The following is a 57671-nucleotide window of genomic DNA, read 5'->3' on the forward strand; positions in this document are numbered from 1 at the left end:
GGTTGATTCTTTGCTGAGAGCCATCGCGACGCAAACTTCTTGCGGTTCGACTCGAACGCACTCGGCGGAACCGTCATTCTCCTCGCTGGATGAAACCTTCAACATCTTCAAGGTGAATCTCCTTCCTTGCATCCGCAGCCCGAGTCTCCAACTCCACATTAACGAACTCGATGTTCTTCGCATGCCGAATGTAGGCTCCCCACGATGGCAGAACGCCGAAGAAAAACTGCTCAGGATAGCGATCAATGTCTTCCGGCACCTCACGTCTTGCGTCTTCCGTTGATCCATGTCCCGGAAACGAGATTTTAACGTTCTCCAATCTGACATTCTCGACGTAGTGACCGGGAATCCCGGTGATCATGATGGGACCGGCTTTCGACTTCTCCCTATCAGTAACCTCTGTGGAATCTTCAGCCGTGATGTTCTTGTAAGCCGCTCGCGTAGCTTCTTCCCGATCCTCGATGGTGACTTCTGCAGTGACATCGCTGATGCGGATGTTACGGAGCGTTCCGACCGGCGGTTTTCCCGCGTCACCCCTGATAAAAGTCTTTCCTCGATCTCCCAGTCGAATAAAAATCGGGCACCCGACATTGTCCATGACGATTCTTGAGAGACTGACGTTTTCCAAACGCCCACCGTCGACCAATTGTAATTTGATGGCGCCCATCGGGCTGTTGTAGAAATAGCAGTTGGTCACCTTCACATCGACAAAACCGCCTCGGGAAGACGTTCCGAATTTCAATGCAGCGGTGTTGCTGGACACCTTGCATCCACGCACAACGACGTTCCGACAAGGGTTCATCGAACTCTTCAGGCAAATCGCGTCATCGCCGGAGTCAATGTCGCAGTTTTCAATGAGAACATCTTCGCAACCATCCAGATCCAGTCCGTCATTGTTGAAGTTGTTGTTGCGAAACCGAATGGTGACCGCGTTAAAATGGATGTTCTTGCAGTCGATCAGATGCAAGCCCCAGAACGCGGGACGCTTCCAGGTGACGCCGGAAAACGTCAGTCCGTCGCAGTTGACCATCCGCAGCAGACGGGGGCGGAGACCCTGGTTCCTGCCACCAGATCGGTTTCTGGGGAAATGCTCAGGAGTCCCTCTCCCATCGATGACGCCTAAACCTTCGATCGCGACGTTGTCCGCTCCGTTGGCATAAATCAGACAATGCGGCCCGCCTTCTCTCGGTTCATCGATGCCTTCGGTCCTGTAGTCGGCTTTGTTGGTACTACCTAACAGATTGGCGCCGTGGTCGAGTGAAAGCCTGACGTTGCTTTTCAGCTCGATTGTGCCGATCTGGAAATCTCCCGCAGGTACACGAACGACCCCTCCGCCCCCAGCATGACAGGCATCGATGGCATCCTGAATCGCTTTCGTCTCCATCGCGACGCCGTCACCGACGGCGCCGAAGTTCTTGATGTTGATCACCTTGTCCGAAAGCGGCTCTACGGAATCAGCTGACTTCATTGAATCGGTGCGTGTCTCTTTGCTAGTTGAATTTCTAACCAGCCAGATGTTCCGAAACTTCACCGGTGACCCGTGCTCCTGTAAAACGATTGGCGAGGCTGGCTGCTCCGGGAATGCGGCGTACTTATTTCGCCGAAGTGACAGGCGAACGTCGTCGTGGATCAACTTGCCGTTCAATCGCACGGTGACACGCGCAGCACCCTTTTCGGTCATGAAGCCGTTTCGCCCAATCTCCGCTGCCTGATATTCCAAGTCGACCGTTTGCCACTCTCCCGGGCCGAGGCCGGCGTTGGCATCTGGTACGCGGAGTTGATAAATCGCACCACAGTCACCGAGGCCAGCTGTTGTCGTTCGGCTGGAGTCTAGAATCTGCAGTTCGTACAAGGGCCCGAAAAAGATGCCGCTATTGCCATTGCCACCGTCGTCAGGCAACTGAAATTCCAGATGCAGGCGGTAGTCTCGGAATTTTTCCTTCGTGCACAGAAACTGCTTTCGACGTGCTCCGTTGAATTCAAAAGCGATCTGCATCGCCTCGCCATCGACCAGCTTCCATTGAATTTCTTTCTGATCATCGCTCGGATTGATCCACTGCCACGAGAACGGCTTCCAGGCATCAAAGTTCGAGCCATCGAACAAGATGACCGCACCATCTGGCGGAACAAGACCGAGTGTCGACTCCGAATTGTCGTTCGCCGTGGCAGGCGTGCTTGCGGGCACCGAAAACCCGCAGGTCAAAACCAGTATCAAGGTAAGCCAAGGTCGGTTCGTCACTCCTTCTCTCCTGTGATGCCGGCTTTATCGCTAGCCTTGCCATGCCATGCGGATTCCCATTAAGCCGGTATTCGCTCAACGCGCTTTAGCTGGTCTTTGGCAAGGTCTCTTCGGACTCAGTCGGATCATATTTGACGCTGAACTCGATCGCAAGCAAACAACGCTACAATCGCTTGCAATGCCAGGCTGATGTGAGAGACATCCAACGCTTGGCCGGGCGATCGAGCACTGGCGAGGACCATTCAACTCACTCGGTTGCAAATTCCATTTTCCGCTGAACCAAGACAGTTACGGGTCCAGACCGGGGAGTTGCCATTTCTTTAAGGGGTGGGTTTCATGCTCGTCACGCATGATCCGCGCAATGCGTTTGACAACATCCGGATGGCTGTCGGCGACGTCGTGCTCCTCCGCGATATCAGTGGATAGGTCGTAGAGTTCGATGTTTCCGCTGAGTCCATTGAGGCGGTAGCCCTTCCATTTTCCCAGGTGCACGGCTTGCTGTTTCGCTCGTTCATAGAACTCCCAGTACAGGTGTTCTCGATCCGCCTGTTTTTCCGGCTCATTCCTGAGCGTCGGCAGAATGGAAATGCCATCCATTTCGGGAGAAGCCGGAAGACCTCCAGCCTCGGCCAGAGTTGGCATCAGGTCGTATTGAGTTGTCCATTGGTCGGTAGTGGAACCGGCGGGGATCGTTCCAGGCCAGTACGCAATCAAGGGAACTCGAATCCCGCCTTCGTAAAGGTAGCGTTTATACATACGATACGGGCCATTTCCGTCCCAGGTGTCGGTGCGTTCGTAGTAGCTGTCCTCGTCGCCATTGTCGGACGTCCAGATGACGATCGTTTTCTGATCGAGGTCCAACTCCTCAAGTGCCTGGACGATGCGACCGACGTTGCGGTCGTGTCGGGTCATTAATGCTGCGTAGAGTTGTTCCAGCTTTGTCAGCCCGAGATTGTCGTAGCCTTCCAGCGAAGGTGTCCACAGACCGTGAAAGGGAATCGCCGCAGCATCGCCGTGCGGAACGGTGCTTGCGAAATAAACAAAGAAGGGCCGCTCTTTGTTTTCGGCCATGAAATCAATGATTTTGTCGGTGTACAGGTCATCTGAGAAGACGCCATGGTCGCCGAGGACAGGGACATGTTGGCCAATCTTCGTCCGCTCGTTTTCCGGAATCACTTTTTTGACGCCGTTCTCCCAGATGTGGGTGTTGTAAAAGCTGCGACAGTCAACATGCCCAAGGTATCCCAGCCAATAATCCCAGCCAGTCAGGGTGATTGTTTCCGGTTTGTGGGATCCGCCCATGCTCAACTTGCCAAACCCCGCTGTGGTGTAGCCGGCCTGTCGCGCGACTTCTCCCAGCATCGGATACGTCGGCGGCCATTCGGCAATGGGAATTCCTCCGTGGTTGGCTCGCCAGGCGGCGTGGCCTCCGTGCTTTCCAGTCAGCAGGCTACAGCGCGACGGACCGCAAACGGCGTTGCCCGCATAGGCTCTTGTGAACCGCATTCCTCCCGCAGCCAGCTTGTCCAGATTCGGAGTCCTGATGATTTTCATGCTGGCGTCGTCCAGCTTATACGGCGGGACTTTGCCGATGCCCCAATCATCGGTGTTGATGTAGATCACGTTCGGATGGTCAGCCGATCCGTTGCCGGCACAACACATCATGGCAGCAAGGCCAAACAGCAGGCAGGCAGCCCTGAAACGGCAGTTATCGCTGGTCATTGAAATCTCAGAAAATTGAACGAGAGCGGGACCAACCGAAATCACGGACAACCGTGTCGCTCGCGATTGGTTCGCGATGGGCGTTTGTGTTTGAAGTGACGGCTAACCGATCATAACAATAGAGGCCCTGATTCGCCTGTAAACCGCCCCCTGGTGCGGGTGTACTGACTATCCCCGGGCCGCCACTGCCCCTCCCGCCCCCGCGACAATGTTCCCACCACGTTTCATCAAGCAGCATTCTGCCAAGTCCCCACTGGGATTCCGCTGTCCGTGCGTGGTCGTTCCGTTGGTTCTATGCCTTGCCATGCAGGCTTCCGTCGACGCGCGAGTCGAGGAGAACAAGGAACAGGCAAGCGGCAAGATCGCTGACGTTGCCACCGAAGGAACTTCGATTTCAGTCAACGCGACACCCCGCAGCGGGCTGCAGCGCTACGAGAAATCGATCAAACCACTTTTAGCGCAGGCGTGTTTTGATTGCCACAGCGGGGACGACTCTCGCGCACCAGCTGACACACGACACAAAGAATCCCGGTGGCTGGGAACGCCTTGGAAAAGACTGTCGCTTCCTGAACGAAGAGTTTGTTCGCTTTGCGACGAGACTCAAAGAAACTCCGGAGCCGGCAGGGACAGGATCAATGCTGGACAACTCGTTGCTCCTGTTCGGTTCCTCCTCGAGCGCGTTTCATCTGTCCCGAAACTTCCCGCTGGTGCTGGCCGGCGGTCACAACATGGGATTCAAGCATGGCAGGTATCTGAACTACGCCGGCGCCAATCCGATCGGCGGTGCCTGGACAGGCGGCCCCGAACCCTACACGAAAGCGATCAGGAAAGAGGATCAACCACTGACGCGCGTTTTCGTGACGATGCTCCAACAGCTCGGGATGCAAACCGACGGCTTCGCCGGGGCCACCGGCAATTTCCCGGAGTTGCTTTCGTAAGACTGCCTTGGTTCAACGGAAAACGGAGTTTTCGCCCCGGCGGGTAGAACACGATGGCGGCATCGTGCCGGCAATGATGGCACCCTGCCTGTCATTCGCATCGACATGCAAGTTAAGTAGGACCGATTCCCACCGGCCGCTTTCGTTGAGGCGCGTCTGCGTACAGGGCTCCGCCCTGATCGCCCAAAAGCTGAGCCGGAGGGCTGCCCATCCCTCGAATTGCCAGAGTGGGCTGGGATGTTCTATTGGCCGAAGCTGAGTTGTTTCAGGAAACTCCGTCCAAATCGCCCATAGTCTTGCCCATCGACGTCGTTGTCTTGATCGTAGTCGAATGAATCGTTGAATTTCGGATCTGAAAAGGCCGCCAAGAATGCCAAGCCGAATCGACCGTAGTCTTGACCGTCCACGTCGCGGTCTCCATCGCTGTCACCAAAAAGTTGAAAAAACAGGTCCGTCGCTTGGTCACCGTACGTGTAGTCACCACTCATTGCCGTGCCACCGGCGCTGATCATCGATCCGGTAATCAACAGTTCGTAGTTGCCTGTATCAAGTGAGTGCCGACCGTTCGCCGCGTCGACAACCCCTGGTCCTGAAAGGAAGGTGAGTGTGGCAACCGTTTTGCCATTTTCGATTTCCGAGTTGAGCGCGAGGTTGACTTCCTGATTGGTTTCGCGATTGCGAACGGAAAACGCTGCGACTGATGCGACGACTTCCGTGCTGAAACGGACGGACACTTCGGTGACCCGTGAACGTTGCGATTGGCCTTGATTGACCACAACACTTTCCACTTCAGGCGAGATGGCCTGGCCGATGGTGACCACGTAGTCTTCGACTTCGCCATCGGCGGCAGCACCGGTTGGCTGTAGTCCACCGGCGAAACTGAGCCGTACGCGAGCGATGGCTTGACCCATCGGAGCAGTTGCCGGCAACGAATAGTTGAGTGTTTGTAGTCCGGCAATCACGGCCCTGTCGTCAAGGATCTTTTCATCTGCCTGCCAAATCCCGTCTCCATCGAAATCGATCCAGGCATCCACTTTCGCGTGACTGGCGTTTTGAAGGTCGATGTTTACACCGGCCATCGGGTTACCGATTCCAATGCTGCCGAACAACACACCGTCTTCGTCATCGCCATCGCCAGTTGCCAACGCGCTTGGCTGTCCGTCCAATTCCAAGTCACGCAGAGCACCCAAGCGTGGTCCTGTGCCACCATGCCGGGCACCAGAGTGAGTGGCCAACGTTCCGTAGGATGAGGGTGCGTCGCCAAAATCGTAGGGAAGCCGATCAAAGTCGGAAAGCAATACAGTGTTGCTCGTCCCACTGTACGTGACGAGAAATGTTCCTTCGCCGCCAATCGTCTCAAGCCGCTGGCCACTGGCCACGTTTTCAAAGGCTCCCGACAAACTTGTGGCGGAGACAAGAACAGTAAACGTTTCCGTCGCCGAAGGGAGATAAATTGTCTCACCGGACGGCAGCAATGAAACAGTCAGCGTCCCGCCAAGTGTCGCTGAGTTTGCGATCAATTGGTCGTATTCTGATCCTGCAGTCGCCCCTGCAAGCTCCACATCGAAGAACGCGTCTGATGACAACGTCACCGCGTTTACGGAAAGGCTTCCGGCGCTCGCGCCAGGTGCAAGATGCCCCGCTGCGTTCACGGTGACCGACGAGCCGATGGATCCGTTGCCGCCAAGAGTGCCATTGGCATTGACGGTGTAGTCAAGGCCGCCGGTGTGGGTTCCGTCAACTTGCAAGACTCCGCCATCGATGGTCGTCGTACGCGTGTGGGTCATGGTTCCGGCGAGTGCCTGTGTACCCGCGCCGGACTTGACCAGGCTGACCTCGCCGTCGATCGTGCCGGCAAAGAATCCGTCGGTGTCGCTGGAGAAGGTCAGTGCTCCGCCGGAACCGGCTGTGCTGTTGGAGGACGTGATGCTGCCGCTGCCGTGGAGCGCGCCGATCGTGCCGCTCAGGTTGCTGATGAAGGTGCTGGCACGGGCATTGAGATCCAGCACGCCGTCAAGATTGACGTCCCCTTGGGTATTAAAAGCGCTGTTGCTGATGGCCGAAATGGAGGCTCCCGCCGCGACCGCAAGGTCATTTCGGACGATGCCGGATCGCCCCGTGAGGTGACCTTCGGCGACGACCAGATTTCCGTCGTAGTTGCTGGACTTGCTCATGACCAATTCGCCCGCACCGAGTTTGGTGAGGTCTCCGGCCCCCTGGATCCGTCCGACCAACAATTGGTTACCGGCGACACCCACGCCAATCGACGCATCACCGTCTAGAAAAATCGTGCTTTCGTCGCCACTGTTGGAAGATCCGAAGCGAGTCCCACTGCCAACCGCCCCCACAGTGTAGAGTGCCCCGTTTCCGTCAACTCCATCACCAGTGATCGTTAGTTTCTCGTCCGTGATCCGGATCTCTGACTGTAGCTCCAGCGTCCCGCCATCAGCAACAATCGACGCGTTGGTCTCCAGCGAACCATCGGCAGCCGTTCCGTTGTTGCCCAAGCCTGCAACGTGCTGAACAATCGTCCGCGTGCCGGTCGGAACCAGCGAAATCCCATCGTAGTAGTTTTCCCGTCCGTTGGTGATAACCGGACCAACAGAGCTGCCGGTGTTGCCAGTTGCTTGCTCGCCCAGCACCAGCGTCATGTTCGTGTTGTTGGTGATGACCGAGTTCACGTGATCGTAGCCCGCCAAATCCAGGTCGACGACGCTCGGATCCTCGCGCCAGTTATCCGCGTAGAACTGCGACGCGCGAAACACGTGTGCGTCGCCGAAGTACGACGCCGGCAGGTCGCTGGTGATAGTGACGTCCACGTTGTTCCCGCTGACGTAAGCGATCGCCGAGCCGTGATTGATGGGCGCCGCGCCTACCAGTTCGACATCGATCGATGAGTTGGCCGAATTGTCTTTATCAACAACGATCAACGGCCCGTTGACGACGTTCCCCTTGGCGTTTGTGATGGTGGTATTCGACTTGAAGTTAAATGCGTTTTCTGTTCCGTAAGCTTCGACATTGTTCAGCGTGATCGTCCCCGAACCGAGCGTCACGGCAAACCCAGTCCGCATGTTGGTGACCACCACATTGTCGACCGTCAAACCGGACGCGCCGGTGTACATCCGAACGCCGCCTTCGTTACCTGAGATAAGAATGTCTTCCGGAATCGGCCTGCCCCAAAACGTGTGCCCGTACTCTTGGTACTCGGGTCGATCAAGGACACCTTGTGATGAAAACAGTTCGCCGGTGATGGTGCTATTGGTCAACGTTGTATTCGTCGATAGCTGCACAAAGAATCCGTGGCCGAACGTGTTCACGTCCAAGTGCATGTTGTTGATCACCGCATTGGTTGCTTCGCCAACTCGAAATGCGCTTGCTTTGCGATGGCCGATGAATGGCTGGACACCTCCGGACGAACCCTTGCCAAAGGCGTCGCCGAGTCCATAGGTATCCGTTCGGGATCCCCGAGTCACGACGGTGACCCCGTCGATCGTGTTGTCGTCGCCACTCAATTCAATGTATTGCGTCGCCCAATCCGCATAGCGTTGCGCATTGGGATCGGTGTCGAGCGCAATGTCCTCACCGATCACCGTAAGGTTTTTGACGACGTTGCCGGATCCGGAAACTCGCACAACGTCGACACCACTGTCGTGACCAAGAGCGCGCCCGAAGCCGTCTAGCTTGCGAGTGTCGAGCTTGATCGTCGTACCCGCCAAGTCATAGGTATTGCCGGTTCCACTGAGTTCCATAAACACCGGAGCCGAATTGGTGGGATCGGCGTAGTGGTCTCCATTGATCCAATACTCGCCAGGCGTCACGACGCCGGTCACAGGGTGCGGATCGCCTCCGGTGACACTGAGCACAACCAAGCGGTTATTGACCGACGTACCCAGAGCACGCAATTCCGCCAGACTGTTCGCCACGGTGGCGACGGCGAGACTAAACGTACCACTGGTCGCAGTGCCAAAACCATCGTTGACCACAAAGGTGAAACTGTCCGTGGTACTTTGGCCGCTGTTGTGGCCGTACGTCACGCGGTTGTTATCAAGATCGTCTTGTGTAAAGGTATCGTATTGAACTAGCGCCGTGCCTGAGCGATGCAACGTTCCATTGGCGGGTATGCCAGTCACCGTGTACGTCAACTCGGACGGAGACTGCTCAGCATCGGTCGCTTCCAAGTTTGCCTTTGTGATGATTACCGTGCCGCCATCATTGACCGCCAGCGGACGATTGGTCGTCAACACTTCTTCGGTATTCGGGGACGTGGTACTCGTGAACAGACCCAACACTTCGGCGGACGTCAGTTCATGGTCATAAATGCGCACGTCATCCAACAGACCGTCATAACTTTCTGAACCATTAGTCTGTGCACCCAGCGTAAAAGAGGTGACGCCGGCCATGCTCTTGGTTTTGCCCGTGCCGCTATGCCACAGTGCTCCATCAAGGTAGATGTTCATGCGGCCTGTGGCCACGTTCTTGGTAAACGCCCAATGGTGCCAGGAGTCTCGATGAACGAGCGGATCGGCAACCTTGTTGATCCTGTCGTATCCGGCGTCCTGGCCTGCGTCCCAGTAGACCCTGCCGTTGGTGAATGGCAGATGAACATTGAAGACTCGATCTCCTACGGCATTGACTCCGTACAAGATGCTGTCGCTGACCGGCTGTGTGTCCCCACCGTAAGTCCAAAGTGCGATGGTTATCTCTTGGTCGACGGTAGCCAGCGCGGCGGAGGGCACGGAAATGTTGCCGTCGGCATTGAACTCGATCGCTCCGTCGAGCTGACCGCTGGCCCATGCACCACCGGTGACTGTGCCGTGGTGACCGTTCCCTGACGAATCCGTCGCCACCGTGCCTGAGACTTCATCAAGTGGGTACCAAGCCAACGTCGCCAGTACGACCCGTTGTTCCAGTGACTCCAATAGCCTGATCCGACGCCGTTTGAATGAAGCCCGGTCCCGATTCGAATTTGCCTGACCTGACAATAGACGAGAAGCGCGGCGAAACAGATTAGACACTTGTCCTCCGATGGAACTCTGGCTTTGAAGATAGACCGAACGGTCATTTCCCTGCAAAGACGAGAAATTCCAGCAGGATGAGTATTCTAACACGGCGAAAAAAACGTGCGGAGTGCGATTTTTTCACGCAAAACAGGGATCCGGCTGTAACTTGCGGAGTGATGAAACGCTCGCTGAGCCCACGGATAGTAGCGTGCCCCCCCCGGATTCTTGCACCCTATCATCCGTGGGTTCACGCTGCGATCGGTGGGCATCATTCTCGATCGTTAGCCCAGTAAAACTGCGGGAGTTCTTCATCCGGATTGAGTCTTAGCGTTGAAGCACGAGTGCTCCGCCGCACCTTGGATTTCGAGTAGGTGGTAGTGGACGAGGCGACGAGTCCTCTGTCGTCGGCCTATCGGCAAGGACTCGTCGCCTCGTCCACTACCCGAAAATGGAGCTGCGACATGCCGACTAGCCTGGTCGATCAGCCTGCGAACGGCCCGTTCGCTGCTGTCCGCCGAGGAAATGATCAAACGAACCGTAATTTACGCGTGACTTTCGCCAATGTCGCCGGCACCGAAACTGTCAAACCCACTTGTTCTCATCGGATACCCCTTGTTCGCTGACGTTTGCTTGAATCGCTTCGATCACTTCTCGAAGCCGGCCCCGTGCACGATTGAGGCGACTACGAACGGTGCCCACCGAAATGCCAAGGATGTCGCTGATCTCTTTGTAGGCCAAGTCGTCCAGTTCACGCAGCACCAGAATCGCGCGATGTTCTTCCGAGAGTGCGTCGAGAGCCTGATGGACGACTTGGATTTGCTCGTCCCGAAGCATCAATGCGTCGACAGGTCGAGCGTCCTCATCAATCGTTTCGCTACCCGTATCGTCGAACTGTTGGTCCAGCGAGACCCTCGGTCGCTTCTTCCGCGCTTCGGAGATGGCGCTGTTGAAGGCGATGCGGTAAAGCCAGGTCGAAAATTTGCTCTGACGATTAAAGTCTTCGATTCGCAAGAACGCACGGGTAAACGCTTCCTGAACGGCTTCCTCCGCATCCTCGCGGCAGCCGAGCATTCGAATCATCGCAGCGAACAATTTATCTTGATTGCACTCGACCAAACGTCGAAACGCAAGCTCGTTGCCTTGACGTGCTTCGTCAATCAATGCGTCATCGTCGCAATCTTTTGGCGTGTCCATTCAGACGTTTTTGAAATGAGACAGTGGTTGCCCTTTTGAACCCAAGCATGCGGCGACAACATCCGAGTTTCACCACGCAATCCTTCCAGTCGCCACCCGCTGTGACGCAGCATTCGAACCTGCACTGTCCTTCACAGCTGCACTGTCCTTCACAGCAGACCTCGCCTACCGGGGGACTGCTGGTTTACCAGCCATCGCTCGAGCTGGAGTGTCGCAGATTCAGTTGAGTTCCAAGTCAGACCGAGCAAATCACATGCCATCAAAGGCAATTCTGATCGGAATCCGGCTCACAGACATCACAGCGGCAGTCGCATAAATCGGTCGTTAACTCATCGTCGAAGTGATTCAGGATTGCGGACCAACGGCAGACTGTCATGAATGACTTGGCGGATGCTTGGCTTGTCAATTCCAAGTCCAAATGCATTGGTCGCAAACATGACCGCTGGCAGAGGCGTCCATGGAACGAATTCCCAATGAGCTGAAGAAGGCGAAAGAGTATTTAGCCGCGGTACTGACGGGGCAGATACGACTGCCACGTCGAAGCCGGCGGTCGCGATCGGAAGTACGCGGCCGTGGCAAGAACGCCGAGAGCCATTCCGGTCACAAAAACCAGCCCCATCGTCGTGCCACGGTGCTCATCCACCTCGTAGCGAACTCGTTCCAAGGCCGACTGAACCGGTGGAGCCACTCGTCCACTGAGCTGTTCTCCAAAATGCCCTGCCCGTTGCAACATGGAAGGCGCGGGAGCGTGTTCACGGACGACCGCTTGAACCTCGTCCTCTGGCGTTTCGGTGTACTCGACGAGGAATTTCTCAAGCTCCATCACATCTCGCGGTAAAGCGTCAACGTCGCGTGAATCCAAATGCGGCCACCGCTGGATGATCGCCGACTTCACGCGATTCCAAGGTTCATCGGACCACGTCGGTTCTGCTGACTGCTTTTCAACCAACGTGGCACTGTTTTCAAGTCTCATGGTAGCACTCCTGTGCTCATTTTCTCGATGAACCGCGTCCGCCAAACAAGACGGATAGATTCGCTCCATCGGCCCGAGCCTGACACGCAAACGTTGTGCCAATGAAATCCTGGTCGGCCATCACTATCGGCGAGACGACAAACTGGCATCCGCGCGAGCGACTTTTTGACGCCGAACAGGCTTGCCCCCTTGGACATGCTCGATGGGCACGCCGGTTGCTGTCAGCCCGGGCGACCTGTGGACCAGTGGCGGAACTGGCCACGCGTTTTGGTCTCTATCGACGACGCACACCGAACGCCTGGACGACCTCCGCTACCGATAGATTTGCATTGCAAGGAGAACCCAACTGATGAGGATTGCTCAAGTCGCACCGCTGATCGAAACCGTCCCTCCAAAGACCTACGGCGGCACCGAACGCGTCGTCCACTACTTGACCGGAGAATTGGTCGCCACCTCGCATTCGGTTTAACAATCCGCAGCTCCCGGACTATCTCGACGGGGTGAAGATCAAAAAGCTACGCATGGCCGACGCAACCGTCGACCTCGTCTTCCATCGTCACCCCACCGATGTCGGCATGCACGTCGAGCGAAAAGAAGGCAAGGTAGAAATTGCGGTGGTGGCATAGCCAAGCAAGTCTTCTAGCCCCTGAAAGTACCCGCGATGGGTAATGCCGTCGCCAAGGCAGTCCCCCTTTGGCTCATGCGAGTTGAGTGACTGTTTTGCTGCTTCACTTTTCCTCTCGGTCGGCATTGCCATTGAGATCCACCGCCTTTGTTCCTTTCAGTGCGCTCGCCGCATCGGTCACGATCACATTGGGATGGTGCTGCTCATCGGTGGTTGCAATCTCGAACGACCAGGCATATTGACTGGGCCCCAGATCGGCAGGCGGCGTAATCCGTACACCCTGCGCGGTCATTTCCCACGCCACCCCCGCATCCGATCCCAATAGCCGGACGCCCTTCACTTGATCGCCGCCCCAACCCGCAGTCCCGGTAATGGTGAAGGGTGATTCGGGTTTGCTGAGCTTGATCGCGTAGAGTTTTTTGCCATTCGTGGTGAAGACCAGGTGTTGATCCTTCTGCTCGGAAACTTTCCAGTAGCGGCTGCCGTAAATCGCATCGCCGTTGATCTTGAGCCAGTCGCCCATGGCATGAAGTCGTTCAACCTGGGGCTTTGGAATGGTGCCGTCCGCCTTCGGGCCGATGTTGATCAAGAAATTGCCGTTGCGGCTGACCACCTCAATCATTTCATGCAAGACGCTTTCAACCGTTTTGTAGGTGTCGCCTTCCAGGTAACCGAAGGACGTCCCAAACGTGGTGCAACTCTGCCACTTCGGGCCAATCACCTTGAGCTTCAGGTTGTCCTTCTCCAGGCAGCCGACACCGTCGGGCCAGTTGCGATTGGCACCCTTGTTGTTGCAGTACACGTCCTGACCGCGGCCTGCGGCGTCGTTCATGAAGTCAGTGATCATGCCGCGAACCCGATCGTCGAAGTACTTGATCTCCGGCTTCATCTTTCCCTTGCGAACCTGATTACCGTCACGTGTGTAGATGGGAAAGTCATCGACCCACAGGAAGTCCGGGTGGTACTTGTCCTGAATCTCTTTCCATCTTGCGACGTAGTCATCGACGAAGGCCTTGTCGTAATCAAACGGCCCGTAGAGCGAAGCCGCCTCGGGAACTCGTCGCATCTCTTCCGCGATATCGTCGCGCGGTTCGCTGTGGACGGCGTACTTCGCTTTGGCAAAGAAGCCCGTGTGACGCTCGCGGTGGTATGACGGAGCATACTTGAGGCCTCGCTTGCGAACCGCTTTGCCGAGTTCACCGACCAAGTCCCGCTTCGGCCCCCTGTCCACGGCATTCCACGGCGTCAGGTCGGAATCCCAGTTGGCCCAGCCGTCATGATGCTCTGCGGTGAGCACGACATATTTCGCACCCACCTTCGCAAAGAGACTGGCCCACTCGTCTGGGTTCCACTTCTCTGCTTTGAACTCTGGAATGATATCCTTGTATCCGAACTCCGGTGGCGTCCTGCCCCACCGCTGCTTCATGTAGGGGTAGTAATGCGCCGGATCTTCATAAATCATCTTCGGCACATGTTCGGCGTATCCCCGGCCGCCTTTCCGGTGGCCAATCACACTGTACGGCCCCCAGTGGATAAAGATGCCGATCTTGCCGTCATCGAACCAGGCCGGCACCGGCATCCGCTGCAAAGACTCCCAACTGCCGTCGTACGGTGCATCCAAAGAATCGGTGTTCGGAGCCTTCTCGGAGGTGAATGTGACCGCTTGATCGCTCGCCAGCACTGGCATCGGCGACACACCGCTGGACCGAATGCTGGGCGGAGCTGACTGCGCGCGGCAGGTGCATTCCGTGCCAATCGCAACAGCGACGCTTAGGAACCCAAAGATCACTCGTTGAAGCATCGTTTTCTCACAGTTGAAATGCAGGTTATTGTTAGTTTCGTTCCAATGCACGACCGGTGATATCGAGCATGTTTGTGCCGTTACTCACCTGATCGCCCTTACTTTTTCCCCAATGCCATTCGCACCGCTTCGCCGATCTCACCACCGGCTAGATCGCGGGCCACAACTCGACCATCGGGGCCGATCAGCCAGATCGATGGAACACTTTGAATTCCGAATTCACGCGTTGTGGCTTCGGTGTCATGCCACCGCCCCAGATACACCTGTCGATAGGTCGACGGTCGCTTCTCGAGAAACGTTGCTGGTAAGTCGATTGTGTCGTCGACGCTGAGCCCGATCACTTCCAGTGGATCGTCTCGGAATTCCTCGTCGACTTTTGTCAGGTTTGGGATTTCAGCGAGACATGGACCGCACCATGTAGCCCAGAAGTCGAGGATGACGTATTTGCCGTGAAATTCCGACGACTTGATTTCGTTGCCGTCATAGCCTTTCGCATTCCACGCGGGAGCCATGTCTCCGGGCATCACAACGTTCTTCAGCCGCAATTCCATTTTCCCGACATCGATTGACGGTCGCTCTTCACTCAACACGATCTGTTTGAACGCCGAGCCCCAAGACTGCCCGGCAAGCTCTTTCCCGCTGGCGGCAGCATGCGGAAACAACGGAATCACGTTGTAACGCCCCAGTTCCAGGCCCTTCACTTCGAAACTGCCATCTGCTGCGACCGGAAACTTCCACACCGGCCGGTTCTCGTAGGCCTCTCGCTTCTCTTTCTCGTACTGTTGATAAGCCTCCGTCTTTCGAAATGCTTCGATCCACGCTTGTCGCTCATCCTTCGACATTTCACCGTAGTTGTCGGGGCGATCCAGGCGTGGGCCTCGGTACATTCCTTCGATCACCACCACGGCCTTGTCGAACGATAGCCGCCCACCTCGAAACCAATTCGGAATTTCAGAAGGCACAACGATCCGGCCGGTGATCGTGGCAACTTGATCCGCCTGCGCGGACGCAGCCGCGGGCTTGTCTTCAGCGATGACGTGCCCAACCAAAGACAGAAAAAGGGCCACCGCAAACGAAGTTGCAGCGATGAGCAATTGGGCTTTAGGGAATCGCATGGTGACCTGTGGCGTAGTGAGTTATCAAGGATGAAGCACAAACCGGCCCGCGCCGGATTCAGCGGCGACGTTCACTTCACGGAGACTCTAGTTTCAACAAAGCTTCCGCAAAAGCCTGTCCTGCCCGCGCGTGGGATTTAGCACTCCCATAGTAGTACACAAATCCGCCCGTGCCCGACGCACGTTCTTTCAACGCCAGATCCTCGCCAATAAAATCGATCGTCGAGATCGCGCCCGTCCCGACCATGTTTGACTGCCCCACGAGAAGATAAACTCGCAAAGGCTTGCTCTCGCCGCAGGCCGGAGAACTCAAAGAAGAAAAGAGGACTGCGGCAACCAGAGCTGCCAAGCAGATTCGTTTAAACTTGTAATTCGCTACCATGGCTGAACCCTGTTTCCTGAAACTCGGCAATTGCGACCTTGCTGACTCTAACGTTTTCTATGTACCGAAATTTGCCGGATAGGCGATGTCCTTCAGGCCCGGAGGGCCGGCAGAGTGGATGCCGGTGGCGTGAGCCCAATGCCACCTATTCTGGACCCTATCGGGTGGCGCGGTCCCAAAAACCCGGTTTTGGCACGATTTTTGCGCCTGGCAGGTAAGTTTACACTTACTGCCTTTCTGACTGGGAATCGCCATGGTCGACCCGACGACACTCGGTGCCGATGAAGAGTCTCGCTTTGGCAAAGCCAAAGCGTTGCTGGCTGAGCTTCTTGAATTACCCAAACTACAACGGGTCTTTGAAGATCACGATTGTGCCAACGCGCGGATGGTCTATACGCAGGCCCCGACCCTCTGGCTACTCGTTTTACAACGGCTCGAAGGAGGCATCTCACTAACCGATGCCGTCGCAGATTTGCTCAAAAATCATACGGATATTTTGCCTGACAATCGAAGGGTTCAAGAGAATCGCCTTTCCGAAAACAATTCGGCCTACAACGCCGCCAGAAAAAGGATTCCGCTCGCTGTCGTGGAAGAGTTTTCCCATCGAATCTGCGATCACCTTGCTTCCCGCGCTCCCAAAGCCTTTCTCGATCGACGTGTATTCATTATCGATGGGACGACGATCACGCTTCCTCCGACCGAAGCACTTCAGAAAGCGTTCCCGCCGGCGTCCAACCAACACGGAGAGACGGTTTGGCCTATTGCGAGATTGCTGGTCGCAAATGAAATGCAGACCGGGTGCGCGTTGTTGCCGCAAGTCGATCCGATGTACGGAGCGGACAACAAAAGTGAACTTGAGCAAGCCAAGCCGATTATTGAACGACTCCCGAAACGCTCGATCGTTCTGGCTGATAGCGGTTTTGGGATTTTTAATGTCGCCCACCACTGCCAATTACATCATCAAGACTTCGTGCTGCGGCTGACCAAACAGCGATTCAGGTCGTACCGCAAGTCGGCTACGTTGGTCGACCAAGGGGACGGGTACAAGACGTTTCACTTGATTTGGCGGCCGACACCGAAGGACCGCCGAACCAATCTCGATCTTAGTAAAGACACGTCTATCGAAGTCTTTCTCCACCAAATTGAACTTGAAAATGGAGACACGCTGGAGATCGTGACGAGCCTTGAGACGGACGCTCACTCGGCCGCTGCCCTGTACGTTCGTCGCTACGATGTGGAGTTCGATATCCGCGATGTCAAAGTGACGATGGACACAGAAAACATTCGCGCCAAGAGTGTCGACACGGTGATGAAGGAGCTAATGGGATCGATCATCGCTTATAATCTTGTCGCTCAGCTACGCAAACAAGCAGCGAAATTGATTCGAGTTGACCCTCGCGAGCTCAGCTTCACGGGAGTTTGGACGACGTTCAAGCATCATCTGCTACGTGAAAAGCTTACGACCCTGGAGGAATGGAGGCTGGCTTATCACGGCGCTTTGGTGAGCGCAGCGGGCCGCAAACTTCCCAATCGAAAATTGCCTCGCAGCTACCCACGCATAGCCCACCCGCGGCGCCAAAAGACAACGAAATTCCAGAAGTCACTTCGAAGAAAAAAACAGCAGCCCGATGATATACCACCCGAATGACCACAAAGTAGGTGGCATTGGGCGTGAGCCACCGGAGATGATTTCAAGGAGTCTCTGAGGCCCAACGGGCCGACACAATTCCCCAGCTTTTGGCAATACACGCGGTTCATCAGACCGATTGTGCCGGCCTTTCAGGCCTCCATGATCGAGGTCCTTCCATTCCGGTGGCTGACGCCACCGGCAAGCATTGTGCCAGCCCGCCGGGCTTCATCACGAACAAACATAGAAAACGTTAGAGTCAGCGAATTTGAAACTCGGCGAATCCGATTCGGTCTGTCCTACCGAATACACGAAATGCTCGAACCAAGACGAAATCGCATCGATCGCGTCTTTGCGCCGCACCAACTCGACAACAATGTAGTCGATGGCAACCTGGATCCGGATCCCCAATGTTTCGATTTCAGCGGGGGCTCATACCATTTTGTTTCGCTTCAACCGCGAAGGAACCCCAAATCATGAGCAGCACGGCCGGTACGGATACCCCGGAGATTCAATGGGGTCACTCTGTTGAGGTCGATTGCGGCGTAATCATGATCGCACATCCGCTCCCGGAACTCATCATGGCCGTCAACGAACTGTCCGAAGTGACTGGACGCGTTTCAATCGTGACGAGCTTTTTGTCCTGTGGGTCCTCGGCATAGATCTTCGCCGTGAACTCTGCCGGGCCCAGGAAATCCAGCGGGATTTCGACGCTGCGAGCTTCATTGACAATCGTCGAACGAATCACCACGTCGTGGACGAGGCGACGAGTCCCCCGGTATTTCCTTCAATTAAACAAGACCATTAAACGCGGGACTCCTCGCGTCGTCCATTACCGTAGTGGGCGAGGCGACGAGCCCTCCGCCGTTGCAAACATTAGACAGAGACTGCCAATAGGCGGGACTCCTCGCGTCGTCCACTACCGTAGTGGGCGAGGCGACGAGCCCTACGCCGTTGCAAACATTAGACAGAGGCTAATGCGGAGGTTGCTCCGAAGCCCCACGGAGGAGCCGGTGCGATGATCGCGCTGCCGGAACTTGGCAGTCGGCCATGAAGTCTGCCAGGATTTCCAAACTGTCGACCAACCTCGGACCGGGACGGCTGAAGTAGGCCGAACCGTCAACGATTTTGACCTGATTGCGACGAACGCAGCTCAGCGACGACCAACCGGGATAGGACTCGAGGATCGGCAAGTCTTGCCGGGCGCGCTCGGGCGTAAAACCGCAACATGCGATGACCAACAACTCCGGATCCGCTTCAACGACTCGCTCCCAAGCCACCGTCGTTGAACGCTCGCCGGCGACGCCGATGACTTCCCGTCCGCCGGCCAGTTCGACCAGTTCCGGACTCCAGTGTCCCGCACTGAACGGCGGATCGATCCATTCGAGCAACATCACTCGCGGGCGATCCGTCAACGCTTGAGCGCGCTGAACCACCGCATTCACGCGAGCCTTCAAGCCGGCGATCACCTGGCGAGCCTTGTCGTCCACGCCGACCGCCGCACCGACTGCGGCGATACAATCGAATACTTCCTGCAAACAGGTCGGTTCCAGGTTGATCACCCGCGGCGATCCCGGCAGCGAACACGCCGCTTCATTCACTTCCTGTTCGGCAACCGCACAGACATCGCACAACGCCTGCGTGACGATCAAGTCCGGCTGCAGTCGCTTGAGCGTTTCCATGTCCAGCGAGTACAACGCCTTTTCCGTCTTCAGCCGCTCTCGCACCAGACTATCGATCTCCCCACTGCTGGCATCATGCGGAATCAGCGTCCGGGTGACCGTCGGTAGCGACTGCACCCCATCGGGATAATCACATTCGTGAGTCACCCCGACCAACTGGTCACGCAGCCCCAACGAACAAACGATCTCAGTCGCACTGGGCAAAAGGGAAACGATTTTTCGAGGTTGCATGAGGAGAACGCAGTTTTCTAGGGTCCTAATTCTCAATCCGATTGGATTGCTTCGGCGCGATGTGTAGCAGCTTGAGTCCGAGGGCTTCCAGATCAAATATTGATGGGTGTGGCGCGCCGGTGAACAGGTCGCGGCAAACCAATTGCTGACCTGCGATTTCAAGTTTGGCTGTGCCGTTTCCAATATTGATCAGCAGCAACAGGTGTCCATCTTCCGTCGAGACCGTCCGCCAGAGGCAACCTGTCTGTCCTTTGGAATTTTGTTCTTTAACAATGACCGATTTTTGCAGGCCAGCGTCGGTCAGAAAGAGATCGACGACTGAAAGTAGTTTCTGGGTGTCGTGGTCCGCCACGATTGACACGCTGCCTTTGCCAGACTTCAGCGATTCGATGTGAGGACGACCGTATTCGTCTTGAGAGAGATTCCCCTCTCCAATCAGCAGCAGCTGCCCACCCAGGTCAAGGTACTTTTGCAGGCCTTCGAGTTCCCGTTTCGTTACTCGCGTCGCGTTGTGGACGACAACCAGCGTGGACTTGATAGTCGTGCCATCGGGCAACGTTCCTTCAGAATCTGCCAGCATTTGACCCGTCGCAAATCCGATCGGATGACCCAAGTGATAGAGTTCTTGATACGTGTGCTTGATCGCGGCCAATGGATGACGATTGTTGATCGCATCGGTCTCTGAATAGAACAAGCGGATGTGCTTCGGCTCTCGGGCAAAGGCAATCACTTCAGGAGCGAACGCGTTGAGATCCTTCATCGTGCGACCGAACTGGTTCATCACGCGCGGCTGAGTCAGATTGGAGCCATAAAAATCTCTCGCCGCCTTGGCTTTCGGTGCGCCATCGGATTCCCGCCCCCAATACCAGGTCTGGTTCATTCCCATCCCATGCAGATGGGCCAACCAAAGCAAGCAGTTGGTGTATTCGGGACTGAGATTCTCATCACGCCAATGAACCGTTGTGAGTCCGTGGAATTCGCTGTCGAAAATGAGCTTGTCGGGAGCAATCGATTTGAAAAACTCGTAGCTCAGCACGAGCTCTTCCCACTTGAGCGCGTAGCGTTCGGGCCACTGCTCCCAATCCGCAGCGCTGGATCGGTTACCGACTTTCGCATCGCAACCAACGATGTCCTGGAGGCGGACCAGCTGTTCCATATCGATTCCGGAACTGCGATCGTCGTTCGCCCAGTGTTCGGGCATGATCTTGATATGCACTTTTGCATCCGGATCATGCTTCTTGACTTCACGATCGAGAAACCCAAAGTACTCCGTCACGCGATCCATATTGAAGCGGCACCAGTCAAACCAAATCGGCTTGCCTCGCAACTCACGATCGATGGGGATTTCAATGGTCACATCCTGAAACGAGCCGAATTCGGTTCCCCATAAATCGTTGAGGGTTGTGATCTTGTTGCCGTAGCGTGAGGCCAACCAATGCCGGAACTTGTCTTTGGTAAACTCCGAAACCGGCTGAGTGTCCCATTGCTTGGTCGCCGTGTACCAATGTGGCTCGTTGGCCAGCATGTACCCGGCTCGACGACGACTCGTACCGGCGACTTGCGGAATGGTGTCTTCGAGAAGCTGGCGCCAAAAGACGCGTGTGCCGGGATGATCGATGTCGTATTTTGTGAAACATTGTTGTGGAAATCCAATACCCTCATTCTTGCTCGCGTACCATTCTGGTACTTCATTGTGGATGAAGTGGATGTAGCCCATTGAATCGATATCGTCCCCGCGATCCTCCGATTGAACCCTGGCAACCGTATCAGGCGTCTTTTTCGAACGCGTTGCAATCACCGCAGTGCGAATGTTTCCGTAAGCCGCCACCAAGTCCGGTTCACGTGGCATCCAACTGAATCCCGAAGGAAACAAGGGCGTGTCGCCGTCGTGGAAGTACCCGTTCTTGATATGTGCATTGCTGTGATCAATTTCGGGTACCGCGCGGCGGGACGTGGGATCGTCGATCACCGCTTGTAATTCCACGCTGGCGGCATCGCAAATGTTTTGGATTTCCCGCATTTCGCGGAACGGCAACTCGCGAGCGTATGATTCGGCGCGATCTTTCAGTTTCCACCACTCTGCACACAGGGCTTCCAATTCGTTGGGATGCGAATGATCCCAATCAGCAAACGTCATGAATTGCTCGGCCGTGACCACGGTGACGTTTTCGCGCGATGTCTCCACTCCACTTGCTTGAGCTTTCTCGACCAACGCTCTTAAATTGTCGAGACTCGCTTTCGCGCGTTTTCGGAGCGGCGCGTATTCACCAGCTGTCTTCGTCGCTTTTTCGGGTGCGAAGGTCCGTTTCATGTTGGCTTTCAGTTCCTGGCGTGTGATTCCCCCGTCTTCCTTGCCGCCGTGTTGGAAGAACGCCCTTCTTTGCTGCACCTCATTGAATTCACCGCCATTCTCGCGTGCGTCCCTTCTGGCCCAATCAAGCCACTCTTGCTCGGTCACTACTTCGTCGCTGTTGTCATCGAGAGCGGCAAACCAAGCGCGTTCCTTCCCGTGTGCAGGAAAAGGTGGCATGTTTTCCAGACCGCGCATGTCCAGCATCTGCTTGACGAGATTGGCTTTGATGGCGGCATGCTCGGGAGAATTCGCAAGGTTGGTCCATTCACGCGGATCGTCCTGGTGATCGTACAGCTCCTCGGCGCCGTTTCTGTAGACAATGTAGCGCCAGCGACTTGTGCGCAGCGACCAGTGCTGCCCGTCAGGGTCCATGCCTGAATATCCACCTGCATACACCATGCTGAGCGCGCCTTGGGGACCCTCCCACGTCTTTGCAATTGGGTTTTGCAGAAACGGACGTATGCTGTGGCCTGCGAGCGGCGCGCCCTTGCCATTCTTGCGAGTGTCGCCCTTCAGGTTGCACAAGTCGACCAGCGTGGGATAGAGGTCGATCAGTGCGATCGGATGATCCGCAACGCCGCCGGGACTGGCCACATCGGGGGCGCGGACGATGAACGGAATTCTGCAGCTCTCTTCCCAGGGCGAATTCTTGAAAAGGTAATCCTTCTGTCCCATCTGCCAGCCATGGTCACTGACCAGGACCACGATCGTGTTGTCCCGGAAGCGGCTGTGGTCGAGCGCGTTAATCACTTGGCCGACGCAATCATCGACCGCGGTCACGCAGGCCAGGTAGGCTTGGGTGAAAGTCTTGAGCGCCGTTTCCTGGTCGGGATACGAATTGCTGAGATCACGAAACAGTTGGGGGCCGTTGGTCTCCTTGAAATAGAACTCGCGGTAGTGCGTGTCATCGGCGTCGTCGGGCTGGATCACCGGCACCTTGAGTGCGTCGAGTGGATACATGTCGAAGTATTTCTGCGGCACATGCAGCGGCGTGTGCGGGCGGATAAATCCGACGCCCAGGAAGAATGGTTTCCCATCGTCTTCCTCTGCAAACTTTCGGATGCGGTTGGCAGCCCAGGCGGCATTGCGCTCATCGGGCGTCGGGTCGCGGTCCTGGGGACTGCTGTACCTGAGTGGAGTGATACGACCTTGGCCGTAGATCCAGCCGCTCTCGGGGTTCCCATCATCCGCAAAGGGCACATCGTCCAGCGAAGCAAAGGAGCCATCGGTTTGACCATTCGCACGAAAAGGCTCTGGCACTGACGGATGAGCGACCCTCTTTTCCCCGTCGTATGCATGCGGGCCATAGTCGACTCGATGGGCGAATTCATCCCATCGATCCGGCTTGTAGTGGTGCATCAGCTTGCCTGAGCCGACCGTGTAGTATCCATTCGCCCTGAAATGCTCCATGAGCATCCGTGAGTTAGAGAGCACTGGGTTTTCAGAGGGCGGGTCAAACCAAAGGTTCTTCGAAGTGTGAGGATAAACTCCAGACATAAAGCTGGAACGAGATGGTCCGCAAATCGGGTTATTACTGTAAGCCCGCGAAAACAGCACGCCGCTATCAGCCAGCTTGTCCATATTTGGAGTGATGGCCTGTGGAGGTCCCCCCATGCAGCCGAGATAGTCATTCAGGTCGTCGCAAACGATCAGCACGACATTGGGTCTCTCGGCTCCATGCGTGGTCAGGGCGCAACCGAACAGGAGCAGCGTTGAGATTGCGATGGCGTTTTTCATTGGGGTAGTCATCCGGAAAACGGCGGCATCCGCGAGGTGGATTGGTGCGTTGAGTTACTGCAAGTGGGCGCGTTTGCGTTTGATCGTGTCGTCGAGTTGCTTCGGGCCGGGTTTGCCTTTGCGTTTGACTTCGACACTCTTCGCAAATTCGTGTGGAGCGTGTCGGCGTATCGTTGCGATCGCGGCTCTTACCTCGGGATCGGAGGAATCGATCAAATTTTTTTCTTCATAGGGGTCGTTCTCGCGGTCGTAAATCTCCTGCGACAGTAATTCCGCGTGACCTTTGCTGCGATTTTCAATGTAGTGCCATCGCTTTGAGAGAACCGACGTGCCTTTGGCGCTCACTGTGACGGCGACGCTGCCGGTGTCCGCCGCCGGATCACTCAGCATGCCGCTGAAGCTGGAACCGTCGAGATTCGGCTTCTTCTCCAGCCCACAAAGGTCGATCAAGGTAGGAAAGACGTCCACCAGGTTGACCGGATTGTCGCAGAAGGTCGTCCCCGTTGCTGATGACTCTGCGACTGCAGATTTGATCGCTGGCGTGCGGACGATGAGAGGTGTCAAAACGGCTTCTGCCCAAAGCGTCTGCTTGTGATACCTGAGTTTTTCTCCGAGGTGCCAGCCGTGGTCGCCCATGATGACGACGATGGTGTTGTCGGCGAATTTGCTTTTTTCGAGTTGGTCCAACAGAATGCCGAGTGACAGATCCGCCTCACTGATCGCTGCAAGATAGGCTCGAGCCGCTTGCCTTTCGAGTCCGTAAGAATTCACCCATTGATAATCCTCCATGGGTTTAAAAACGTTCTGTCCATTGGCTCGTTTGATGTCGTCCAGGTCGCTGGGGTTGACGTATGGCGCCGCAACACTTTCCAGGGGATGCAAATCAAAGAAACGTTGCGGAACGAACCACGGCACGTGAGGCTTGTAGATGCCGACCGCCATAAAGAATGGTTCCTGTAGCGGTTCGTCGCCGCTGAGATATTGATTGGCCCATCTGACCTTGCTGTAGTCCTTCGTGTTTTCAAAGTCGGGATCTTGCGTGGGTCCCCAAAGCATCCCCTTGGTCGTCTTTCCGTCGAACGTTAGCGGGGCTGGTGCCTTGCCGTTGATCTTGTTGGCCTGGCTGTCAGTCACCTGAGTAGGGTCCGGGTTATCCCAGAGCGGATCTGGAAAGTAGTTGTCAAACGCCCAATGGCCGTAGTCTTCGCCGCTGGGAGTACGATGACTGTGAAATACCTTGCCGGTAGACAACGTGTAATACCCATGGCGACTGAAGTATTCGGGCAACGTCGCGTTCTCCTGCACCAATGGAGAATCTCGCATATTGGTGCCGTTGTCGTAGACGCCAGTGTGTTGAGGCATGAAACCAGAGAGAAATGCAGAACGCGAGGGACCGCATACCGGTGCCGGGCAGACTGCATTGCGAAAGACGATCGCGCTCTTGCAGAATTGGTTGATCACGGGGGTCTTCGCGTTTGGGTGACCACCCAATGGCTCGATCCAGTCGTTGAGATCGTCAACCGTGATTAGGATCACATTCGGCCTTTCAGCTGAATGTGCGATCTGGCTGAAAGCCAGCAAACATGCGAAGCAGATAATTTGTCTGGTCGTGTAAATCATGGTCGTTCTACTCTCCCGCCTTCAACTCAAAAAGTTCAAACGAATCGCCGTACGCAGGGTTACTTTTCTGGTCATTCGTAAAGAAGACGGTGGCGGTGTAACTGGTGGGGCCTGTGGTGAACTGCAGACTGTGCCGAGTGAATTCATGGACCGTTGACTTGGCCCGGATCTCGGGACCGCCGTAATCTTTCACGCCAAAGGCAGCATGGTGGACCATTCGGTTGCCGTCCGTCCCCGGTAGGCTCAGCCAGCCTGACAGGATGTACGTGGTGTTCGGTTTCAGTTCGACAACCTGCTCCAAGCGGCAATACGACTGAAGGAATGCCGACCTGTCTCCTTCATATGCTTCGCTGACGTCGGTCGAAACCTGGGGAGCAGTCTTCTCGTTCACGCCTCTCGCAGTCCAGTGGGCGAGGTCCGATTCAAAGCTGCCGTTCTTGAGCAGGTTCGTCCTCGACTCGGTCAGCTCAGCGTCACCTTCGCGCTCTCGCTGCCAGACTCGAACGTAATCGACCTCAAACACCAGCCCATCACCGGGGAAGTCGCTACTGCTCAGCGAGCCGGGATTCACTTCCCACGGAAAGATCTCGGAATCGAACCAGACCTTTTGCTCATTGTCGATGACCCACGCGTCACCGGCCTCCTCACGTGTGACCGTTCTAACCAGGCCGCCATCGATATAGATCCGGACGTAACCCTCAGCCCACTCAAGCCCGTACACATGAAACTCTTCCCCGACGTGAAAGTCGAGGCGATGGGAATTGGTCCAGATTCTCTTGCCCCACGTCGGCGACTTGTTGTCTCGCCAATCGTGGAATGAAGTGTGGTATCTGTTGGTGACCTCTTCACCCCTGGTGTCCTTTCCCCAGTGCTCAAACACATCGAGTTCACCGCTTTCGCCGGTCGTCCAGAACGAACTAGAGATTGGGCCATTGGCGGCCTTGCAACGAGTCTCCAGATAACCGTAGTGAAACTTCTGCCGGCTGATGATCGCACCGGTGGTGATGTTCGCATATCGATGGCCTCCAAAGCTATCGCCGGCGAATTCAAAGGAAGGTTGCCACCGCGTCGCGATTCGGAGGTGTCCGTCACGGACGCTCACGTTGTCCGGTACAAACTGTGAGGGTGCTCTTCCTTTGAAGTTGTTTTCGTAATGGCCACCGGATCCCTGCGTGTGCCATTTCAGGGAATCGAGTTCGTCGTCGTCAAATTCGTCGCTGATCGATTGATTGAGAACCCAACCGCCGGCATTCGACCGATCAGATGCCGGAGCGAAAGTGTCGGACGCGCTCGCTTGCAAGGCAATTGCGAGTAGGCCGACAAACGAGATCTGCCGCCACACGGAGAGAGGACTGAACCTCAAAAGTTTTGTCACGATCAATTCCTGTTCTTCTTAGTGCACCACACTTGTGTACGCCCCCCTTTCCAGCAATATACTAGACGGCCTCCTCTTCCGTTTTGGGGACCGCATCGACATGATCGGCTTCGCGTGGGCCCCAACCCCGACCGACTGCAAAAGTCAATGAGCAGTCTTCAGCAGTGGGACGACACTCATTGGAGACCACAGTGGCTCTACAACGAAGAACAAGCCGAACGGTGGAAAGACACAGAGAAGCCGTATTTTGTGGGGACTTTCTCAATCGACCAAGGATCGCCCTGAATCGTTGCCGTACAAATTTGCCGACGCCGTCGTCAACCACTCTTCCTGGGCAGGCAAAACGCTTGTAATCCTAGCAACTCTTCGGAACCACATCGCGCCGGCAGGGTTTCATACGTTTACGCACGTTTCCAAAATCCGTCCGATCAGGTCCTGCAATTAAGACTTCTCTGCTTTCACGCGTGTTCCTCATGAAGCAGACTGTTGGACGACCTCTCCGTCTCTTCTTTTTGAATACCGAAGGCCTATCTATGAGAACCTCCCTGATCTTGTTTTCGCTCTGTTTCATGCAACTGGCGCAGGCAACAGCACAAGAAGACTCCAGTTCTGAACGGCCCCGCCCTGATCGTCCTCGGGGTGGATTCGGGAGGCCAGCCGAACTCGGCCCGGATGACAAACAAACCTACGCGGACCCTCCAGGCAGCATTGTCAATAAACGCGACGACATTCCGCACGGCAAACTCAAAATGATCGACTATGAGTCGAAAACGGTTGGCACAACACGGAAGATGAATGTCTACACACCGCCGGGTTACTCAGACGAAAAGAAGTACCCGGTACTCTATCTCCTGCACGGTATCGGTGGCGACGAAACCGAATGGCAGCGATTCGCTACCCCGGACATGCTGCTAGACAATCTGATCGCCAATGGCAAAGCGGTCCCCATGATTGTGGTCATGCCAAACGGACGTGCCCAGAAAAACGATCGAGCAGAAGGCAACGTGTTCGAATCTGCGCCCGCATTTTCTGTTTTCGAAAGAGACTTGCTCGATGACGTGATCCCTGCGATCGAATCTCGCTACTCCGTAGCAGATGATCGACAACATCGGGCAATTGCGGGGCTGTCCATGGGGGGCGGCCAATCGCTGAACTTTGGACTCACGCACCTGGACAAGTTTGCCTGGGTGGGAGCATTTTCATCGGCACCAAATACGAAAGCCCCTGAGGAATTGATTGCGGATCCCGAGAAAACGAAAGAACAGCTTGAATTGCTCTACCTGTCGTGCGGAAACAAAGACGGGTTAATCCGGATCAGCCAGCAATTGCAACGGTACCTAAAAGAGAAAGACATTCCGCATGCCTGGAACGTCGACTCCCATGGGCACGACCCGAACCACTGGCGAAACAATTTGTACCACTTCGCGCAAATGGTCTTCCAAGAAACTTCGGGACACTCGTCAACGGAAAACGTGCCAGTAAGTGAATCAACGGAACCGCCAGCTGGCGATGAAAACCCCGATACGGCGACCGGTGTCCCCGGAGGAATCAAAGACGACTCTAAACCAGCACCGACCCACTAGGCTGAGAATCAATACCCTCAGTTACATTCACAGGGCTGAATCAATTTCCAAGTCGTTGCACCAGAAGCACAAAGCCTTCCGTCGCGGTCGGATCGTGGTGGAACGCTGTGGTGGTGAGGATTTCACGGGCGTTGCTTGTCGGTTATCAGCTGAAAAAAACCACCGCATACGCGTCGCGGCTCACGAATCTAGGTGACGATCAGATCAATTGACAAATCGAACCTCATTTCCTCTTGTCAGCCCCAGGCCAATAGGTCGACTTCAGTCGTAACGTTCGGTCAGCAATCCGTAGCGAGTTGGCGAGCACACCACGGACGGAGTATCATCAGAGCAGATGCCCAACTTCTCCCTTACGGCGACTCCTCTGAATCACTCGAGTTGACGAATGACGACTTCCCAACTCCGAGCCCTCTACTTCCTGGTGTTGACGACTCTTGTTCAACTGCCCAGTTCCGCAGCAGAGTTTCGTACTTGGACGACCAGCGACGGCAGACATGAAACGCAAGCGGAATTGGTCGAAGCGAACGATTCAGCAGTGACGTTGAAGAAAGCGGATCGCAACGTCATCACACTCTCAATCAGCAAGCTCAGCAAGCGGGACCGCGAGTATGTCCAAGCCTGGCTCGTCGAACGTGAACAGTCCGAGACATTGAGTCCAGGCATTGTGCCCGACGTCTTGGGAGAACAAGTCGACTTGCTGTCGATGATCGACCCTGTCAAAGACACACAAGCTGGAAAGTGGGAGCGTGACGCAAACGCGCTTGTGTCTGCGCGATCCTCGCGATCGAGAGTGGTGATCCCTCACGCCGTTTCAGGATCGTATCAAGTTAGACTCGTCGCGCGGCGGCAGATGGAGACGGGATCCTTAAACATTGGCCTTGCGGTCGGCGGTCGGCATCAAGTTCTCGCCATCTTTGATTACGGCAGGACGAAGCGATCGGGATTAGCCTGGATCGACGAAAAGAATGAACCCTCCAATTGCACGCTATACCGTAAGCCTGTGTTCACGACGGGGCGTGATTCCGAAATCGTTTGCACCGTTCACCACAGTCATCTACGGATTACATGCGACGGCAAAACGATCATCGAGTGGACCGGCGATCCATCTCGACTGACACTGCACCCCAATTTCAAAGTCCCCAGCGACCGGCTTTTTCTCGAGACCGTGTACGGCAGTCACCGCATTTCCCAGTTGCAATATCGACCGATTCGCGAGTCCAAATTCCGCCAGTACAGGCCCCGCGGCAATCCATCGCCGGCTGATTCGGTCGCCTTGATCGAACATCTACAGGGCCATGGAAGTGGTTTTCTTGCGGCCCCCAATTTATTGGTGACGAATCATCATGTCATCGAGAACGCCTCCGCAGGCGACCTCAAGATCTTCTTCCCAGAAGAAAGCGAATTCGTCAACGTCCATGGCGTATTGTTTGAGGATGTCGATCGAGACCTTGCAATTCTCTCTCTTGAAACCCAGCGCGTCCCCTTGGCGATTGCGTACGACGGAGATGTGCCCAAGGGAGAGTCGGTTCAGTTGCGAGGCAATCCGGCGATTGGTGGAGGGGTGACGCTTCGAAACGCTGTGGTCAAGGGGACCACACGGTCAATGGTACGTGTGGATGGCTTCGATTTTCTGCAGATCGATGCTTCCATTGATTCCGGATCCAGTGGCGGGCCGATTCTGAATGAACTGGACCAGGTCGTTGGAGTGATCGCTATGAAAGCGACCGACGAAGGAGAAAAGTTGATCCACGAAGGCCTCGCCCGTCTTGATGATTCGTTCAAGAAGAAATCAGGGCAACAAACTCAGGACGGCATCGCGTTTGGGATCCCGGCACAAGACTTAGCCAAGGCGCTCGACGACGTGCGTGGAATGTCCGCGAAAGAGGCGGGGCGAAATGCTCAGTTGCATGAAAACCGTGTGGTGTTCAAGCGACTTGCCACACTTGCGGGAATACGATTACTGGAGGCGAATGTGAACGTCCCGGACGAAATGCGGACGCAGGCCGCCCGAGTGACGGCGATTCGCGCCCCCGATGATTTACTCGAACTGATTCCGGCCCAACCGGCGCGCCTTCTTCGATCAGCACTGCAAAGCGAGGACATCCAAAACACCATCGCTTTGCTGCAACACGACATGGACAAGCATCTGAACACGATCCGCAGCAGCCCCCACCTCTCCCACTCGATCATTCGCGACTTCAATGCACTGTCACAGCGAATCAAGGCGATCGAGAAATTTGCCCAGCAGCCCGGCGCTGACTACCTGCGATTCAGCGCAACCATGACACGGTTTCAAAGAGACGTGACTCGTCTCATGACGAACATCAAAGAAGAACTGTAGTCAATTCATCCAACGGTCAGATCGGGCTGGCCAACGCCGGATGTTTACCGGTGCCAGGTCAGAGGCTAAAGCTCTGATGGGGACCACCACGAGCGCCGTTCCAAGCGGAACGCCGAAGGGCGGCGGCCCGGCCGCGTGACGCCACTCTTCTCTTCGGCTTTTCAATCAAGCGAAAAACCTTCTTTGCAGGACGCCAGAACGACCGGCGCGATGTCGCCGCACTGCTTAACTCGCTGAAGCAAGCATTCCATTTACCATTGAATCAAGACACGTGATGGCGAATTTTCGGAGTACTTTCATTACTGATCCTTCACACGCTGGCGCCAGATTTCAAACTGCCGGGCCAGTTGCTTCACGCGATCGGGCTCACGCTGGGCGAGATCGGTTGTCTCGGTACCATCCGCTTCCAAATCAAAGAGTTGCCAGGCGCCACCTTGACGAGGACGAATAGCTTTCCACTTGCCCATACGGACGACATGGTGTCGGGGCACGCTCCAACAGAGTACATCATGTCCTTCGCGGGGTTTACCCTCGAATACCGGCCTTAGACTTTTGCCTTCGATGGGAACGGGGATTCGACCATGAAACTCGGAGGGATAGTTCACGTCGGCGATGTCGAGGCAGGTTGCCATCAGGTCCATGACATGCCCCGCATCGTCGCTCTTTTGGTCCCCGGAAATGACGGCGGGCCACCTCGCCAGCAACGGGGTGCGAATACCACCTTCGTAACCGGAGAGTTTCGTACTGCGAAATGGTGTGTTGCTGAGAGTCGCCCAGGCCAAGCCGTAGGCTGCAAACGTGTCTGGCGGTCCGGGAAGGTTATCCGGGCCGCTTCCCGGGCGAATCGCAACCTGGTCCAGTCGCCAACTGTCGTTCGGTTGCTGGGGGGAAAATCCAAAACCACTTTTCGATGGGCGAAGACCACCATCTGGTGCCGCTCCGTTGTCGGAAAGAAACAGGACGAGTGTGTTTTCCTCCTGCCCACTCTCTTGGACCACATCCAGTAGTTCTCCCAGACCTTCGTCGATCGCGCTGACCTGAGCGGCGTAAACGGCCATCCGTTCGGCCTGCCAGTCGTGATTCGCGTCGTCCTTCCAATCCTTGACATCCGGGGATCGCGGGGCGAGTTTCCAGTGGGAAGGGATGAGCTGCGATTTCTGTTGAGATTCAAATCGCGTGCTGCGACATTCGTCCCATCCATGATCACGGTATTGCTCGCGGTAGGCGGCAACGTCGCTTTCACGGGCATGCAACGGCCAATGGGGAGCGATATGGGCCACGTAGAGAAAGAAAGGTTTGTCCGTGGTCACCGCTTCTTTCAAGAACTGCACGGCATAGTGGTTGAGCGACTCTGTGAGATAGAAATCCTCGGGGAGTTGGAACCTTTCCCGATCGAGATAATACGGGTTCTGCTGTACTTCGTGGAAGTAGCTGATTTTGGCCTGGCACATCGGACCGAAAAACCGATCGAAGCCACGGTCGAGTGCCAGGTCGCGACCCTGCCACTTGCCCACCATCATGGTGTGGTAGCCAGCGTTTTGCAGCAGTTCGGAAATCAACACGCACTTGGAATAGTCCTTGGGCTGATTCCAGTGATCGCCTCGGTGGCCAGTTTGCTGACAGTAGAGCCCGGTCAAGAGTGACGCCCGCGTGGGACCACAGACGGCATTGTTGTAAAACTGCGTGAACCGCAGTCCCTCCCGGGCCAACGAGTCAATACGCGGCGTGCGGATTTCACCACCGAAGCAGCCGATGTCCGACCAGCCCAAATCATCCGCCATCACCAGAATGATGTTCGGTCGAGCTGCCCCGATCGTCGTTTCAGCAAACAGACAGAACAGGAACAGACAGGTACCGAGCAATCCCATCGATTTCAGATCGTCGACAAACCACACGGTGTTTTTCTGGTACTTGGATCGCATCGAACGAAGAGACACCTTCACGAATGGCGGGCTACGATTTACATCATTCGCACACAGAGAATGAGACGAAGTGACATTCTACCGTGGAATAGTGACAGGCTCCATTTCAGCAGGGAATCTTGCCCACCCAGGACAAGGACTAGTCGGCCGGGGAGAAGTCGCGGACACCGCGAAAATTGGGGCCAAAATGAGAAACGCCCGCGGGCCGGATTGGGCCTTGCGGGCGTTAACTGGACGATACTTCGTTCCGTAGTTTTTCAAAAAGCTCCCCGATCCAAACGCTCTCAGCGGGGCTCGGTAGAGAGCTACCAGCTTTTATGCCAGAAATCAGCGTATCTGCGCGTTCCGCTTCCGTCACGATCAGGCGTCTGCGGACAGGAACATGAAAGAATACTCTCCGGTTCGGGTTCACTGCCGGTCGTTAACCAGCGGAATAGCCGAGACTTTTCAGGACTCTGGCACGCCCACGGACGATGGATCGTCTTGATGCAACACGTGAGATCATCGGGCGTGAATGGTTTGATGCACCCAATACTTACCGACCCGGTTCACGCCCGGACCGACGAACGGGATTCGTCGAACTTGTAACTATGGCTTCGTAACTCTCGCGGCTCCAAGCAACCGGCACAGAATTCCGGCGATGTTCCAGGCGTCGTCGTCTCCCCGGTGATGGGTGCCTTCCATCTGAAGGCCCAACGTCTCGTACGCGACGTCGAGACCGACCTCGTGTTTCAGGCCGAGTGAAACCGCGAATAGCGATTTGACATTCAAGTGGGTGATCCCAAAGGGATAGCCGACGCCTGCCGCCCTGCAAACCCGTTCGAACTGGCGTCGGTCGTAGTCCCCCCAACTGGCCCACAGCCGATCTTTCGAGTCAAACTCTTGTTTCAATCGTTTGACCGCGTCGCGGAGTGAGCCAGCGGACGCGAACATGTCAGGCGTCAAAGTCGTCAGTTCCGTACAGAACGGACTGATCGTCGATCGCTCGGGACGGACGAAAATGCTGTGCTTGCTCAGTCGCTCGAGTTTGGCAACATCGACCACGCACAAACCGATTTCGATGATTTCGCCTTCTTCGCCTTCCGGCGGCGGGCCATCCCAACACGTCGACTCAACGTCGACCACCAAAATCTGATCTAGTTTTTTAGCCATCTAATTTTCCTGGTTGTGTGATTTCGAAATGCTGAAGGCTTCGCGGAACGCATCCAGATTGGCTTTGCTTTGCCGTCCTTTCCTGGGGATTGCGAAAACGATTTCGTCGATTCCGCCCCCGTCTCTCTCGATCGCCAGTTTCGCCGTACGTGAAGCCATCATGGGATCACCTCCAAAAGCGCCGCATCCCCACGCCCCCAGAAGCAGACGTTTCACACTCCGGTCGCGTGCGATGCGAAGTACATTTCGCCATCGCCGCTCGAATGTTTGCTCGAGTTCTTCGGTAGCTTCTCGATTCTCTCTCAAGAACGGGCCACTGTTCGGCGCCGGTGCCGTGATGACCGAAACGAAAAACGGCTCCGCAAGCAAGCCACCGGTTCCGCGCGTCTTAAAAAACGGAACCAAGGGACTAAAGATCACGTGGTCAGTGTACAGCAGCGACGATTGAGCACGATTTGCTTCGTAGTAGTCCATGCACTGGATCAAACACGGATACAAACCGCTGCAGCGACAGAGGTCTTCTTCCTGTGCCTTCGCACCATTCAGAAAGCCGCCACCAGGATTTCGAGCCGACGCGAAGTTCAAGAGAGCAACGTCGCCACTTTCGGCCAAGGTCTGGGCAACGACTTGAGTCGTCCCATCAACCACGCAAATCCTTTGATTCTCATCGGCTGGCGACGCAGGTATCGATGCGATTTCATCGGATCGGTAGAGACGCGTGCCAAGGACGGCCGATTCTTGCTGCTCGGCAAACCTCACGGTCTGACCGCCCGCTTGATATTCGCCCGCCCCGATCAGGTCGAGCGTTTCTTGTGCGAGTTGTTTCAGTGTCATGTTAAATTCCTCCCTGCAGAATCTTCCTCTAAACCATGCCAGGACACGAGCCTCGGTGTTTTGGTTCGCCATGACCGAAGTTTTTGTAGTGGACGAGGCAACGAGTCCCAATCCGTGGTAGAAAGCCGGGACTCGTCGCCTCGTCCACTACCGACTCGTTGCCGTAGCGAACGTCATGGGCTGAATCTTGTCGAGAATCTGTCGAGATCCATTTCAGTGAGGAAACTTCGGTGACGGAACAATCACTTATCTACAGTGTCGGCACGCAAGTCGTCGCTCAGAAGGACGTCATGGCGGCGAACGACCGCATTGCGCACCCGGCGGGTGCTGTCGGTGTGATAGTTCGGTCGCCAGTCGATCGCACCCACGCGTACCGCGTGAAGTTCAGCGACGGATTCGAGGCCCCGATTCATCACGACCAACTCGTTCGGCTGGCGGAGTTCAAATCCAACAGCATCCGCGATAGCGATGCACCGCTAACCAGTTCAGGGCTGTACGATCGCGTGATCTATCGCTGCGTGATTGGATCGCGGGCCTATGGCCTGGAAGACGAGGCATCGGATACCGATCGCCGTGGAATTTATCTGCCGACGGCCGACCTGCATTGGTCGCTGTACGGTGTCCCGGAACAACTGGAGAACGACGAGACTCAGGAAGTTTATTGGGAACTGCAGAAGTTCATCGTGCTCGCATTAAAGGCGAACCCGAATGTGCTCGAGTGCCTCTATTCCCCAATCGTTGAGTCGGCGACTCCGCTGGGCGAAGAACTGCTCGCGATGCGTTCTGCGTTTCTCTCGACGCTTGTCTTCCAGACTTTCTCCGGATACGTGGCATCGCAGTTCAAGAAGATGCAAACCGACATCCGGAACCAGGGACGAGTGAAGTGGAAGCACGTGATGCACTTGATTCGGCTGCTGCTGTCGGGAACCCACGTGTTGCATACGGGGGAGATGATGGTGGACGTCGGCCAGTATCGCGACCAGTTGCTGACGATCAAACGAGGTGAAATGCCGTTCGCCGAAGCAGACTCGTGGCGGAAGGAGTTGCAAAGCGATTTTGAGTCTGCATTCCAAACAACCAAACTGCCGGACCGTCCCGATTACGAGCGTGCCAACGCATTCCTGATCGATGCCCGCCGACGAGCAATGGAAAAGCCATTACCGTAGTGGACGAGGCGACGAGTCCTCCAACATTCCTTTCAAATGAACAAGACTGCCAAAAGCACGACTCCTCGCGTCGCCCACTACGCCTCATGCGTTAACGCATCCTTAGCCGATGCCCGCCGACGAGCAATGGAAGAGCCATTACCGTAGTGGACGAGGCGACGAGTCCTCCAACATCCATTCAAATGAACAAGACTGCCAAAAGCGGGACTCCTCGCGTCGCCCACTACGCCTCATGCGTTAACGCATCCCTAGTCGATGCCCGCCGACGAGCAATGGAAAAGCCATTACCGTAGTGGACGAGGCGACGAGTCCTCCAACATTCCTTCAAAATGAACAAGACTGCCAAAAGCAGGACTCCTCGCGTCGCCCACGACTCAACACGCGGGACTCCTCGCGTCGTCCACAACTCCACACGCGGGACTCCTCGCGTCGCCCACTACTCAACACGCGGGACTCCTCGCGTCGTCCACTACGATGAAGATTGATCACATGAAGATGATGCAGCACGTGGATTCGCATCCGTACCCGCTGCTGTTCGCCACGATCAGCGGTGCCCACCTGTACGGATTCCCTTCGCCCGATTCCGACTTCGATCTACGCGGCGTTCACATGCTGCCGCTGGAGACCGTCGTCGGACTCGACGAAGGCGATCAAACCGTGGAAAAAGAGGGAATCTACGACGGCCTGGAAATCGATCTGGTCACGCATGACGCAGAAAAGTTCTTTCGGTTGATGCTGAAGCGAAACGGGTATGTGCTCGAGCAAATCTTCTCGCCGCTGGTTGTGTACAGCACGCCCGAGCTCGAGGAACTCAAGTCGATCGCCAAAAAATGCATCACGCGTCACCACGCACATCACTATCTCGGATTTGCCGCGACCCAGTGGAAGCTTTTCTCGAAGGAATCACCTCCACGCGTCAAGCCGCTGCTGTACGTCTACCGCGTGCTGCTGACCGGGATCCACTTGATGCGCACCGGCGAGGTCGAGGCCAACCTGATCGCGCTGAACGAAACACCAAAGCTCTCATACATCGACGAGCTCGTGGACCGCAAGCGATCTGGTCCAGAGAAGGGAACCCTTCAAGCTGCCGATCTGGAATTCCACACCCGCGAATACGAGCGACTCACAGCCGAGCTTGAGTCGGCCTACGAATCGTCCGAGCTGCCCGAGATGCCGTCGGCCCGGGATGAGCTGAATGATTTGCTCGTCACGCTACGGTTGCGTTGAGCTTACCTGGCGGTAGTGGATGAGGCGACGAATCCCGCCTGCTGAGACTCGTCGCCTCGTCCACTACCCGGAAGTTTTCTAATTTAGGCGAACCGTTTGCGAACTTCAGTGTCTCTGCTTCGGTCCGTCAATTCTGGAAACCAAATGACTACTTTCACCACAACATCAACATCATCAACAACCGACTCGTCATTCGACGGCGAGGCGGGGATGGTGCGTCGTGAGTGAATGTTGATTCCAAAACGATTCGCAAAGCCCGCCTGGTGATTCACTTGGCGGGCTTTTTTTGTGGATTTCCGGTTTGTGATTGACGGCGTTTTCCTGTTTCTTCGTTTCCGTTCATCTGGCGCCCACGCAGGGCAAAAAGGTTGCCGAGGCTGCTCACCTCGGCCGCTGGCGATCGGTGCGAAACGTTTTCTTTACCAAGGAGTTTGCGAGCTATGGTTCAAAACGAAATGACGCGAAATGGAAAGGTTTCGGTCAATGTCGGTACGATCGGTCACATCGACCACGGCAAAACGACACTGACCTCGGCCCTGTTGCGCGTGCAATCGGTGAAGGGACTGGCCAAGTACAAGTCGTACGAGTCGATCGCCAAAGGCGGTATTGTTCGTGACAAGAACAAGACCGTGACCGTGATCGCTTCGCACGTGAAGTACGAGACTGCTGGTCGCAGCTACGCACACATCGACTGCCCTGGTCACGCCGACTACATCAAGAACATGATCACTGGTGCGGCTCAAATGGACGGCGCGGTGTTGCTGGTGTCTGCGGCGGATGGTCCGATGCCGCAGACTCGCGAACACCTGTTGCTGGCCCGACAAGTTGGCGTGCCACACTTGGTCGTGTTCATGAACAAATGCGACTTGGTCGAAGACGCCGAATTGCTCGAGCTGGTCGAACTGGACTTGCGTGAGTTGCTCAGCGAGCACGGCTACGACGGCGAAGCGACTCCGGTCATTCGCGGCTCGGCCAAGCAGGCTCATGATGCCCCCACGAATCCTCAGGCAATCGAGTGCATTGAGCTGCTGCTGGATGCTCTGGACCGCTGGATTCCTGATCCTGTTCGCTTGATCGACAAGCCGTTTTTGATGCCGATTGAAAACGTCTACTCGATCGCCGGCCGCGGCACCGTCGTGACTGGAAAGATTGAGCAGGGAATGGTTCGCGCCGGCGACAGCGTCGAGATCCTCGGACTGAAATCCGCGACCGCGACAGACGTGATCACGCAAGTGGAATCATTCGGCGAGGTGTTGGAGGTCGGAGGCGCTGGTGAAAACGTCGGTGTACTGCTTCGCAAGACGGCTCACGATGAGATCACCAAAGGTCAAGTTTTGGCGAAGGCGGGAACGTTGACTCCGCATCGCGAATTCGAGGCTGAAGTGTACGTGTTGAAGAAAGAGGAAGGAGGCCGGCACACGCCGTTCTTTGACGGCTATGCTCCGCAGTTCTTTTTCCGAACCACGAACGTGACCGGCAGCGCGAACGTGCTGGGTGGAGTCGACATGGCGATGCCTGGCGACGGCGTGCAGTTGAAAGTCACGCTGAAGCAACCGATCGCGGTCGCTGACGGTGACCGCTTCGCCATCCGTGAAGGCGGCAAGACCGTCGGATCGGGCGTGGTGACACGCGTGGTCGGCTAGAATCAACTTTCAGGTAGTGGATGAGGCGACGAATCCAGAACTTTCAGGTAGTGGATGAGGCGACGAATCCAGAACGCCGGGACTCTTCGCCTCGTCCACTACCTGTGATTGCACAACGCTCGCGGCGGAGAAACCCGTCGCGGGCGTTTTGGGGTTCTTCTGAATTATTTGTTAGGTGGCGAGACAAACTGTGACATCGATAGTCGGGATTCTCGAATCCGAAGTGTTCCCAAATTCCCACACACGGCTGCGGGCAGCGATCAATGACGTTGGGCATCGCATCGTTGAGTCACGCGATGATTGGTGGCTCGATGGGCCACCTGACTTCGATGAGCAAACGCCATCGTGGATGCCGTGTCCAATTACGCGATCAGGGAGAGTGAATCGTGAAATGCATTGAAGGCGACTTACTGAAACTCGCCAGCCAAGGCCACTTCGACGTGATCATCCATGGTTGCAACTGTTTCTGCACCATGGGAGCTGGCATTGCCAAGGCGATCCGTGACCAATACCCCACCGCCTACGACGCGGATCTGGCGACCGAGAAAGGTAGTCGCGACAAACTGGGCACCTATTCGTCAATCGAGGTATCGATTGGCGACCGCCGACTCACCGTAGTGAACGCCTACACGCAGTTCAACTACCGCGGCCCAGGCATCAAAGCCGACTACGACGCCATCCGGCAAGTGTTTCGGAAGATCAAAGACGATTTTGCGGGCGGGCGAATCGGCTACCCGATGCTCGGTGCCGGATTGGCCGGTGGTGATTGGGACACGATCAAGGCGATCATCAGCGCAGAGCTTGATGGAGAAGACCATACGCTCGTTGTCTTCAAGCCTTTGTAATTGCCTCGTCGATGATCGGCTCGGCAGCGCCGCGTATTAGTTCGACCAATTCTGGATCCATGAACTGGTAGTCGTCCGGAATGTGCAGGACTTTGATGGGCAAGAATTTGGTCTCGCCGGGATAGTCCGCGAGCAATCGATGGCGATGTTTGTCCTCCATCACGAGCACCAGATCTGCCCAAGCGAGATCGACAGCTCGAACGGTCTGCCTCGCAGCCCGCGTGGTTCCTCGAGATCGAACCGACACCCGCGTGTCGTCACGATAGACCGCTTCAGCCGTTGGGCTTCGCCACTGATTCTTGCTGCAGACGAACAGCACGTTGATTCGATTGGTCAACCGTCTGATCCTCGCTAACTTCTTACGACATTGAGACGACGGATCGAAAAGGTCCAAGAAACCTGCGTTCCGGCGACCAGTCGGTGATTGCGAAAATAGCGTCGGTGAAATCAGTCATAAAATCATCCCTATTGCTCGACTGGTTCGATCACACAGATGAATTCACCGACCACTCGGATGTCGTCCGTCTGCTCACTGAATATTTCAATTGGCTGGAAATCCTTATTGAGCGGCTGGAGCTGAATCGTCTGATGTTGCCAACCATCTTCGGTTGTTTGCTTGACGGAATGATATCGCTTGACGACATACCGGCCGCCGTCTTCTGGATCGGTCTGCGTGTTGACTTGAACAAGTAGCAATCGTCCTTCGCGGGAACCGGCTGGGCAGGGACGAAAGCAGGTGGATGATCCGCTGAGCAAAGATGCGGTGATTGCCAACGAAGTCAATCACCAACAAACGACTCTTCCCTTCACTGGCACGCAGGCCGCGCCCCAGCTGTTGAAGAAAGATGACCTTTGACTCGGTCGGTCGTAGCATTACGACGCGATCCACCGCCGGGATGTCGAGTCCTTCATTGAACATGTCGACGACACATAACGCCTGCAAGTTGCCGGTCCGAAGACGCTCAAGGGAGTCGCCGTAGGGATCGCTCCCATCGCCAGAAAAAACCGCCGCTGCGGAGACGCCGTGTGACGCAAGCCAGTCTCTCGCAAATACTGCGTGCCGGCGCGAACAGCAAAACAATAATGTTCGATCGGCAGGGTGTTTTTCCATGGTCGACCACAGCCGATCCATCCGTTCGCTGCGGGCAACTCGCTGCTCCAGTTCGGCAAGGTCAAATCGTCCGTTTCGCCAAGGGATCTGCCGGAAGTCGACCGTGTCTTTGATGCCAACATAGTGGAAGGGAACGAGAGCCTCCTCGGCGATTCCTTCACCAATGCTGGCGTGATAAGCCAAGTTGTCATCAAAGATGGTCGCAACGTCGACGCCGTCAGTACGTTCTGGGGTCGCTGTCAAACCAAGTGCAAAGTCACAGTCAAGCTTCGCGAGCACGCGGCGGTAACTTGGTGCCTGGGCGTGATGCACCTCATCCATGATCACGTAGTCAAAGTGTTGCTCGGCGAGTCGCTGAACCCCTTCCGGCCGGGAGAGTTTCTGAATCGACGCGACCACTAGTTCACTGGACAGATCACTTTGATTGCCGATGTACCAAGCGGTTGAGCTGGACTCGAATCGATGATCGAGCAGACGCGAGAGGACCGCTTCGGCCTGGGCAAGAATATGAGCCCGATGGGCAATGATCAGAACCCTTGGGCGTCGCCCGATTTCCTCTCCGAACTGGCAAGCGTCGAAAGCTGCTAACCACGTTTTGCCCATTCCTGTTGCCACCGCGACCAACGCCCGGCTGTGGCCCGCCTCTCGAACACGCGCCAACGAAGCCAAGGCATCGACTTGCCAAGGCCGCGGATCAGGGATTTCTTGAACATCGTCAGCCTCCGGAAGGAAATGCTTCTGACGATACTTCGCAGCTGACTCTGCGTAGGACTCGACAAGCGCCGCCGTCAATGGCGAAGCGACCTGCCATAGCGAGTCGAATGCCGCAGAGAATTGAAGGTGAGACGGTTCAGAAGTTGTGGAGGCCGACAACAGATTCCATTCAACACCGCTGACCAGCGCAGCTTTCGACAGGTTGCTACTTCCGACGGAAATAAAGTCGCGAGACCCCTCGATAATCCGCCACGCCTTGGGGTGAAACGACTCCGGTTCAGTCGGAAGCTTCGCCGTCTCGATTAGTCGAACTTGCAACCGTTCGTTGTCAAACTCCTCCGCCGCCAGCTCACACCAACCGACCAACGTCCGAAGTGCTTTCGGGGCGGAAATATAAAGATAGTCGCTTACAAGGATTCGTACTCGAGCTCCACTCCGCAGCGCCTCGAACAGTTGTTCTTCGATGACCGCAAGCCCCGATGACTGAACGAACGACGCCAGTGCGTCAACGGCGTGGGCGCCTGCAATCCTCCACGACAGTTGTTCCCACAGCGGCGAGTGAGGGTATCCGACGCTCAAGGTGGGCGCAAATTTCGCGTTTCCGCCCGCCGGTTCGGCGGGAGCGTCCTTCAAGTAATTCCCCTCCCTAGGAATCACATGTCGAACACCACCCCGTGGGTCATCCACATCGCCTGTGTATCTCGGAATCACATGGATGTGGAGATGAGGGACAGTTTGACCCGCCGCATCACCAGCATTGAAGCCGACGTTGTACCCATCAGGTTTCGGCTGCAGAGTTTCGTCAAGCTTTCGTTTGACGACGTTAACGAGATCCATTAACGCAGATTGTTCATCCGCTGTCGCGTCAAACCAAGTCGGCACGACTCGTCGAGTGATGACCAGTGAGTGCCCGACGCTCACCGGGAAGCCATCGAAAACCGCGAACGCCTGATCGTTCGAAGCGATCCAGTCCTCTGAAGGTATCTCAAGAAACGGCGAATTCGCCATGCGCATCCGAGCTCGCTTGTAAGACGATTGACCGTGATTGTGCAGTGTACTTTTCAACAATTATGGAATAGCGACGTTTGAACGTCCACTACACCAGATCCCAAGCGGCGCACTTTACGCGTGTGACGGCCAATGACCGGACGCGTGTCGCAAGAGAGTGGCCCCTACGATTCCGTCCCGCGGCTTTCATAAAATTACGCCCGCGTTGGATTGCTCCGACGCGGGCGCTGTACTTCAAATGACTGACCAGGGCCGCTCAGATCGCGAACGGTTCGGCTCGCGTCCATTCCTGGCTCTTGACGAAGGCACTGGTGGCTGGCAGTGATGCGTAGACGATCTTGTCGCCTTCGCGGATCACTTGGCCGGTGAAGTGCTCTGAGGTGGCGGTGTCGATGGTCACCTCGGCCCCGACCCGTCGGTCAGACACTGTTTCTTCGTACTGCAAGTCGAGCGGTTCGCCGAGTAGCTCGCGGACCGTCGAACGCGCTCGTTCGTCTTCTTGCGAAGCGATCTCGGCGATCAACGATTCTAGCTCGTCGAGCGATGCGATCTCGACCGGCAATTGGACTCGCGGTGATCGGTCCGGTGGACGGTCTCCGTTTGCCTTTGCTGCTTCAATCGCCAGCGATCCGTAGCACTCGCGAATCAGGCTTGGCCAGATGCTTTGCCAGTACGCGTGCGACGGCGCCCGCTCGATGCCGACGACGCGGTCGTCGATCAGGACAATCGCTCCGACTTGCCGCGGAACGCACTCGAACTCGGCGACGAACTCGTCCAGTTCCTTCTTGAATGCCTTTAAGAAATACTCGAGGTGACCTTGGCCGGTCACTCCGAATCGCTGGTTGAACACCGAGATGTCGTCCCACAGCTTCTGGTAGTTCTTTTCCGACCGCTTCCGCAGTGCCTGCTCACGCAACGCGTGCGGCAGGATCAGCATTCGGTACGAACCCTTCTGGATGAATCCACCTTGCGATGCCTGGATGCAGGCCGCGGTGTCGTAGCGGCGATCGCCCGCAGCAGCGACCACGCCGGCGTGCGCCATCGCATGGTCCTGTGCGTGCTGCTTCACGACATAGCCCGCGTGGCACGGAACGATCATCACTGAATCGCTCGTGTTGCGGAAACCGAGTGTTCCGTAGCTGGTCGTGTACACGTCCGCGTCACACTGGACCGGCGAGACAAATCGATCGTCGTTCAAATCGCTGACGAGCGGGATGACCTGCATGTAGCCGACACTTTGCAGTCGGCCAGCTTCGCATCCGCGCAGGACTTCGCGTACTTCGATGCGCGTGCTTGCGGCCTTCTTTCGCTTACGGAACATGTTTCAAAAATCTCCTGATGATTCAGAAGGTAGTGGACGAGGCGACGAGTCCCAGAAGGCGGGATTCGTCGCCTCATCCACTACCGGTGGAAATAAGCTCGCGGACTCGTTGCCTTGTCCGCGACCGATGGAATTAAGGTCACGGACTCGTCGCCTCGTCCACTACCGGTGGAATTAAGCGCAAGGACTCGTCGCCTCGTCCACTACTGGTGGAATTAGGCCGCCGGCAGGTAGCCGGCGACCTTGGTCATTCCCAATAGAGCCGCGACGCCTCGGTCGACGTCGGACTCGATCAACGCCTTCAGCAATCCAAGTCCGATTGCTTCCGGCTTGCTGACCGGCATCGCAACCACAGAATCGCTCAGCGTGCGAACACCCTGCGACTCGGCTGCGAAAACCGGTGTAAATTGGTGAATCGGGGTTTGAATACCGATTCGACGTACGGCCGCGACCGTTTCGCCGAAGCGTCCGGCCGGCGCGTTTTCGTATCCGTCCGAAAGAACGAATACGACGTCCGGATCCGACTTCAGCAATCGAACCAGCCCTGCCGCCAACGACGTATCGCCCGACGGTTCAACCAGTTCGTAGCTGTCGGTCGTTCGGCCATCCGACGTAATCGCTACGGCGTCATCCGCAGTCGCTGACAACACGTCGCGTAGCGCGAGTGCCGTGGCGATCGGACGACGAGCCTGTGTGTCGTGACCGAGCATCGATTGCGATGCGTCGATCAGCACACCCACTCGCTCGAACTGCACCGGCAGCCGTGCGGCAGCCGCTTCCGCCTTGTTGCGAAGGGCCTGGCGAATTGCGTCCGTCATGCCCATTTCGAAAGCATAAACGTACAGCCGAACCGCGTCGTACTTCGTCGGATCAAACTCGACCTCCACACCCGACTGCGCCGCCTTACGCTGAACGGAGATCTTTTGACCGGTCGTCAACTGAGACTTCGTCAGTGCGAGCACTTCGGCGCTGGTTCGATCCTTGTGGAATCGGCTTCGCAGGCCTTCCATCGTTTCCGGTGGCAGGACTGCTCCGCGATCGAAGTCCGACTTCGCGTCACGGTAAGCCGCCAAACGATCAAGCGTCACGCCTTCTTCGTCACCGAGAACGAAGCGGACGCACTGTTCGACATGATCGAACGACCGTGGCGTATGCTTCCAGCTTGCGTTCTTCGATGCGTCGGCAAGCGGTACGCTTACCCCACCGGCGAACCGCGTCACGTTCTGGCGAACGATCTGTGCTTCCTTCTCGGTACGTGCGTCCGGCGACTTCGCCAACACGCTCCGCAGGATACTCGTCGTTCGTCGCCCCCACGCGTGCGTCAGCGCGACCCGCAGCTTCTCACGGTACTTGACCGCCCAGAACTCCAGACCGTCGGCACCGAGGATTTCACTCAGGATCAGCCGCCGCGTTCGCGCGTTGTTGACGCGGTCACGACGTAGCATTCCGAACAACTTCAACATCCGCTGCGTTGGCAGTCCACGGACCAGTTGCGTCATCGCCGCCGCTTCGAACTCGGCCGGTAGGATTCCACCGTCGCGAGTCGTCTGCAGCAAACGCCACACTCCGATCTGTCGGCTGTAATCCGTCACGCCCGGCAGCATCAACGCTGCGGTGTAAACGTCACGATCGATGTCGAACAGGTCGCGGTGCGCCGCCTCGACCGCCGCGGCTTGTTCTTCACGCGAGTTGTAGAACGTTCCGCGGCCGGTAGCCGTTGCGACCGAGTCCAGGAATGAACCGAATGCAAGCGGCAGCAATTCACGCTGCGTTTCGGTCAGCCCGAGCGTTTGCTTGCGACCTTCGACTTGCGTTGCGATCAGATTTTGCATGACATCTCCTTGGGAACTCGGTCGCGATTGAAACATGCAATTGGGTTGTGATGCAAAAATGCCGGGGTAGGGTTCTGGTCAATGCCTTTGGTAAAGGTTCTAAGCCTTTCGCGTTAGTAATACGCACTGAATTGACGAGAGAGTCCCCGGCATCACGGTTCCGAAGAACAGTGAAAGAAATTCGAGGGAGGTTGCCAGTCATGTTTCAAGCACGGGACTCGAACCCGTTACACTCAGATTAAAAATCTGATGCTCTAACCAAATGAGCTAGCTGTAATGACGTGCTAGTCCTCGAATCAGAAACGCTGGTGGGAGTCGAACCCACTTCGGCCGGGTTGCAGCCGGCTGCCTGGCCATCTGGCTCCAGCGTTTTGTTGTCCGCCGCATCCGACGGATGTGTTTCAGTCTTTGTCCCTAAAAGTAGTCGTCGCGATTGGAGCCATCGTTTGACGTGCGTTTCCGATGGGAAACCGCGTCGACGTTTACTCATCGGATCGAAAGCAATGGTCGTCGTTGTGCTCGTGTTCGCATCGCATGGTTCCGCTCCTCAATCGAGTGCCCAAGACTGTGGGAAATAGGCTGTTGGTTAAGACTCGCCGATGCCCTCAGGGTTCGCGGCAATCTTGAGCCAAGTTGCATCGACGCGAGATTCCACCCGATCGCTGATCTCCGCGAAGAACCAATCCAGCGGTTCGGTTGACTTGCCGGCCGTGCATCCGTCAACGATTAGAAATGCAAGGAACAAATCCCAGTCTTCGATCAGGTCGAGCAGTCGCCTAAGCCGATCTGTGTAATCGCCTCCATAGCGGTGCTTCTTCCAGAGCGCAAACGGCTCATCGTGGAACTGAACGATGTTCAGCAAATCGGAATCGCTGACAGACTTCGCCAGGAATTGCCTTGCCAGTGACGCATGGCTCCGCGGATCTGTGATCGCGACTCCCGATCTTGCGTCGGGCTTGAACGTATCGTGTGTGTGAATCAGCACCCGCAGCTTCCCGGTCTCTTCGCCGGATAACCGAGTCTTGAGTCGGTCCAGGTTGTCTTCGAGTTCTGCAATGTGTTTCCGAATGGAACCTTCCGGGTGCCCGGATCGTGGCTTGCCCCAATCGAGATTCGCTTCGTAGGCCGGGTCCTTTCGAATGCGGTTTAAGATGTCTTCGTAGTTTGTCATGGTGTTCCCTCACCTGTTCTTTGTGAGTGTTGTTATTCTTCCGGCAGATCCTGACGGCTCAATTGATCGGCACGTTTCAGGATTGTTGGCAGTCGATGCGGACCGTGCATCGCGCCGATGTTGACCACTGCCTGGGCGATTGGGACTCCAACGGCCGTGATGTACAGCGGCCGATCGCTCTTGCCTCGTCGAAGCTCCGTTGCATGATCCGTGTCTTTGAACGGATTCTTGGCAACTCCAATGACCGGCACCTCGCGATCCAGTGTTTCGTACAGATGGGCTCCCAGGCCGGGGCGATGATTTGCGTCCAGCCACACGTAGCCGTCGACGACGATGCAAGTCGGCGGTTGATTCAACTTGCCCAGCACCGCTTGAATGCACGGCAATTCTCGACGATAGAATTCTCCCGGCTGATAGTCCTTCACTTCGTGGATTTTCGCCACATGTTCGGCTGCCGGCCGTGAGGCTCGCCAGTTGTTGATGACGACACACGCTGCTCTCGCCACAGTGTCAGTGTATCCGACATCGAGGGAAGCAATCACTGTTTCGTTCGTGTCATTGTCCATCATCAGGGCATTCCAATCGTAAAGACCAACCAACGCAGTGTTGGCACAGCACATTTTCCTCTCGTACAGATGCAGTCCGAACCGGCAGTTGACGGGTCAAAACGCTCGCAGGACTCGAACCCGCAAGTGACCGCAGCCGATTGCCCGCCTCGTGACATAACGTTTGGGCATGGTTTGTTCGTTTGTCAATAGACTACCGTTTAGCGTCCTCGCCAGGAATCGAACCTGATCTACGACCTTCGCACGGTCGCGTGCTGTCCGGCACACTCCAAGGACGAAAAATCGCAGGACCGATGATCGAATCACCGCTCCTGCTTGAATTGAATCGGGATGCCGATCCGTCTCCATCACGAATCATGCTTTCCCGAATCCGTTCCGTTTAGACTGACTCGGTCGAGACCGAGATACAGTCGTGCGTTGGCGTTCTGCGCCAGTTCACGCAGCGTTTCAAGTTCGGCCAATCGTAGCAATGCCGGGTGTCCTTCCAGCACTTCCGCTGCCTTGGCACGTTCCTCGTAAGCTCGCGTTTCGGCTTCCACCTTCGCTCGCGTCGCTTCCGCTTCGGCCAGCTCTCGCAGACGTCGTGCTTCGGCTTCCGCTTCAGCGTCACAACGCGTGGTTTCCGCACGTGACTGAGCTTCGATCTGCTCCACCTCGGCTCGCGTTCGCGCTTCGACCAACTGCGCCTCACTGTGTCGCTCCGCGGCCAACACTCGGTTCATGATCTCCTGCAGGTTTCCCGGGAAGATCAAGTCCTTCACGTCGGCTCGGCGAATGGCCACTCCGTAACCGTTGGCCGATTCGGTGACGTCCGACAGGATGTCCTCGCTCAGCCGGTTTCGGTTGGTTAGAATTTCCTCCAGCGTCATCGATGCCAGTGATCGACGTGCGGCCAACTGAACATCGCTGTACAGTCGGTCTTCGAAGTTGTCGACCGTGTGGATCGCTGCCTTCGGGTCGGTCACTCGGAACTGAACCAGGATGCTGACACGAATCGCGACCTTGTCGGCCGTCAGGATTTCCTGGCCCTTAATCGTCAGCTCTCGCTCACGAACGTCGACCAGCATGACCTCGACCGTCGGTCGTCGGCGCAGCCACCGGTGTCGTCGCGGGATCTTGTAGCGACCGGCTTCGATCACCTTGGCCAGCTTACCGTCTTCGTAGTACAACCCTCGGTGCACGACGATCGCACCAAAATTAGGCTGCAAACAGGAGTTTCTCGAGGAATTCGCTGTTCCAGCCAGCGATTTTTCGCTTCCGCCTGAGGCTCTTCTTCCGAGTGTCTCGCTTGAGAAGCGTCGTCACAAACCGACGAGCAAAGCTCATGTTCGATGTCGCGTTCTTGGTTCGGAGCCGACTGGAGTCCTCATGAAACACGACATCGAGGACCCAGTGCATGCTCTCTATACTCCAATGGCTACGAGCACAATTTGAGAATTCATGCACCCGCGCCGGTCGGCTCGAAATGTAGTAGCGAACATCGCTTGATTGCCGGTCACCACGAGTCGTGCAAGTATTCGCTTGGCAGATACTTTTTGCTCCTTTCCACTGGTCGGTCAGTTCGCGAAGTGCTTTTGGAATTGGGCAGGTCGCATAGAAGCGTTCCTCTTCACGCGCGGCCTGCTTTCCTGTGGTCGTCATTGCCCGAACACCGTGGGCTGTGAGCCCATCGTTATGGGCCATCTCAAAGTGATCGGCGATGGCAGCACAGAGCTTGGGATGGTTGTCTTTGACAGCGAACAGATAGTCGCCACCTCCCTCGACGATCTTTTCAGCAATCGACTTTTGGCATCCCATGGCATCGAGCGTCACGATCGAATTGCGTAAGTCGATTAGATCGAGCAATTCGGGAATTGCCGTGATTTCGTTGGACTTTGAGTCGACCTCGGTTTGCCCAAGCGTGACACCATTTGCGGTCGCCCAGGCACTGACGATATGAATCGCATCAGATTTCTCCGCATCGGTATAGGATCCGCGCACCGTCTTGCCATCGATCGCAACGTGAACGGGACGATTGTCGTCCTTGCTGGCGTGATCCCAATTAATCTCGCAGAGATGAGCGTGCCATTGAAGCAGCGCCTTCTGAAACTCGGCTGGTTTGATCAGGGACAACACTCGCGTGATGGTATCGTGAGACGGAATGCCGGCATCAAAGTCGGCGAATTTGGATAGCCAATCCAGTTTCTCACCACCGAAGCTTTCGATCTCATCAGGTCCGTCCGCGCCTGCGATGACCGCCGAGACAACCAAAAACAGAATCGAGTTAAGTGGATGGATTGTCCGGCCTGCGACTCGCGGGTCGCCGACCTGATCAAAACACTCGTGAAACACATCGATTTGGGAAGCCATTGCCATCTCCATAACAGGGCAGTGAAAAACCAGTCTGGCTGAATTTATTGGCAGAGGGGTTCACTGAGGCAAGGCTTCGACGAATACTGAAACCAGATTTTGGTGCGATCGTCGTGACCCTCGGTGGGTGTCCTTGATGATGAACTCTCGTCCTGCACCGCTAATCATCATGATGCACCTCCTCTGGGTTTGCGTGAACGATGATTCTTTGGAAACGTTTGCAAGGAGCCTCGGAGCGGAGCCGATGTGAAGTACGAGCTTGTCAGATGTGGAAAATCTGAGCGGTCATTTCGAATGGTGAACGCAGGATCCATTTGTTCGCTCGCTCCTGACGCCGCCGAGGCAAGACTTTGGAAGTTTGAAGTAAGAAGGGTGAAGTTTGAAAAGCATGCAGTCACACTTCACAATTCGAACTTCCGACTTCAAACTTTCGAGTACCTCGCCAGGGAGTCGAACCCCGTCTAACGGTTTCGAAGACCGTCGTGCTTTCCATCACACTCGCAAGGCATATTCCAATGAAGAGCGACTTACCCGATCGCACGTTCGCATTTGCCGAAAGAATTGTTCGCCTCTGTCGACACCTTGAATCTGAAGGCGTCGTCTCGGGGACACTCATGAAGCAAGTTCTCCGAGCCGGCACTGCAATCGGATCCCATATCGAGGAAGCTCAGGCGAGCGAAAGTCGCAAGGACTTCGTCCACAAGTATTCGCTTGCACTTAAAGAAGCTCGCGAAAGCCATTATTGGCTTCGATTGCTCATCGCCGCTGAAGTGGTTTCAGCCGCCCGACTTGACCCACTGAAACAAGAGGCGAACGAGCTGATCGCTATTCTTACGTCAATCTGCAAGAAGAGTCGCGACTAAATTTCACACTTCACTCTTCTTACTTCAAACTTCCATCCGCCTCCTGCCTCACAGGCAAGTGCGCACAAACCGAGTACACCACGGACACCGTGTTAAAGCGGCTCCGCAGTGGAAGCGAAGCCGCAGTTTAGTCGATGAATGCGACGTGTCGCATCGCGATCGATTCGTTTTCTGTGTTCATCATGACTTGATGCCATCCGTCCAAAAGAATCGTCTTGTGATCCGGATGACGCACACGTCCTCGAACGAACACGCTTGGGTTTCGTCGCTGAGCCACCCAATGCAAATGACGAAGTTCTGGCTTTCGGCTAATCAATCGCCGATGCTGACCTTCGGTCAAACCGTTTGGGTATTGGTTACTGACGTAAACCAGTTGTCCTCCCTGGCGAACCACCTCCTCACACATGTGGGGCTTACCACCGCCACGTGAGATCGGTTCGTTCCGCAACGCCAGTCGAGCGTCGACGAGACCTTGGTTCTCGACGGGAACAAAGAACCATTCACCTTGGCGGATAAACGCTTCGTTGCGTCGGCGGTTTCGCTTACGCGGCTTCACGCCGAGACGGTTTTCGAGTGCTCGTACCGCAGTCGGCTTGAGCGCGTCGAAAGCAGTCTTCACCGATGAAACCGAAGCTCGCTCCGGAACAGCCGCAACGAACCAGTGACGCTCGTCGTGTCCGCAAAGAAACTTGTGCTTTCCGTCGTCTTGACGCGACATCAACAGCAAGTGGCGTAGCGAAGGCTGAACGTCGATCACTTGCGTTTCAGCGACCAACTTGGGCTGAATCGAAAGATCGAAGAATTCGCCCTCGGCGTCATTGCCGATGTCGATCGAAACTTCGGGAGTGATTCCCCAACGTCGAACGACGGGAGGGTGGACTTTTGCTCGAGCACCAATCCGCGTGAATTGACGCTCGATACTCTGCATACACATTGGAAGTTCGAAGTAAGAAGTTGGAAGTTGGAAAATGAGCAGGTATGCTTTGTTTTTTGATACTCGATGAGGTATGTAATGAAGAGCGATTTGCCCGAACGGACGTTCGCGTTTGCCGAACGAATTGTTCGACTTTGCCAGTTCCTTGAAAGTGAAGGCATCGTCTCCAGCATATTGATGAAACAGGTGCTTCGCTCAGGAACCGCAATCGGCTCACACGTCGAGGAAGGTCAGGCAAGCGAGAGCAAGAAGGACTTCATTCACAAGTATTCGCTCGCGCTAAAAGAGGCCCGTGAGACCCACTATTGGCTACGCCTTCTCGCAGCCGCCGAGATTGTCCCCCGTGCGAGGCTCGATCCAATCACGCAAGAAGCGAACGAGCTCGTCGCGATCCTAACCACGATATGCAAGAAGAACCGCGACTAGTTTCGCACTTCAAACTTCTTACTTCAAACTTCCAAACGGCCCGACCAGGAATCGAACCCGGAACTTCTGGTTAGAAGCCAGAGATGATGTCCGTTTCACCATCGATCCAGGATGAGCTGGTTAGCAGTTAGCTTGTTAGCAATTAGCTCTCTTCGGCTTTGCTAGTTACTGATTCGCTAACGGCTAATTCGCGACTAAAAAGCGGAAGGCATGGGATTCGAACCCACATGACTCAGGAAGTCGCACGGTTTAGCAAACCGGCCCGGCAAGCCGTATCCGGCTACCTTCCGAAAATTGAGTGGACCGCAAGGGAATCGAACCCTTCTCATCGATCTTGCAAGGATCTGTCACCCACAGAGTCTATTTCTCGGCGAACATTCCAGCCCTCGTGAAGTTTGAAGTAAGAAGGATGAAGTTTGAAATTGGTGCACATTCAGATTTTCAAACTTCGAACTTCCCACTTCAAACTTCCGAAACGTGATCACGGATGGAATCGAACCATCGGTCTCCTGCTTGTCACGCAGGCGTCTTAGCCGCTGGACCACGCGATCGTTTTGCACAAGTAGTCGAGACAGGAGTCGAACCGGCAAAATCGATTTGAAAAACCTCTCATGCTTGCCGCTTTGCCTGTTTGCGTACTCGACCTTAGAAGTAGCGGATCCGGGGGTCGCACCCGGCGGTCCTGGCTTATGAGGCCTGGCTGAGCACTGGCCCATCCGCGTTGTTGTTGCATCGAAGTAGCGGGTTCGGGGGTCGCACCCGACGGTCCAGGCTTATGAGGCCCGGATGAGCCTGGCTCACCCGCATTGTTGTTTCACTTTGAAGAAGTAGCCATGGCGAGAATTGAACTCGCACGCCGCACCATCTTCTCGGATTCTGTGCACGACAGTCTGGTGTCCGCGTGTCTCGCAGGTTCCACCACTTGGAAGTCATGAAAGTAGCGCGGGAGGGAATCGAACCCACAGACATGTCACGGAGGTTTGAGCTCCGCCGCTTTACCGGTTTGCGTACCGCGCCGTTTAGATTGAAAAAGCGTCCCCGATCGGATTTGAACCGACGACCTCTTGCGTGACAGGCAAGCGAGCACTCCGCTGCTCCACGAGGACGTTTGGAAGTTTGAAGTGAAAAGTATGAAGTGTGAAATTTCAAACTTCGAACTTCACCCTTCAAACTTCCGAATAGCTCGAGTGGGATTCGAACCCACAGCATCTCTGGTTCTAAGCCAAAGTGGTCTTCCGGTTGCCTACCGAGCCGTTTGTTTGAACTGAGTGGAGCACCAGGGAATCGAACCCTGATCTTCTGCTTGCAACACAGACGTCTTCCCGTTGGACGAGCGCCCCATATGTTTTGTGTTTGAAGAGGTCTTTGCTTCGTTGCTGGTTCGCCTCTTTCAAAATGTTTTCAGTACCCAGAGCAGGGATCGAACCTGCAAACACTCGGGTTTAAGCCGAGTCGCTCTGCCGATTGGCGTACCTGGGCATGTAAGTAGCCCCGGATGGAATCGAACCATCGTTTCCTGCGTGTAAAACAGGTGTCGTAGCCGTTGGACCACAGGACCGGCGGAAGTTTGAAGCAAGAAGTTCGAAGTGTGAAAACGTGCTCCGGGAAATTTCAAACTTCACCCTTCTTCCTTCGAACTTCAAAATGCCTCCCGTGTGGAAACGCTCCCAAGTTGTTTAAGCGGAAGCCGTGGGACTCGAACCCACAACGGTTTGACCCGCAGCTGTTTTCAAGCTGTACATCTTCCGCTCGCTCTCGCCTTACTCCTCCCTAATCGGTCGGCGGCCGAGCGAGCGGTCCGGCCGGGAGCTTCCAGGAATAGCGAGTTAGCGTTTAGTGGGTTAGCGGTTAGCAGAATCCCATCTCCAAAAGCTAATCGCTAATTGGCTAACAGCCAATAAGCTAGCCAAGTGACGTGGGCGGGAATCGAACCCGCGGACTCCTGGATGAAAACCAGACGATTCTGCCATCAGAATCTACCACGCCAAATGAAGCTTGAAGTAAGAAGGGCAAAATGTAAGAAGGTTCGGGTTCCTTATTCAAACTTCACCCTTCACTCTTCAAACTTCTGAACGCCTAGCCAGTAGTCGAATGCGGCTTGACAAGGGTGACCAACCGGAATTGAACCGGCGACAAACTCATTCACAGTGAGTCTCTGGAAACCAGCACCAGATCTGGCCACAGTCGGGTATCAGTGAGTCGCACACTGTCCATGCGTGGTCCCAAACCACACCGCTTACTCCAAGCTATACCCGAAAATATTCAACAAGCGCCGAGGACAGGAATCGAACCTGTGTTTGCCTGATTCAGAGTCAGGTGCAACGACCAGCAGTTGCCGCCTCGGTGTTTGGAAGTTTGAAGTCAGAAGTGTGAAGTTTGAAAGCACGGGTGGCAGGATTCGAACCTGCATACCACTGCTTCAAAGGCAGCTGACTTACCGTTAGCCAACACCCGAATGTTGCGCATCGTTCTCTTCTTCTTACTTCAAACTTCACCCTTCAAACTTCCGAAAGGCTCCGGTGGATGGGCTCGAACCATCAATCGTCTCCTTAACAGGGAGCCGCCTTACCATTGGGCCACACCGGAGTATCAGCCTTGAGTCACGAGTCTCGAGCTTTGAGGGCAAGAACAGTTACGTCGCTCACTCACGACTCAAGTCTCATCCCTCATGACTCCTCAGTCAGGATGGCTGGATTTGAACCAGCGATCTCGTGTTTCCGGAACACGCGGAGTGCCAGACTTTCCCACACCCTGATGACAAAGAGCGCCCAGTGGGAGTCGAACCCACACTTCCGCCATGGCAAGGCAGCAGGCTACCGCTACATCATGGGCGCAAAATTGCATCACAACCAAATTGTCAAAGAACGATGGAAGTTGAAGTGTGAAGGATGAAAACCCGCGTTTGGCAGGCTTCACACTTCGAACTTCCGACTTCTAACTTCCGAAAGGTGGGACCGGTGAGAATCGAACTCACATCGTTCGGTTTAAGAGACCGATGCATTACCTTGTCTGCCACAATCCCAAATTGTTTCATTCTTGTCGTTGTTTCGTTTCAGTCGGCGTGGCGGGAATTGAACCCGCGCTCTGTCGCCTTATAAGGACGCCGCTCTCACCCCTGAGCTACACGCCGTGGTAGCGATGGGGCCGGAGGGATTTGAACCCTCACCTACACGACGACCAACGCGTCCTGCGTCGGTGCCCGAAGTCCGTATAGCTGCCAGTTACACCACAACCCCGAATGTTGGTTGGGCGTATATGTTTCAAACAGTTCTCCATTTCCAACTTCTCCCTTCTCACTTCAAACTTCCAAAGTGGTAGCCCCGAGGATCGAACTCAGCGCGACCCGCGTATCAGGCGGATTTGGGCGACCAGCCCTCGACTACCTCAATAGCGATAAGCTCCTAGCGATTGGCCACTAGCTTTCCTGTTCTTGCTGACAGCTAATCGCTAACGGCTATCAGCTACTCCCAGTGGGCCGGGGAGGCGCTCGAATCCTCGTCTGCGGTGCTTCAAACCGCCGCGCTGTAACGATTGTCGGGGCATCTCAGCTACCAGCCCAAATTGGGTTCGTTTTTGGGTTGCCCGTTCGATGCGGGCACGAAAAAAGGCCCGATGTCTGCGTGACATCGGGCCTTGATGAAAGGCGCTTCGAGAGAAGCAGATGTCACATGCGCAAACGATACGCGGGGGCATTACCATTCAACGGTTGCCCGCCGAAGAAATTGCCTTCGTGTATCCGTTCGAGTCGACTTGATTGGAATTCCGATAACATGGAACGTTCTGCTCGCTTGTGAGGCGGTGAATGGTTGTGTTCAGAGGGAAAGACGCAAAACTACATTCAGGGTTCGCGAAAAAACTCGCTCGAACATAACTACGATGCGCAAGCCCCTGATTCTATTTCACTAAACGCCGTAAAACCAAAGAAATACTCGCCACGATGAACTCAATCGAAAAACTTCTCGCTGCAAACACGCACGCCGTCGCCGATGCGAACGCCGAAGGCGTGAAGAACATCTGGATGCAACCTGGAGCCGAAGAACCGCAGGCCAGCCAGTCTGCTCGCGAGGCCGGAATCAACGTCATCGACGTTGGAGCGTGCGTTCCGGTGTGCCAAGCCCGCGAGTGACTGCCGTCTTAGCCCTTCCAGTCGAGAATGAAGGATTCCTGATCTTTGTTTTCGGGAGCCGGCCAACTCGCTCTTTCATGATCGGCTTGGCGAAGCGTTGTCAAAGCGGACAGCACATCATTCTTGTTCGCCAGACCGTGCCGGAGCAACCAACAGCAGATCGTTGTCCCCGTCCGCCCCATCCCGCCGAAGCAATGGACATAGACTGGCTCACCGGCATCAAGGGACAGGTCGATGGCGTCAAGAATAGACCGCATACGGTCCGTCGTCGTCACGCCCCCATCGTGGGCTGCGTCGATTTCTTCTACTTCGTTTTCGCTGTGGAATGTGCTCTTATCCGAACTTCTTGGACCGCACGCACTTTTCCATTGATGAGAAGCTGAGCTTCCATAAAGCCGGTTCCTTTTGGCAGCCTAATATCCGTCAACTCGACCTGGCTGGGGACGTCGTCAAGTTCTTTGACGATCGTTTTGTCCATCCAAATGAACTTCACCGTGGCGGCCTGCCCATGGTGTTGTCGATGCGGAACGATCGAGATATCGAAGCGATCGATCAGCCCGGGGTTGCTCATTCGCCATCGGCCATAGTTGTTGGGTCGCCACCCCGTCTTGTCGCCCCACCAGTCTTGCCAGGTAAATCGGAAGTCTAGTTTCTGTTCGGGATTCAGTTCGGTGGGATACGGCATGCCGTCGTTACACCGCAGGTGAGTTGTCACATCGTCGAACCAAGATTCGTATTCTCGAACGAAGGCTTTTACCATGTCCGGATGTTTGTCGGCCAGGTCCTGCGTCTCGCCAGGATCCTGTTCAATGTTGTAAAGCTCAAAACCTGTTGGCCCGCCTTGATTGCCGACCACTTTCCACGGTCCACGACGCGCCATGCAGTTTTTGTACTTTGGAGGAACATTCGCGCGGTTGTGCTGCATAAAAAGATAACGCTGTTGGAATTCCTGCGTTTCACCATGCAGCAGACCAAGGATGCTTATGCCATCCACTTTCAAATCGGCGGGCAAGTCGATTCCGCAGGCATCTGCCAGCGTCGGAAGCAAATCGATGTGCATCGCTGGAGTATCGTACTTTCGCCCGCCGTCTAGTGTTTGGGGCCACTGAATCACAAACGGAGAGCGGATACCGTTTTCGTAAACGCTCCCTTTTTTTGCCCGCAATCCGGCTGTGAAATAGGTCGAGTTCGGACCATTGTCGCTCATAAAAATGATGATCGTATTCTCGCGCTGGCCCATCTTCTCCACCGCTTCGAGCAGGCGTCCGAAAGCACCGTCGAACTGAGTGATCATCCCGTAGATCGGCGCGACCCATTTTCGTCCATCGGGATCTGCAAGGTTCTGTTTGTCGTAGTCCGCACGAAACTCATCCGCTACATGGAATGGCGAGTGAGGAGCATTGAGCGGCAGGTAGCAAAAGAACGGCTGTTCGCCTGAATCCTTCATGAATTGAATGGATTCGTCGATGAAGACATCAGTGCAGTAGCCTTTGGCTTTTTTTAAAGTGTCGTTGTACTGCAGCGTCGGATCCCAATACGTGTTGCCAGGGTAGTCGGCAAATTGCCCGATGCCGCCGCCGCCATGAACGACGACTGTTTGAAAGCCTTGGTCCTGGGCGCGCATCGGAAAGTTTTCGCCAAGGTGCCACTTGCCGAAAATACCAGTCCGGTAACCAGCGTCCGCGAAGACTTCCGCGATCGTCGTTTCCTCCGGGTTCATGTTGGACCGTCCGATATACGTGTCGTGCGCTCCGGTTCGAAAGTGGTATCGCCCCGTCATGAGCGACGAACGTGTCGGAGTACACATCGGCGAGACGTAGAAGTTCGTCAGTTCCGTTCCCTCGGCAGCAAACCGATCGAGGTTGGGAGTTTTCAGGACGTTATTCCCGTGGAAGCCGACTTCCGCCCAGCCCTGGTCGTCAG

At 55.7% G+C, this 57671-nt stretch carries 39 protein-coding genes, 22 tRNA genes and 2 pseudogenes (1 of these 63 only partly in view); 12 read left to right on the top strand and 51 right to left on the bottom strand.

Annotated elements, in window-relative coordinates:
* Positions 1–73 precede the first annotated feature (73 nt).
* Together TBK1r_RS38740 and TBK1r_RS19925 are read right to left on the bottom strand one after the other, a co-directional pair.
* Positions 74–2239, bottom strand: coding sequence for a 3-keto-alpha-glucoside-1,2-lyase-like domain-containing protein (locus TBK1r_RS38740; RefSeq protein ID WP_419580181.1), 2166 nt, complete (start codon positions 2237–2239; stop codon positions 74–76).
* Positions 2240–2527: 288 nt separating this feature from the next.
* On the bottom strand, positions 2528–3961 hold the full coding sequence (locus TBK1r_RS19925) for an arylsulfatase (RefSeq protein WP_145214512.1): 1434 nt from the start codon (positions 3959–3961) through the stop codon (positions 2528–2530).
* A gap of 635 nt (positions 3962–4596) precedes the next feature.
* Here TBK1r_RS19925 and TBK1r_RS39465 point away from each other — a divergent pair.
* A complete protein-coding gene (locus TBK1r_RS39465; protein ID WP_145214515.1) occupies positions 4597–4899 on the top strand; it encodes a hypothetical protein in 303 nt (100 codons plus the stop codon).
* A 242-nt stretch (positions 4900–5141) separates the two neighbouring features.
* Here the strand turns inward: TBK1r_RS39465 and TBK1r_RS19935 are convergent, their stop codons facing one another.
* The 3 genes from TBK1r_RS19935 to TBK1r_RS19950 form a co-directional block, all read right to left on the bottom strand.
* Positions 5142–9818 carry a cadherin-like domain-containing protein gene (locus tag TBK1r_RS19935; RefSeq protein WP_419580182.1) on the bottom strand — a complete coding sequence of 1559 codons (4677 nt, stop codon included), beginning with the start codon at positions 9816–9818 and terminating at the stop codon, positions 5142–5144.
* Between the two features lie 663 nt (positions 9819–10481).
* Positions 10482–11093: an RNA polymerase sigma factor gene (locus TBK1r_RS19940; protein WP_145214523.1), complete on the bottom strand. Its 612-nt coding sequence runs from the start codon at positions 11091–11093 to the stop codon at positions 10482–10484.
* A gap of 499 nt (positions 11094–11592) precedes the next feature.
* Positions 11593–12066 carry a hypothetical protein gene (locus TBK1r_RS19950; protein WP_419580183.1) on the bottom strand — a complete coding sequence of 158 codons (474 nt, stop codon included), beginning with the start codon at positions 12064–12066 and terminating at the stop codon, positions 11593–11595.
* A 500-nt stretch (positions 12067–12566) separates the two neighbouring features.
* Between TBK1r_RS19950 and TBK1r_RS38750 the strand changes: the two genes are divergently transcribed.
* On the top strand, positions 12567–12692 hold the full coding sequence (locus TBK1r_RS38750; protein WP_419580184.1) for a hypothetical protein: 126 nt from the start codon (positions 12567–12569) through the stop codon (positions 12690–12692).
* A 102-nt stretch (positions 12693–12794) separates the two neighbouring features.
* Here the strand turns inward: TBK1r_RS38750 and TBK1r_RS19960 are convergent, their stop codons facing one another.
* From TBK1r_RS19960 to TBK1r_RS19970, 3 genes are all read right to left on the bottom strand, one after another.
* Positions 12795–14492 (bottom strand): alpha-L-fucosidase, encoded by a 1698-nt coding sequence (locus TBK1r_RS19960; RefSeq protein ID WP_419580185.1) that lies wholly within the window; start codon positions 14490–14492, stop codon positions 12795–12797.
* A 98-nt stretch (positions 14493–14590) separates the two neighbouring features.
* The gene (locus TBK1r_RS19965) at positions 14591–15607 is read right to left on the bottom strand and encodes a TlpA family protein disulfide reductase (RefSeq protein ID WP_145214529.1); all 1017 of its coding nucleotides are present in this window, start codon (positions 15605–15607) and stop codon (positions 14591–14593) included.
* A 76-nt stretch (positions 15608–15683) separates the two neighbouring features.
* A complete protein-coding gene (locus TBK1r_RS19970) occupies positions 15684–15989 on the bottom strand; it encodes a sialate O-acetylesterase (protein ID WP_145214532.1) in 306 nt (101 codons plus the stop codon).
* A gap of 253 nt (positions 15990–16242) precedes the next feature.
* Here TBK1r_RS19970 and TBK1r_RS19975 point away from each other — a divergent pair, with 253 nt between their 5' ends.
* Positions 16243–17637, top strand: coding sequence for an IS4 family transposase (locus tag TBK1r_RS19975; protein WP_145207138.1), 1395 nt, complete (start codon positions 16243–16245; stop codon positions 17635–17637).
* Between the two features lie 210 nt (positions 17638–17847).
* Here TBK1r_RS19975 and TBK1r_RS38755 read toward each other — a convergent pair whose 3' ends face one another.
* The 6 genes from TBK1r_RS38755 to TBK1r_RS20000 all read right to left on the bottom strand — a co-directional run bounded on the left by TBK1r_RS38755 (position 17848) and on the right by TBK1r_RS20000 (position 26614).
* Positions 17848–18027 carry a hypothetical protein gene (locus TBK1r_RS38755; RefSeq protein ID WP_419580186.1) on the bottom strand — a complete coding sequence of 60 codons (180 nt, stop codon included), beginning with the start codon at positions 18025–18027 and terminating at the stop codon, positions 17848–17850.
* A 109-nt stretch (positions 18028–18136) separates the two neighbouring features.
* Positions 18137–18367 carry a glycoside hydrolase family 97 C-terminal domain-containing protein gene (locus TBK1r_RS19980; RefSeq protein ID WP_145214535.1) on the bottom strand — a complete coding sequence of 77 codons (231 nt, stop codon included), beginning with the start codon at positions 18365–18367 and terminating at the stop codon, positions 18137–18139.
* 223 nt (positions 18368–18590) lie between these two features.
* A complete protein-coding gene (locus TBK1r_RS19985; protein WP_145214540.1) occupies positions 18591–19529 on the bottom strand; it encodes a cobalamin-binding protein in 939 nt (312 codons plus the stop codon).
* Between the two features lie 25 nt (positions 19530–19554).
* Complete coding sequence (locus tag TBK1r_RS19990) at positions 19555–23631, bottom strand: sulfatase (RefSeq protein ID WP_145214542.1); 4077 nt, start codon at positions 23629–23631, stop codon at positions 19555–19557.
* A 42-nt stretch (positions 23632–23673) separates the two neighbouring features.
* The gene (locus tag TBK1r_RS19995; protein ID WP_145214545.1) at positions 23674–25239 is read right to left on the bottom strand and encodes a sulfatase; all 1566 of its coding nucleotides are present in this window, start codon (positions 25237–25239) and stop codon (positions 23674–23676) included.
* Positions 25240–25246: 7 nt separating this feature from the next.
* Positions 25247–26614: a family 16 glycosylhydrolase gene (locus TBK1r_RS20000; protein WP_419580187.1), complete on the bottom strand. Its 1368-nt coding sequence runs from the start codon at positions 26612–26614 to the stop codon at positions 25247–25249.
* A gap of 473 nt (positions 26615–27087) precedes the next feature.
* Here TBK1r_RS20000 and TBK1r_RS20005 point away from each other — a divergent pair, with 473 nt between their 5' ends.
* Both TBK1r_RS20005 and TBK1r_RS20010 read left to right on the top strand, forming a co-directional pair.
* On the top strand, positions 27088–28197 hold the full coding sequence (locus TBK1r_RS20005) for an alpha/beta hydrolase (RefSeq protein WP_419580188.1): 1110 nt from the start codon (positions 27088–27090) through the stop codon (positions 28195–28197).
* 385 nt (positions 28198–28582) lie between these two features.
* Positions 28583–30538 (top strand): trypsin-like peptidase domain-containing protein, encoded by a 1956-nt coding sequence (locus tag TBK1r_RS20010; RefSeq protein WP_145214551.1) that lies wholly within the window; start codon positions 28583–28585, stop codon positions 30536–30538.
* A 299-nt stretch (positions 30539–30837) separates the two neighbouring features.
* Here TBK1r_RS20010 and TBK1r_RS20015 read toward each other — a convergent pair whose 3' ends face one another.
* The 3 genes from TBK1r_RS20015 to TBK1r_RS20025 form a co-directional block, all read right to left on the bottom strand.
* Entirely contained in the window at positions 30838–32460 is a 1623-nt protein-coding gene (locus TBK1r_RS20015) for an arylsulfatase (protein WP_145214554.1), read from the bottom strand.
* Positions 32461–33048: 588 nt separating this feature from the next.
* Positions 33049–33612: a 3'-5' exonuclease gene (locus TBK1r_RS20020; RefSeq protein ID WP_145214557.1), complete on the bottom strand. Its 564-nt coding sequence runs from the start codon at positions 33610–33612 to the stop codon at positions 33049–33051.
* Positions 33613–34446 (bottom strand): TIGR02452 family protein, encoded by an 834-nt coding sequence (locus TBK1r_RS20025; protein WP_145214560.1) that lies wholly within the window; start codon positions 34444–34446, stop codon positions 33613–33615.
* Positions 34447–34736: 290 nt separating this feature from the next.
* Here TBK1r_RS20025 and TBK1r_RS20030 point away from each other — a divergent pair, with 290 nt between their 5' ends.
* The 4 genes from TBK1r_RS20030 (at position 34737) to TBK1r_RS20045 (ending at position 39327) form a co-directional block, all read left to right on the top strand.
* Positions 34737–35612, top strand: coding sequence for a nucleotidyltransferase domain-containing protein (locus tag TBK1r_RS20030; RefSeq protein WP_145222865.1), 876 nt, complete (start codon positions 34737–34739; stop codon positions 35610–35612).
* 474 nt (positions 35613–36086) lie between these two features.
* Positions 36087–36839, top strand: a complete 753-nt coding sequence (locus TBK1r_RS20035; RefSeq protein WP_145214563.1) for a nucleotidyltransferase domain-containing protein — start codon at positions 36087–36089, stop codon at positions 36837–36839.
* A 440-nt stretch (positions 36840–37279) separates the two neighbouring features.
* The gene (gene tuf, locus TBK1r_RS20040) at positions 37280–38482 is read left to right on the top strand and encodes an elongation factor Tu (RefSeq protein ID WP_145214566.1); all 1203 of its coding nucleotides are present in this window, start codon (positions 37280–37282) and stop codon (positions 38480–38482) included.
* Positions 38483–38868: 386 nt separating this feature from the next.
* Entirely contained in the window at positions 38869–39327 is a 459-nt protein-coding gene (locus TBK1r_RS20045; protein ID WP_145214569.1) for a macro domain-containing protein, read from the top strand.
* On the opposite strand, the gene TBK1r_RS20050 is transcribed toward TBK1r_RS20045, so the two are convergent.
* From TBK1r_RS20050 to TBK1r_RS38770, 11 genes and pseudogenes are all read right to left on the bottom strand, one after another.
* On the bottom strand, positions 39314–39664 hold the full coding sequence (locus tag TBK1r_RS20050; RefSeq protein WP_419580189.1) for a low molecular weight protein tyrosine phosphatase family protein: 351 nt from the start codon (positions 39662–39664) through the stop codon (positions 39314–39316). The genes TBK1r_RS20045 and TBK1r_RS20050 overlap by 14 nt on opposite strands.
* 222 nt (positions 39665–39886) lie before the next feature.
* On the bottom strand, positions 39887–41785 hold the full coding sequence (locus TBK1r_RS20055; RefSeq protein ID WP_419581578.1) for a DEAD/DEAH box helicase family protein: 1899 nt from the start codon (positions 41783–41785) through the stop codon (positions 39887–39889).
* A gap of 72 nt (positions 41786–41857) precedes the next feature.
* Positions 41858–42166 (bottom strand): annotated as a pseudogene (locus TBK1r_RS38760) (HIT family protein); the annotation flags it as partial.
* Between the two features lie 250 nt (positions 42167–42416).
* Entirely contained in the window at positions 42417–43481 is a 1065-nt protein-coding gene (locus TBK1r_RS20060) for an ARPP-1 family domain-containing protein (protein ID WP_145214575.1), read from the bottom strand.
* Positions 43482–43696: 215 nt separating this feature from the next.
* A complete protein-coding gene (locus tag TBK1r_RS20065; protein WP_145214578.1) occupies positions 43697–45313 on the bottom strand; it encodes a vWA domain-containing protein in 1617 nt (538 codons plus the stop codon).
* 300 nt (positions 45314–45613) lie between these two features.
* Positions 45614–45684, bottom strand: a tRNA-Cys gene (locus TBK1r_RS38765).
* 215 nt (positions 45685–45899) lie between these two features.
* Positions 45900–46484 (bottom strand): hypothetical protein, encoded by a 585-nt coding sequence (locus tag TBK1r_RS20075; protein ID WP_145214581.1) that lies wholly within the window; start codon positions 46482–46484, stop codon positions 45900–45902.
* A gap of 32 nt (positions 46485–46516) precedes the next feature.
* Positions 46517–47053, bottom strand: a complete 537-nt coding sequence (locus TBK1r_RS20080) for an endonuclease V (protein ID WP_419580190.1) — start codon at positions 47051–47053, stop codon at positions 46517–46519.
* A gap of 344 nt (positions 47054–47397) precedes the next feature.
* Entirely contained in the window at positions 47398–48258 is an 861-nt protein-coding gene (locus TBK1r_RS20085; protein WP_145214584.1) for a slipin family protein, read from the bottom strand.
* Positions 48248–49411, bottom strand: a complete 1164-nt coding sequence (locus tag TBK1r_RS20090) for an ISAs1 family transposase (RefSeq protein ID WP_145207505.1) — start codon at positions 49409–49411, stop codon at positions 48248–48250. Before TBK1r_RS20090 ends, TBK1r_RS20085 begins: the two co-directional genes overlap by 11 nt.
* Positions 49412–49834: 423 nt before the next feature.
* Positions 49835–49906, bottom strand: a tRNA-Arg gene (locus tag TBK1r_RS38770).
* On the opposite strand from TBK1r_RS38770, the gene TBK1r_RS20095 reads away from it, so the two are divergent.
* The gene (locus TBK1r_RS20095) at positions 49882–50262 is read left to right on the top strand and encodes a four helix bundle protein (protein WP_419580191.1); all 381 of its coding nucleotides are present in this window, start codon (positions 49882–49884) and stop codon (positions 50260–50262) included. The genes TBK1r_RS38770 and TBK1r_RS20095 overlap by 25 nt on opposite strands.
* Positions 50263–50389: 127 nt before the next feature.
* On the opposite strand, the gene TBK1r_RS20100 is transcribed toward TBK1r_RS20095, so the two are convergent.
* A complete protein-coding gene (locus TBK1r_RS20100; protein ID WP_419580192.1) occupies positions 50390–51196 on the bottom strand; it encodes a hypothetical protein in 807 nt (268 codons plus the stop codon).
* 78 nt (positions 51197–51274) lie between these two features.
* Here TBK1r_RS20100 and TBK1r_RS20105 point away from each other — a divergent pair, with 78 nt between their 5' ends.
* A complete protein-coding gene (locus tag TBK1r_RS20105) occupies positions 51275–51622 on the top strand; it encodes a four helix bundle protein (protein ID WP_145214586.1) in 348 nt (115 codons plus the stop codon).
* A gap of 36 nt (positions 51623–51658) precedes the next feature.
* Here TBK1r_RS20105 and TBK1r_RS20110 read toward each other — a convergent pair.
* From TBK1r_RS20110 to TBK1r_RS38800, 20 genes are all read right to left on the bottom strand, one after another.
* Positions 51659–51730, bottom strand: a tRNA-Arg gene (locus tag TBK1r_RS20110).
* Between the two features lie 94 nt (positions 51731–51824).
* Positions 51825–51911, bottom strand: a tRNA-Ser gene (locus TBK1r_RS38775).
* 189 nt (positions 51912–52100) lie between these two features.
* Positions 52101–52173: transfer RNA gene (locus TBK1r_RS20115), tRNA-Val, on the bottom strand.
* Between the two features lie 12 nt (positions 52174–52185).
* Positions 52186–52267, bottom strand: a tRNA-Leu gene (locus TBK1r_RS38780).
* Between the two features lie 293 nt (positions 52268–52560).
* Positions 52561–52639: transfer RNA gene (locus TBK1r_RS20120), tRNA-Leu, on the bottom strand.
* Positions 52640–52655: 16 nt separating this feature from the next.
* Positions 52656–52728, bottom strand: a tRNA-Asp gene (locus TBK1r_RS20125).
* A 73-nt stretch (positions 52729–52801) separates the two neighbouring features.
* A tRNA-Leu gene (locus tag TBK1r_RS20130) sits at positions 52802–52875 on the bottom strand.
* 16 nt (positions 52876–52891) lie between these two features.
* A tRNA-Ala gene (locus TBK1r_RS20135) sits at positions 52892–52962 on the bottom strand.
* 65 nt (positions 52963–53027) lie between these two features.
* Positions 53028–53101 (bottom strand) — tRNA-Leu (locus TBK1r_RS20140).
* A 7-nt stretch (positions 53102–53108) separates the two neighbouring features.
* A tRNA-Val gene (locus tag TBK1r_RS20145) sits at positions 53109–53180 on the bottom strand.
* A 123-nt stretch (positions 53181–53303) separates the two neighbouring features.
* Positions 53304–53386: transfer RNA gene (locus TBK1r_RS38785), tRNA-OTHER, on the bottom strand.
* A 147-nt stretch (positions 53387–53533) separates the two neighbouring features.
* Positions 53534–53608, bottom strand: a tRNA-Glu gene (locus TBK1r_RS20150).
* A 120-nt stretch (positions 53609–53728) separates the two neighbouring features.
* Positions 53729–53804: transfer RNA gene (locus TBK1r_RS38790), tRNA-His, on the bottom strand.
* Between the two features lie 201 nt (positions 53805–54005).
* Positions 54006–54076 (bottom strand) — tRNA-Gln (locus TBK1r_RS20160).
* 60 nt (positions 54077–54136) lie between these two features.
* Positions 54137–54208: transfer RNA gene (locus tag TBK1r_RS20165), tRNA-Asn, on the bottom strand.
* Between the two features lie 94 nt (positions 54209–54302).
* Positions 54303–54376 (bottom strand) — tRNA-Pro (locus tag TBK1r_RS38795).
* A 9-nt stretch (positions 54377–54385) separates the two neighbouring features.
* Positions 54386–54456, bottom strand: a tRNA-Gly gene (locus tag TBK1r_RS20170).
* Between the two features lie 115 nt (positions 54457–54571).
* Positions 54572–54644, bottom strand: a tRNA-Lys gene (locus TBK1r_RS20175).
* Between the two features lie 34 nt (positions 54645–54678).
* Positions 54679–54752: transfer RNA gene (locus tag TBK1r_RS20180), tRNA-Ile, on the bottom strand.
* A gap of 341 nt (positions 54753–55093) precedes the next feature.
* A tRNA-Phe gene (locus tag TBK1r_RS38800) sits at positions 55094–55180 on the bottom strand.
* Positions 55181–55601: 421 nt separating this feature from the next.
* Here TBK1r_RS38800 and TBK1r_RS20185 point away from each other — a divergent pair.
* Positions 55602–55748: pseudogene (locus tag TBK1r_RS20185) on the top strand (CoA-binding protein); the annotation flags it as partial.
* Positions 55749–55756: 8 nt separating this feature from the next.
* Here TBK1r_RS20185 and TBK1r_RS20190 read toward each other — a convergent pair.
* Positions 55757–56023 carry a protein-tyrosine phosphatase family protein gene (locus TBK1r_RS20190; protein ID WP_419580193.1) on the bottom strand — a complete coding sequence of 89 codons (267 nt, stop codon included), beginning with the start codon at positions 56021–56023 and terminating at the stop codon, positions 55757–55759.
* A gap of 29 nt (positions 56024–56052) precedes the next feature.
* A protein-coding gene (locus tag TBK1r_RS20195; protein ID WP_419580194.1) for an arylsulfatase crosses the window boundary here: on the bottom strand, positions 56053–57671 show its 3' portion. It continues 97 nt past the right edge of the window; only the last 1619 of its 1716 coding nucleotides appear in the window; its start codon lies off the right edge, out of view — the gene reads right to left on this strand; its stop codon occupies positions 56053–56055.

Origin of the sequence: Stieleria magnilauensis (genome assembly GCA_007753675.1) — a bacterium.
In the GTDB taxonomy this organism is placed as follows: domain Bacteria; phylum Planctomycetota; class Planctomycetia; order Pirellulales; family Pirellulaceae; genus Stieleria; species Stieleria magnilauensis.

What these genes read in the sequence shown, in the direction of transcription:
- TBK1r_RS19995 (WP_145214545.1), bottom strand. Translation starts at nt 25,239, where the DNA reads ATGATTTACACGACCAGACAAATTATCTGCTTCGCATGTTTGCTGGCT.
- TBK1r_RS20065 (WP_145214578.1), bottom strand. Translation starts at nt 45,313, where the DNA reads ATGCAAAATCTGATCGCAACGCAAGTCGAAGGTCGCAAGCAAACGCTC.
- TBK1r_RS20025 (WP_145214560.1), bottom strand. Translation starts at nt 34,446, where the DNA reads ATGACACTGAAACAACTCGCACAAGAAACGCTCGACCTGATCGGGGCG.
- TBK1r_RS20075 (WP_145214581.1), bottom strand. Translation starts at nt 46,484, where the DNA reads ATGACAAACTACGAAGACATCTTAAACCGCATTCGAAAGGACCCGGCC.
- TBK1r_RS20035 (WP_145214563.1), top strand. Translation starts at nt 36,087, where the DNA reads ATGAAGATTGATCACATGAAGATGATGCAGCACGTGGATTCGCATCCG.
- TBK1r_RS20015 (WP_145214554.1), bottom strand. Translation starts at nt 32,460, where the DNA reads ATGCGATCCAAGTACCAGAAAAACACCGTGTGGTTTGTCGACGATCTG.
- TBK1r_RS20030 (WP_145222865.1), top strand. Translation starts at nt 34,737, where the DNA reads ATGGCGGCGAACGACCGCATTGCGCACCCGGCGGGTGCTGTCGGTGTG.
- TBK1r_RS19940 (WP_145214523.1), bottom strand. Translation starts at nt 11,093, where the DNA reads ATGGACACGCCAAAAGATTGCGACGATGACGCATTGATTGACGAAGCA.
- TBK1r_RS20060 (WP_145214575.1), bottom strand. Translation starts at nt 43,481, where the DNA reads ATGTTCCGTAAGCGAAAGAAGGCCGCAAGCACGCGCATCGAAGTACGC.
- tuf (WP_145214566.1), top strand. Translation starts at nt 37,280, where the DNA reads ATGGTTCAAAACGAAATGACGCGAAATGGAAAGGTTTCGGTCAATGTC.
- TBK1r_RS19975 (WP_145207138.1), top strand. Translation starts at nt 16,243, where the DNA reads ATGGTCGACCCGACGACACTCGGTGCCGATGAAGAGTCTCGCTTTGGC.
- TBK1r_RS19950 (WP_419580183.1), bottom strand. Translation starts at nt 12,066, where the DNA reads ATGAGACTTGAAAACAGTGCCACGTTGGTTGAAAAGCAGTCAGCAGAA.
- TBK1r_RS19990 (WP_145214542.1), bottom strand. Translation starts at nt 23,631, where the DNA reads ATGACTACCCCAATGAAAAACGCCATCGCAATCTCAACGCTGCTCCTG.
- TBK1r_RS20080 (WP_419580190.1), bottom strand. Translation starts at nt 47,053, where the DNA reads ATGATGGACAATGACACGAACGAAACAGTGATTGCTTCCCTCGATGTC.
- TBK1r_RS19925 (WP_145214512.1), bottom strand. Translation starts at nt 3,961, where the DNA reads ATGACCAGCGATAACTGCCGTTTCAGGGCTGCCTGCCTGCTGTTTGGC.
- TBK1r_RS19985 (WP_145214540.1), bottom strand. Translation starts at nt 19,529, where the DNA reads ATGCAACCTCGAAAAATCGTTTCCCTTTTGCCCAGTGCGACTGAGATC.
- TBK1r_RS20090 (WP_145207505.1), bottom strand. Translation starts at nt 49,411, where the DNA reads ATGGAGATGGCAATGGCTTCCCAAATCGATGTGTTTCACGAGTGTTTT.
- TBK1r_RS20005 (WP_419580188.1), top strand. Translation starts at nt 27,088, where the DNA reads ATGAAGCAGACTGTTGGACGACCTCTCCGTCTCTTCTTTTTGAATACC.
- TBK1r_RS19970 (WP_145214532.1), bottom strand. Translation starts at nt 15,989, where the DNA reads ATGGTAGCGAATTACAAGTTTAAACGAATCTGCTTGGCAGCTCTGGTT.
- TBK1r_RS19965 (WP_145214529.1), bottom strand. Translation starts at nt 15,607, where the DNA reads ATGCGATTCCCTAAAGCCCAATTGCTCATCGCTGCAACTTCGTTTGCG.
- TBK1r_RS20105 (WP_145214586.1), top strand. Translation starts at nt 51,275, where the DNA reads ATGAAGAGCGATTTGCCCGAACGGACGTTCGCGTTTGCCGAACGAATT.
- TBK1r_RS19960 (WP_419580185.1), bottom strand. Translation starts at nt 14,492, where the DNA reads ATGCTTCAACGAGTGATCTTTGGGTTCCTAAGCGTCGCTGTTGCGATT.
- TBK1r_RS39465 (WP_145214515.1), top strand. Translation starts at nt 4,597, where the DNA reads ATGCTGGACAACTCGTTGCTCCTGTTCGGTTCCTCCTCGAGCGCGTTT.
- TBK1r_RS20010 (WP_145214551.1), top strand. Translation starts at nt 28,583, where the DNA reads ATGACGACTTCCCAACTCCGAGCCCTCTACTTCCTGGTGTTGACGACT.
- TBK1r_RS20020 (WP_145214557.1), bottom strand. Translation starts at nt 33,612, where the DNA reads ATGGCTAAAAAACTAGATCAGATTTTGGTGGTCGACGTTGAGTCGACG.
- TBK1r_RS20100 (WP_419580192.1), bottom strand. Translation starts at nt 51,196, where the DNA reads ATGTGTATGCAGAGTATCGAGCGTCAATTCACGCGGATTGGTGCTCGA.